Raw genomic sequence first — 54,800 nt, forward strand, 5'->3', positions numbered from 1 at the left:
AAGGGAACGGCGCGGACCCCGAGCCTGAGGCTGCCGCAGCCGATGTCGAGCAGGCGGTGGCGCGGTTCCAGCCCCTCGCGCCTCAGGATCGCCAGTTGCAGCCGCCCGGTTTCGTCCCACCTTCCGCCGACGATGTCGCGGTGACGGCCCCGCGCCAGCGCGTCGTCATAGAAGCCGGGGGCGTGGTAGGGCGAAATCGATTCGGGCAAGAGTGACCCCGGCGGGCTGGACGGCCGGTCTTAGGCTGACCGTGGCCGCTCACGCAAGGGTTGGCTCGGGCTCGGCGGCCCAATAGGCTTCGATCCCCTTCTCGCCGAAGCGGAAATGGGCACCGGCGTCGATATCGTCGGCGACCGCCTCGGACAGGAACCACAGGGCGACTGCCTCGCCTCCCTGCCAGTAGTCCGGCACGATCGCGTTCATGTGGTTGCGCATCAGGTCGCAGACAAGCATGTGCAGCGCCGCGCGCTTTTCCGGCGTGCCGAAGGAGGTGTTGGCGACCGGATAGATCTCTTGCACGAGCCAGGCGCTATAGGCGGGGCAGTTCTCGGCCCGCTCCACCAGCGCCATGACCCCACGGGCGAAGAGTGCTGTATCGATGTGGCCAAGCAGCAGCGGTTCGCAACGGAGGCTGCCAAGGTAGAACAGGGCGTAGGACGCGGGGCCATAGAGCGAGGCGGCCCGCTGCGCCTCGGCCTCGTGCGCCGCGTGGCTGCCGCACCAGCGCGGCATCAGGAAATTGGCGGCGGAAGAATAGGCAGCCTCATCCCCGGGATCGAGATCGACCCACTTGCGGAAGATCGGCACTACCGCTTGCGCAGCATTGTCCGCGCCGGCCAGCGCCCCGGCGGGAAGAGAGGCGAGCAGCGGGCTGTCGTATTCGGTCGGTTCATAGGCGCTGAGTATCTTCCGCGCGCGATTGAAGCTTTTGTGCATGCCTGCCCACTGCAAGGCGTCAACGTTCCTTGCCCAGTCGGTCCCGCGATAGGCCCAGCCCATTTGCATATGCAGGTGGGCCGCCATCGCCGCGAGCCCGTAGGCCTGCGGGGCGATATGGAGCGCGGCATCGATCTCCTTGATGACTTCCGGATCGTTCCCGGCGAGCTCGCCCAGGCCTTCGAGCGCGACATGGGCAAGTCGGTTGCCGTGTGGCGCATGAGCACGCGTCCGATCCCAGCCTTCGATCATGCGAGCGAGGCCGCGCCAGTCGCTTTGCTCGTAGGCCGTTGTTACCTGCCGCGCGACCTCGGCCATACACTCATCTTGCGCGACCCGATGAACGACCCGGGTGGTGATCCGATGGCTGTAGCGCGGGTCGCTGAGCTTGGGCCGCAGGATGCGTTGCTTGACCGCAGTCCGTGCCTTGACGGCCTTGTAGATTGCAATGGGCAGCATCGGAAGGCCGATGAAGATTATCGCGAAGAGGTAGATGAACGGCTTGAGGACCGCGATTTTCAAAGTCTCGACAAGATCGCGCAAATTGATGCCTCCAAAGATGCCTTTCTTCATTTGCGAACTCTCCATTTGATTGAATTACAGCCGAACTATGGCCGTAATGCGGAAGCAAGGAGAAGCGCGACTCCGGCTCCTCGCGCCTGAGGATCGCGAGTTGTAAGCGCCCGGTCTTGCCCCACCGACCGACGACGATGTCGCAGTCACGGCCCCGCGCCAGCGCTTCGTCGTAGAAACCGGGAGTGTGGTAGGGCGAAAGCGTGTGCGTCGTCGGGTTTTTCATGTCGCTCTCTTCTGCCGTACCGGTCGAGGCTTTGGTTCCGGAGCGGGAACCTCTTTGTCCCAACCCGAGGCTTGCCGCAAGGCAGGCTCGATGATTGCGTCGCAAGGATGTCGCGCGGGCGCGCCAGGGCCGGTTGAAACAACCGACGGCGCTGCTATAGGCTGAGATGTAAGCTGGTCGTCGCACAAGGTAAGCAGGGTAGGCTATGAGTAATGCAATTCTGGCGACCATGCGCGATGAAGGGCCATTCGTTCTGGAATGGCTTGCCTACCATCGAGCGATCGGTTTCGATAAGTTCCTGATCTTTTCCAATGACTGTACGGACGGAACCCGCGAGATTCTCGATGCGCTCGACGCGGCAGGGGTCGTCAAGCACGTCAGCCACGAGGCCGCCGCCGCCGTTCCAATCGCGGAGAAGGTCGCCGCCATGGCGCTGGACCTCGGTTTCTTTTCCGATGGCGATTGGGTCATCTGGCTGGACGCGGACGAATATCTCAACATCCATGCCGGTCAAGGTCGCGTGCAGGACCTGATCGAGCGATGCGCCCCGCATCAAGGTATATGTATCAGCTGGCGTCTTTTCGGCACGTCGGGGCAAGATCTCTTCCGTGGGCGCTGTGTCTCGCCTGACTTCACGCGCTGCAGCGGACCCGGTTCCAGCCAGCAGAACGTCAAGACGCTCTTTCGTTTCGAGCAGAGATATTTCCAAGAGTTCTTTCAGCACAAGCCGATCATGAAACCGGAATTCTGGGCGGACGGCGGCATGTTCCTGCGTCCGGACGGCGAGCCCTTTCATGCAAACGATCCGTCGCTCTCGCGTTGGCGTGCAGGCGTCAAGCGCGGCAAGATCGCTGCAGGGACTGGCAGCTGGAAGCTCGCGCAGATCAATCACTATGCTGTGCGCACCGAACCGCTCTTTGCGATGAAGGCCGCGCGCGGGAGGATTGGTTTGGCCAATACCGCCGCGGTGCGCTACGATGACCGCTACTTCAGAGCCATGAACACCAATGATGCCGAAGACCGTTCCATATTGCGATGGCAATCGGCGACGGGGGCAGAACTCGACCGGCTCCAGCAGATGATCGCGCCTGCCGTGGCCTACCCCGACATATTGTTTCGGCATTACTCGAGAGCGATGCTGTCGCTCGATGAACCCAAGGCACCGGACCCGCAAACATCGGCAGACAAGGCAGGCAAAGCAGTGGAAGACCCCCAATCCCAAGCCGTCTACGAACAGATGCACCGCTCGCACCATGAGGAAATGGAAGCGCGGGCCTATTCCAACGCAGCTCTCGCCAGCGAGGTGATGCGGATCGTCGCGCCGACCACGGTCGTCGATGTCGGCTGCGGCATCGGCCTGTTGCTCGCCGCGCTCAAGGAACAGGGCTGCGAGATTACCGGTGTCGAAGGGCTATGGCTTCAGGACGAAATGACCATTGCGCCGAGGGATTGCTACGTCCTGCATGACCTTGAGCAGGAACTGGCCCTGAACCGCCGGTTCGATCTGGCCATCAGCATCGAAGTTGCAGAGCATCTCGACCCGGCGCGGGCCGACAGTTTTGTGACGGATCTGTGCCGCCTGTCGGACGTTGTTCTGTTCTCGGCCGCGGTCAAGGGGCAGGGCGGCAAGGGGCATAAAAACGAACAATGGCAGTCCTACTGGGCCAAGAAGTTCGAGGATGCGGGCTATGGCACCTACGATCCCATCCGCGCGCGGTTCCGGCGGGATGAGCGCATTCTGCCGTGGTTCCAGCAGAATGTTCTGTTGTTCATCCGCGATGGGCACGCCTTGGCGCAGACATGCGCCGGTGACAGGATATCGCCGCAGACGGCGGATATGATCCTGCCGACCTACCACATGAAGGTTGTGAGACGGCTTCAAAGGTCAGTGCGCCAAAGGCTCGCGCGGGCCGGACAGTCTGCCTGACGGCTTTGTCCCGCAGCTGTCGGGTTGCCGGCTTGGCTGACCCGACAGCATTGGATGCACTCAGGCCAGCGTCGGGTCGATCGCCTTGCAGGCGGCCACGAGGCCTTTGACCGCGTCGACCGACTTGTCGAACATCGCCTGTTCGTCGGCGGTCATGGTGATGTTCACCACCCGCTCGACCCCGCCCGCGCCGAGCACGACCGGGACGCCGACGTAAAGCCCGTCAAGGCCGAAGGCGCCCTTCACATAGGCCGCGCAGGGCAGAAGGCGCTTTTGATCCTTCAGATAGGCTTCCGCCATCTCGATTGCCGAGGCGGCGGGCGCGTAGAAGGCAGAACCTGTCTTCAGAAGGCCCACGATCTCGGCCCCGCCGTCGCGGGTGCGCTGGACGATGGCGTCGAGCTTGTCCTGCGTGGTCCAGCCCATCTTCACGAGGTCCGGCAGCGGTATGCCCGCGACCGTCGAATAGCGGGTCAAGGGCACCATCGTGTCGCCATGGCCGCCGAGGACAAAGGCGGTGACATCGCGCATCGAGACGCCGAATTCTTCCGACAGGAAATGGCGGAAGCGGCCCGAATCAAGCACGCCCGCCATGCCGACGACCTTGTGATGCGGCAGACCGGAAAACTCGCGCAGTGCCCAGACCATCGCATCGAGCGGGTTGGTGATGCAGATGACGAAGGCATTCGGCGCATGGGCCTTGATGCCTTCACCCACTGCTTTCATCACTTTCAGGTTGATGCCGAGCAGGTCGTCGCGGCTCATGCCGGGCTTGCGCGGCACGCCGGCGGTCACGATGCAGACGTCGGCACCCGCGATCCCCGCATAATCATTGACACCCTTGAGGGTCGCGTCGAACTTCTCGACCGGGCCGGATTGCGCGATGTCGAGCGCCTTGCCCTGCGGCGTGCCTTCCGCGATGTCGAAGAGGACAATGTCCCCCAGCTCCTTGATCGCTGCGAGATGGGCGAGCGTGCCGCCGATCTGACCCGCGCCGATAAGCGCGATCTTCGCTCTGGCCATGATGTCCTCCGCCTGAGTGCCTATAGGGAAATGTCGCGGGCAGGACTAAAGCGTTCGCTTTCGTCACGCAAGCCCGCTGCAGTGCGGCGACGGCAGTTGAGGGCTCTTTCGCATAGGCAGGAGTTGCGATAGCGCTAGCGGCGGCAAGGGGGAGGGATCATGCCCGCCGATCCGCTGTTCTGGATGCTCGCGACACTTGCGGCGATTCTCGTCGGCATGGGCAAGGGCGGCCTGCCGATCGTCGGCATGCTTGCCGTGCCGGTCATGGCGCTGGCGATCCCGCCGGTGACGGCGACGGCGCTGCTGGCGCCGGTCTTCGTGGTCTCGGACATGTTCGGGCTTTATTCCTATCGCCACCAGTTCGACCGCCGGGTGGTCATGATCATGGCGGTGGGGGCGACGCTTGGCGTCGTGCTGGGCTGGCTGACGGCGGCGCGCGTGCCCGACTGGGCGGTGACCGGCGCGGTGGGGGTGATCGGGCTTTCCTTCGCGCTCAGGCTCATCCTTGCCCGCAGGGTGGCCGAGGCGCGGCGGGCGGATGCGCCGCGTGGTGTCTTCTGGGGCGCGGTGACGGGGTTCACCAGTTTCGTCGCCCATGCGGGCGCGCCGCCCTTTCAGGTCTATGTCCTGCCGCTTCGCCTGCCGAAAGCCTTGTTCGCGGGCACCAACACAGTCTTTTTCACCTATCTCAACCTGATCAAGCTCATCCCCTACTGGGCGCTCGGCCAGTTCAACCCCGGCAATCTGAAGGTGGCCGCTGTACTTGCGATCCCGGCCGCACTTGCGGTTTTCGCAGGCGTGCGGCTGGTCAGGATCGTGCCGGACGTGATCTTCTTCCGGCTGGTGACGGCGGCACTGGCGCTCATCTCGGTCAAGCTGATCTTCGACGGGCTTGGTGGCGCCTTTCGCTAGGCCGGGCTGCCCGCAGGGGTGGCGGGCGCGTCGATCCGCTCGAAGTTCTGACCCGAGGCCAGAAGGCAGGTGCGGCCATCGGCAAGCGTGACGAGGATCGTCCAGCTGCCGGTCTCGACCGAGGCGTAGGTCTCGATCACCGCGGAATTGGCGGCAAGCCCGAAGCTTTGCAGGCTTTCGCCGAAGCGGTCCGCCAACTGGGCGATAACCGTTTCGCGGGCGCCGCATTGCGGCGCCTGTTGGCCAAGGGCGCGGTCGGTGGCGAGGATGAGCCCGCCGAAGCCGAGGGAAAGGGCGAAAAGCTTGGCTTGCATGGCATCTGTCCGGGTCGGGGGAGCGGTCAGGCTCCGGTGATGGACAAAGCCTGCGCCCGAGGCAGGAAAAATCGGTTAACGCCCGGTGCGCATGGACTTTCCCCGGCGGATCGCTGCGCTGCGGCCGCCAAAAATTCTGCACTGCGGCAAATCCGGGCTTGCCAAATCGTCCAAGATTATGGTCCTTGGCGAAAGAATATTGCGAGGAGCCTTGATGATTCCGCCCCAGCCCGCCGCGAACCCCGCCGCAGCCGATGCGCCGCGCCCCTATCGTTCGGTCCTCTATATTCCGGGCGCCAACGAACGCGCGCTCGACAAGGCGGCGACACTGGCCTGCGACGCGATCATCTTCGATCTGGAAGATGCGGTGGCGCCCGAGGAAAAGCCTGCCGCCCGGGCGATGGTGGCCGAAAAACTGCGCACGGTGGATTACGGGCGGCGGGCGCGGATCGTCCGGGTCAATGCGCTCGACACGGCCTGGGGCCGCGACGACTGCCTTGCCATGGCAGAGGTGAACTGCGACGCGATCCTGATCCCCAAGGTCTCGCGCCCCGAACATGTCGAGGCGGTCGCGGTGCTGATGCCGGATGTGCCCTTGTGGGCGATGATGGAAACCGCGGTCGTCGCCTGGCATGCCGCCAATATCGCGGCGCACCCGCGCATTCAGGGCTTCGTCGTCGGCACGAACGACCTCGCCAAGGATATCGGCGCGCGCTACCGGCCGGATCGCGAGCCGCTTCTGACCGCGATTTCCATGTGTCTGCTCGCGGGCAAGGCCTATGGCCGCATCGTGATCGACGGGGTCTACAATGCCTTCAAGGATGACGAGGGGCTGAGGCGCGAATGCGATCAGGGCCGCGACATGGGGTTTGACGGCAAGACCCTGATCCATCCCGCCCAGATCGCCATTGCCAACGAGATTTTCGCACCATCCGAGGCCGAGATCGACCTCGCGCGCCGCCAGATTGCCGCCTATGCCGAAGCCGAGAAAGCACGGAAGGGCGTCGCGGTCGTCGACGGCAAGATCGTCGAGAAGCTTCATGTGGTGGCGGCAGGGCGGACACTCGCCAAGGCAGAGGCCCTTGCGGGGCTATGAGCGATGGATAGTGTGAAGGCGATTCACATTCGGAGGAACCCATGTCCCTGCTGATTCTCGGCCTCGCGCTCTGGTATGTCTCGCATCTGATGAAACGCGTGGCGCCCGGCGCCCGCGCGGCGATGGGCGAGATGCCCGGCAAGCTTGTCATCACGGTGCTGTCGATCCTTGCCATCGTCCTGATGGTGATGGGCTTTCGCGCGGCACCCGTCGTCGACCTCTGGTCGCCGCCCGCGTTCCTCCGCCATGTGAACAACCTGATGATGGTCTTTGCCGTGTTCCTTGTGGAGCTTGGCTATGTGCCCGGCAAGCTGCGCACGAAGATCCGCCACCCGATGCTGACGGCGGTGAAGATCTGGGCCATCGCCCACCTTCTGGTGAACGGCGACCTCGCCTCGGTCGTGCTCTTCGGCGGGCTCTTGGCCTGGGCGGTGATCGACCTCATCCTCATCAACCGGCAGGTGCCCGACTGGACGCCGCCTAAGGCCGGACCGATGCGCAACGACCTGATCTATGTCGCTGTCGCGGCGGTCCTGTTCGGCCTGATCGGCTATATCCACACCTGGCTCGGCTATCCGCCGTTCGGCTGACTTTCGGAGGAAACATGAAGACCAATCCGGGGCGTTTCTTCGAGGATTACCGTCTGGGCGAGGTGATCGCCCATGCGGTGCCCCGGACCCTGTCGGGCGGCGAAAGGGCGCTCTATCACGCGCTCTATCCCGCCCGTCACGCGCTTTATTCGTCGGACGAATTCGCGCGCGCCTGCGGCCTGCCCGCCGCGCCGATGGACGATCTGATCGCCTTCCATACCGTTTTCGGCAAGACGGTGCCCGACATTTCGCTCAACGCCATAGCCAACCTCGGTTATGCCGAGGGCCGCTGGCTCGCCCCGGTCTGGCCGGGCGATACGATCCGGTCGGAAAGCGAGGTCATCGGGCTGAAGGAAAATTCGAACGGCGCCTCGGGCGTCGTCTGGGTCAGGACACGCGGGCTGAACCAGTCGGGCGCCGTGGTTCTGGAATATGTCCGCTGGGTGATGGTCCGAAAGCGCGACCGCGCCGCGCCCGCGCCCTTCCCGCATGTGCCCGATCTGGCAAAGGTCGTGGACCCTGCGTCGCTGGTCGTGCCCGAGGGGCTCGATTTCCGCCGTTACGATTTCACGCTGGCGGGCGAGGCGCACCGTTTCGGCGACTATCAGATCGGCGAGAAGATCGACCATGTCGATGGCGTGACGGTCGAAGAGGCGGAACATATGCTCGCCACCCGCCTCTGGCAGAACACCGCGAAAGTCCATTTCGACCGGACCCAGCGCGAGGATGGCAAGCGGCTGATCTATGGCGGCCATGTGATCTCGCTTGCCCGCACGCTCAGCTTCAACGGGCTGGCGAATGCCCAGATGATCGTGGCGCTGAACGGCGGCAGCCACGCCAACCCCTGTTTCGCGGGCGACACGGTGCGCGCCTGGTCGGAGGTGCTGGACAAGGCCGAGACGGCAGCACCGGGGGTGGGGGCGCTGCGTCTGCGCCTGGTCGCCTTCAGGGACGGCGCGTCTCCATTCGCGCTGAAAGGCGAGGACGGGAAGTACGATCCGTCGGTTCTGCTTGACCTCGATTATTGGGCGCTGGCGTCTGTTTAGGAAGCCGATTTGTGATCACTTGAAAAAAGTGCGTGATCACAAGGGCGACATTTAGCCCTAACGGAAACCCTTCAATCCGCATTTGCTGCAATTGCAGCGTGACTTGCGCGTGAAATCGGGTAATCAGGGCCTAGTGATCTCCGGGCGGAAGGTCCGGTCCGAGCGGTGGAGGAGAGAATGGCGGAAACCAAGCGTGTGGTAAGGCCCCTGTCGCCGCATCTGCAGATCTACCGGCCGCAGATGACCGCGATCAGCTCGATCCTGACGCGGATCACCGGCAATGGCATGATCGTCGGCGCGATCCTCATGGTCTGGTGGCTGCTCGCCGCCGCGACGAGTCCCGCCTATTTCGCTTTCGTCGACGGGCTTCTGCACAGCTGGATCGGCAAGATCATCCTCACCGGCTCGCTCTGGGCGGTCTGGTACCATTACCTCGCCGGCCTCCGGCACCTGTGGTTCGACGCGGGCCGCGGGCTCGAGATTAAGACCGCCGAAAAGCTCGGCTGGGGCTGCGTCATCGGATCGGTCGTCCTGACGATCCTCACCTTCTTCTTCATCTGAAAGGGGCGGCCATGCGTTATCTGACCGACCGCAAGCGCGCCGAGGGCAAGGGCGCCTCCCACACCGGGACCGAGCATCACTGGTACATGCAGGCCTCGGGTGCCGCACTCGCCTTCCTCGTTCCCGTCTTCGTCATCGCCCTTGGCCGCGCCTTCGGCCGCGATCATGCGGGCGTGGTGGAGTTCTTCGCCCGGCCGCATGTGGCGATCCTGACCGGGCTCGTCCTCTTCGTCTCGATGCGGCATTTCGCCAAGGGCGCCACGATGATGATCGAGGATTACGCGCGCGGCTCGACCCGCAAGGCGCTGGTCATTGCCGCCATATCGCTTTCCTATCTGATCACCGCGACCGGGCTTTTCGCACTCGCCCGCATCGCGCTCTGAAAGGCTGACCATGACCGCTTATCCGTACGAGACGCATGAATATGACGTTGTGGTCGTGGGCGCGGGCGGCGCGGGGTTGCGCGCCACGCTGGGCATGGCCGAACAGGGCCTGCGCACCGCCTGCGTGACCAAGGTCTTTCCGACGCGGTCCCATACCGTGGCTGCGCAGGGCGGCATCGCCGCGTCGCTCGGCAACATGGGGCCGGACAGCTGGCAATGGCACATGTACGACACGGTGAAAGGGTCGGACTGGCTGGGCGACACGGATGCAATGGAATATCTGGCCCGCGAGGCGCCGAAGGCGGTCTACGAGCTGGAACATTACGGCGTGCCCTTCAGCCGAACCGAGGAGGGCAAGATCTACCAGCGCCCCTTCGGCGGCCATACGACCGAATTCGGCGAAGGCCCGCCGGTGCAACGCACCTGTGCCGCCGCCGACCGCACGGGCCATGCGATCCTGCATACGCTTTATGGGCAGTCGCTGAAGAACAACGCGGAATTCTTCATCGAATATTTCGCGCTGGACCTGATCATCACCGACGGCGCCTGCACCGGGGTCGTCTGCTGGAAGCTCGACGACGGCACGATCCATGTCTTCAATGCCAAGATGGTGGTGCTGGCAACGGGCGGTTACGGCCGGGCGTATTTCTCCGCGACCTCGGCCCATACCTGCACCGGCGACGGCGGCGGCATGGTGGCGCGGGCGGGGCTGCCGCTTCAGGACATGGAATTCGTGCAGTTCCACCCGACCGGCATCTATGGCTCGGGCTGCCTGATCACCGAGGGTGCGCGCGGCGAGGGCGGGTATCTGACCAACTCCGAGGGCGAGCGTTTCATGGAACGCTATGCGCCGACCTACAAGGACCTTGCCAGCCGTGACGTGGTCAGCCGCTGCATGACGATCGAGATCCGCGAGGGCCGCGGCGTGGGCGAGGGCAAGGACCATATCCACCTGCACCTCAACCACCTGCCGCCCGAGACCTTGCACGAACGCCTGCCGGGCATTTCGGAATCGGCGAAGATCTTCGCCGGGGTCGATGTGACGAAAGAGCCGATTCCGGTCCTGCCCACCGTCCATTACAACATGGGCGGCATTCCCACGAACTATTGGGGCGAGGTGCTGAACCCGCAGCCCGGCAATCCGGACAATGTCTTCCCCGGCCTGATGGCGGTGGGCGAGGCAGGCTGCGCCAGCGTTCACGGCGCGAACCGGTTGGGGTCGAACAGCCTCATTGACCTCGTGGTCTTTGGCCGCGCGGCGGCAATTCGCGCCGGTCAGATCGTCAAGCCGGGCGCGGCCAATGTGGCGTTGAACAAGGCCGAGGTCGACCGGGCGCTCGCGCGCTTCGACGGGCTGCGCCATGCCAAGGGCGCGGTGCCGACCGCCGACCTGCGGCTGGAGATGCAGAAAACCATGCAGGCCGATGCCGCCGTCTTCCGCACCGACAAGACGCTCGCCGAGGGCGTCGAGAAGATGACCAGGGTCGCCGCCAAGATGGATGACCTGAAGGTCACCGACAGGTCGATGGTGTGGAACAGCGACCTGATGGAGACGCTGGAACTCACGAACCTGATGCCCAACGCGCTGGCAACCATTGTCGCGGCGGAGGCCCGCAAGGAAAGCCGCGGCGCGCACGCGCACGAGGATTATCCCAACCGCGACGACAAGACATGGCGCGTCCATTCGCTGGCGATGGTCGAAGGTGCGAAGGTGACGCTGACCACCCGGCCCGTGCATCTCGATCCGCTCACGAGAGAATCCGAGGGCGGGATCGACCTGAAAAAGATTGCGCCGAAGGCGCGGGTCTATTGATGCGGATCGCGCCCCATATCGCGCTCGCGGCGGCCGCGCTGCTGGCCGCCTGCGGCCCCATGTCGGTCGAGCGGGCCGAGCGGGAATGTTTCCAGCGCGCCCGCCTGGCGGCCGCGCCGCGCGGGATGGTTGCTGTCGGCGCGGGCTCGGGCGGCAACGTTGGCGCGAAGCTCAGCCTGTCGGTTTCCTCCGACTTCATCCAGGGCCGCGACCCATCGGCGGTCTATGACGCTTGCGTCTTGCAGAAATCCGGCCAGCCGCCCCGGCAGCCGCTTTACACCCGATCCGATTGGCGGGGATAAGATGCTGCCGATCGCGCCATCACCATACTGTTCGACGCGCCGCAGCCGCAGATCGGTCAATGGCCAGGCGGGAAGGCGGCCGACCTTCCGCAACGTCTGGCGGGAACGAAAAGGACCGATTGATGAGCGATGAGCCCACAAGCGTTGCGGGCGTCGAAACCGGGCAGGATGACACCCGGCGCCCCGTTGACCAGACCGCCCAGTTCGCGGATGTCATCGCGGCGCGCGTGCGCAAGCTGCTCCGGTCCCTCAAGCGTGACGCCGCGGGCGTTCATCCTCGTTCCTGTCCGCTCTGCGATTACTATGGCGCCTTCACGCCCTACGGCTTTCCCCTGCGGTTTGACGCGCAATGCGCGAAGTGCGGCTCGCTGGAGCGGCATCGCCTCGTCAAGCTGCTGCTTGACCGGAAGAAGGTTATCGGCCCCGGGCACAGCGTCCTGCATTTTGCACCCGAGCCGCAGCTTGGCGCGACCATCCGCGCCCTCGCTGGGCATTATGTCACGGCCGATCTGATGCGCCCTCGCGTCGATCTGAAGCTGAACATCGAGGCGATGGACCTGGCCGATGACAGCTTTGACCGTATCGTCTGCTGCCAGATTCTCGAACATGTGGACGATCGCAAGGCGCTTGCGGAAATGTTCCGGGTACTGCGCCCAGGCGGGGTAGCCCTTCTGAATACGCCGGTGATCGAGGGCTGGGACGAAACATACGAGAATCCTGAAATCGACGGCGCTCGGATGCGCTTGCTGCATTTCGGCCAGGCCGATCACGTGCGCTATTACGGTCGAGACCTGCGTGACCGGATAACGGCGGCCGGCTTTGCGCTGGAGGAATTCAACTCGGTCGAACCCGACGTTTCGACCTATGGCCTTTGGCGGGGCGAGCGGATCTTTCTCGCCCGCAAGCCCGCCCTGGGCACCATGAATATCTGAGACGAGGCACCGATGGTCCAGTTCACCCTTCCCAAGAATTCCAAGGTCCGCGTCGGCAAGACCTGGCCGAAGCCCGAGGGTAAGAATGTGCGGAAGTTCCGCATCTATCGCTGGGACCCGGACACCGGCGAGAACCCGCGGGTCGATACCTATTTCCTCGACATGGACAAGTGCGGGCCGATGGTTCTGGACGCGCTGATCAAGATCAAGAACGAGGTCGATCCGACGCTGACCTTCCGCCGGTCGTGCCGGGAAGGCATCTGCGGCTCCTGCGCGATGAACATCGACGGGATCAACACGCTGGCCTGCATCTATGGCCTCGACGAGGTGAAGGGCGATGTGGCGATCTATCCCTTGCCGCACATGCCGGTGGTGAAGGACCTGATCCCCGACCTCACGCATTTTTATGCCCAGCATGCCTCGATCATGCCGTGGCTGGAGACCAAGACCAACCGCCCAGCGAAGGAATGGCGCCAGTCGATCGAGGACCGCAAGAAGCTCGACGGGCTTTATGAATGCGTGATGTGCGCCTCCTGCTCGACCTCCTGCCCCTCCTACTGGTGGAACTCCGACCGCTACCTCGGCCCGGCCGCGCTTTTGCATGCCTATCGCTGGATCATCGATTCACGCGACGAGGCGACGGGCGACCGGCTCGACGATCTTGAAGATCCGTTCAAGCTTTACCGCTGCCACACGATCATGAACTGCGCCAAGACCTGCCCCAAGGGGCTGAACCCGGCCAAGGCCATCGCCGAGATCAAGAAGATGATGGTCGAGCGGGTGGTCTGAGATGGAACCGCAGGCGCCCCGGCGAGAGATGTATCCGGGCGACGCGCTGCTTGACGAGGATTGCACTTTCGCCGGGGTGGTGGGCGGCGATCTGACCATCGCGCCGGGGCGCCGCGTCATTGTCGGCGGCATGGTTCAGGGCAACCTGATCGTCTCCGAAGGCGCCGAAGTGATCCTGCGCGGCATGATCGGCGGCGAGATCGTCACTCTCGGCGGCACGGTCTCGGGCCCCGGCATGGTGGCGCGGGGCTGACGGCCCGCCTCATGCTCCTGCAGGATGCCAATGATCTGCGTCCGTCGGTCGTGCCTTCTTCATCGTCCGTCCTCTCCAAGGGCCGGACTCTAATCGCAGATGGAGGAAAAATCCCGTGGCAGGACTAGGGGTCGAGGCTTTCGAGCAGGGCGTCGGTGCGTGCGACGCTGAGGTCGATGATGGATTGTGCGGCCATGATGCCTCCCGCCGCCAGACTAGCGGCGGTGCCGCAGGCTTCAAGCCGGATCGGGCAGGATGCGGGTGGCTCCCGTCAGGCGTACGCGGCCGCCGGGTTCGGTCGGGGCCTCCACCAGAATTTCACATGGCACGCCCATGTCCTCGCCCTGACGGATGGTGAAGCGACCGCCGGGCATTCCGGGCCAGCCGAGGTCGACCAGCGCGCCCGCAAGCGCCGCCGCCGCGGCCCCGGTCGCCGGGTCTTCGACCAGGCCGCCGATGGCGAAGGCATTGCGGACGTGAAAGAGCGTGGGGCCGTCCGCGACGGCAAGGCAGATCGTGGTCAGCCGTTCGGTCTGCATGAGGGTCTTCACTGCGTCGAACGGATAGTCCATGGCCGCAAGCCGGGCGCGGTCCTTCAGGAAGAAAATCGGATGGCGGTTTCCCGCGTCGCCGAGGCGCGGCGGCAGTCGTGGGTCGAGGTCGGCGTCCATCAGGCCGAAATGCCCCATGAGCGCCCCGCGCAATGCCGCATCAATCGGTTCCGACCGCGAGGGGGGCGAGGTCAGGGTCGCGTTGCCGCGTCCGTCGCTTTCAACGCTGATCTCGGCGCTGTTCAGCGTCAGGGCATAGCTGCCGGGGCCGTTCCGTTGCCCCAGCGCCGCCCCAAGCGCGATCGTGGCATGGCCGCAGAAGGCGACCTCGGCCTCTGGTGCGAAATAGCGCACGCGCCAGCCGCCACCGGGCAGGGGGGCGGCGAAGACGGTCTCCGCGTAACCCACATCGCGCGCGATCTGTTGCATGGCGGCAGGCGCGGGCATCTCTTCCGCGATCATCACACCTGCAGGGTTTCCGCCCCGGCCTTCGGCGGTGAAGGCGGCGATACGTTGGACGGGCATGTCGTTCTCCTTTGTCGGTCCGGGCAGGCTAGCCGAGCCGCGCGCCAAGGGGCCAATGCAATCTTGTGACGGGCACAATCACGAACTTTCCCGATGGTAAGCTTGCGTCTGCTGCATGTCGGCTGTGCCGGTTCTCGCGTGGCGGAGAACGGCATCGAGGCATATCTTGGCGCGAGGGGAGGGTGGACGCCTGATCCGGAGGTGCGAGATGCACAGAACCGACCGTCAAACCCAAATGCCGAAATGCCCGGCCGACGTGCCGCTGCCGTTCCGCTACTATACACCGCAGCCGGACCGCGTGCCCTTCCTGCCCGCCCAGACGGCGGTCGAGCAGATGTACGCCTACTACAGCCCTGAGACCGCCGCCCGCGCGGCCTGACCGCTAGGTGTGATGGCACCGGCGTGGTAGGCTCGCCCCTGATCATCCAGCCGGGGAGGGGCCGATGGACCGTGCCGTGACGCTTCTGGTCGGGACGACCAAGGGGTTGTTTCTGATCCGCAACCGTGGGCGGGGCGGCTGGTCGGTCTCCGGCCCGCATTGCGACGGCTGGCCGATCAATCACGCCGTGGGCGATCCCGCCACGGGCACGATCTGGGCGGGCGGCGGCGGCGACTGGCACGGCGCCGGTGTCTGGCGGTCGGAGGACGACGGGGAGAGCTGGCAGGTCAGCAAGCTGACAAGCGGACAGATGGACGACTGGGCCGCAAACGATCCCGATTTCGCCGCGATGATCGGCTGGAAGGATGAACCCGCGCCCTTCGGCAAAGAGTTCGCGCAGGTCTGGTCGCTCGGGCTGGCGCATGGTGCGCTTCGGGCCGGGACGAAGCCCGCGACCCTTCTGGAAAGCCGCGATGGCGGGCGGACCTGGGCGCGGGTCGAGGGGCTGACCGGCCATCCCTCGCGCGCGGACTGGAACGGCGGGGCGGCGGGGCTGGTGCTGCATACGATCCTTGCCCATCCCACCGATCCGAAAAAGCTCTGGGTCGGCATTTCGGCGGCCGGGGTCTTTGCCAGTGAGGATGGCGGCAAGACATGGGACCGCCGCAACCGCCTGTCGAACGCCGAGGCCTGTGGCCATCACCATCACCCCGCCGCGCCCCGCGACGGCGAGGTCGGCCATTGCGTCCACAACATGATGCGGGCGCCGGGCGGCGGCGACGTGATCTATCAGCAGAACCACCATGGCGTCTGGCGCAGCCCCGACGGCGGGCGCAGCTGGGAGGATGTGACCGAGGGCCTGCCCTCGACCTTCGGCTTCCCGATCCGCGTTCATCCCCGCGACCCTGATACGATCTGGACCCTGCCCCTGAACGGCGACAGCCAGGGCCGCTTCCCGCCCGGCGCCTCCGCCGCCGTCTGGCGGTCGCGCGATGCAGGCAGAAGCTGGCAGGCGATGCGCAAGGGGCTGCCGCAGGAAAATTGCTTCTTCACCGTCCTCAGGCAGGCGATGGCGGGCGACACCCACGATCCGGCGGGCATCTATTTCGGCACCAACTCCGGCTCGGTCTTCGCAAGCCTCGACGAAGGCGACAGCTGGCAGGAGGTGGCCCGCCATCTGCCGACGATCCTTGCGGTCGAGGTGCTGGAAGGCACCTAGGGGCTTGCGTCCGCGACAGAGCGAACACATGTCTCGGCGATCATGCCGATCCTCAGCCCCGAAACCCGTCTGGCAATCCGTGGCCGCGTCCGCCGCGCGCTGGTCAGGATCAACCGCCGCGTCCCGCCCGGTGCGCGGGCGATCCTCGGTCTTCTCCTCATCGTCGGCGGGACGTTCGGCTTCCTGCCGATCCTCGGCTTCTGGATGATCCCGCTCGGGATCGGCGTTGTCTGGCTGGACGTGAGAGCCTGGCGCCGCCGTAACGGCCGTCAGGACAGGCTCTAGGATCTCCGCGCCGCAGGTGGCTCATGCCGCTTCCAGTTGCGAATAGAGGTCGCGCAACTCCGACCGGCCCACGCCCGCGGCAGCGGCGAGTTGCTCGATAAAGGCGCGTGCCTCTGCCGTTGGCGCCCGCTCCGCCGCCGCTACAAGCAGCGCCATGCGCACAAGCCGCTGGGATTCACCCGCGCCAAGATCACGCACCTGCCGCAACAGGGCGGCGGGTGGCGGAAGGGAGGCGGCCATTTCGATGAGCCGGGAGGCGTAATCGACGTCAAGCGGCATGCCGAGCGTTACGCGAGCGACGTTCTGTATGGCATCGAGCCCTTCGGACATCGGGTCACGGCCGACAAGCGCGGTTCTGGCCATGACCTCGAAAGCCAGCCGCAGTCCGGGCGCGAAATTGCTGACCTGGACATGGAAACTCGACGGTGACGCGTCGGCGCGAGCGTTCGTACCACCATTGCCGGGGAACGCGCCGCCTTTGCGGCCCGCCAGAATCTCCCTGGCAGTAGGTTCCGGGCTGCGGTGGCCAACGGTTCGCCCGCTCATCTGCCCGGCACGGGCGATGGCGATGATCGCCAGAAAGCCAAGGCCGACCCCCACCGCGAGGACGTTCATGATCTTCGCTTCGAGATCGAGGACCGCTGGCGTCGGCAGATCGACGTCAATCAGGCCACTCGCGCGCATCGCCGCAAGATCCTCGGGCGTCACGGAGAGATATTTGTCGGTCCCGCAGCGGTGCGGGGCAAGCACATACTCCTTGGGAATCGTCCAGATCGGGATGACCCAAAGCACCATGATTCTGTCGTCGAGGCGGCAGACCGACAGCTGACCGACCGCCCCCATGGAGCGTTTGCTCGGCGCTATGAAAGAAAGCGTCTCCTTGCGCCCGTAGAAGAAAAGTCCCAAACCGCGCGGCCTGCCACTCGCGCCATCGTCGGACGACGCCCCCCGCGTGCCGAATCCGGCAGACGACCCCGGCATTCCGCTGTCAGCTTGGCTGGAGGAACCGCTGCCCGATCCGAAGCCGAAAAGCCTGAACCCACGAGAGCGGCCACGTGCCTCGGCGTCGAGAGCCGAGAAGAGGAGGAAGGCAAGGAAAAGAAGGAGGAAATTCAGTTTCATGGACACGGTCTCGAACTGGTTACCGGCAAGGCGCTAGCAGGCGTTTGCGGCGAAATCTTGGCAAGAAATTCTCGCTTTGGATGAGCGGGCTACTCCGTGCCATTCGTGCCCGATGACGATGGATTCTTGACCCGACCGGCCGACGCGATAGGGATCGTTCATGCCGCTTCTCCTGCTCATCCTTCTGCTTTCGGTCCTGCTCTATCTCTGGCTTGCGCGCCGGGGCACGACCTTGACGCGCGCCTGCCGCTGGCGGCGCGACTTGGGGGCGGGACCGGACAGCTATCGCTGCGCGGCTTGCGGCGCAACCTGCCAGGGCGAGCCGCGCGATTGCCTGGACCCGGCGCGATCCGGTTGACCGCATTGGCCCGCCCCGGCAAGGATGGCAAGGCAATCGGAGGGCGGACATGAAGCTTCAGACGCCGGAAACCTTAGCCCCGAGCGATAGCGCCGCCCGCAAGGCGGTGGCGCCGGTCATCTGCTATCCGGTCGGGGGCCTGCCGCCTGCGCCCATGCCCCTTTATCAGGCTGCGCGCCCGTCGCTGCAGCGGGTCGCAGAGGTTCTGGTGCCGCCGCGCGAGGCGCGGTGCTTCGGGGTGCCTCAGGGCCACTTCTTCCGCATCCGTTCAGTCGAGGGGCCGCAGGTGGGCGATCTGAACCTGTGGAATGCCGCCGATCTGGGTGAGCGGTTCTATTCCGGCAAGACGCGCGCCCTTCACGGCACGCATCTGTCGACTGGCGACCGCATGTGGTCATCCTTCCCGGCGCTCCGCCCGATGGCGACCATCACCCATGACACGCTCGACTGGTACGGGTTCGATCGGTTCGGCGGCTCGGTCCACGATGTGATCGGCACGCGCTGCGATCCTTACACGCACAATCTGCTCAGCCACGGCGGCCAGTACCATCATTGCTGCCATTCGAACCTGACGCGCGCGCTTGCCGCCGAAACCGGGCTTTGTCCGCACGAGGCGGAAAAGCATGTGCATGATGTGCTGAACGTCTTCATGTGCACCGGCTTCACCCGCGACACCGGGCAATATTTCATGAAAGCATCACCCGTCCGCCCCGGCGACTATCTGGAATTCTTTGCCGAGATCGACCTTCTGGGTGGGCTGTCGGCCTGTCCGGGGGGTGATTGTTCGGCCGAGCATTCCTCGGACACAGCCGCCTGCCACCCGCTTCTGGTCGAGATACTCCGGCCCGATCCTGCCGCGCTTGCGGGCTGGCAACCGCCGCCGCCGAACGGCTATGACCGCAGCCACGGGCTTTGAAGTTCAGCAGTAACGCTCGACCGCCAGAAGCTGGCCGTCGCCGTAGCGGTCGCCGGCCGCGAAGCCTGCGGGCAGGACGCGTTCGATTTCCGCCCGGTCGTCCGCGCTGAGGACCGGCAGCGACAACCATTCCCTCAGCCGCTCGGCCGCACGCGTGCCGGGGATCGGCACGACATGCGGACCCGCGCCCATCACCCATGACAGCGCGGTGGCGGGCACCGTCCAGCCGCGCGCCGCGCAGAAGGCGCGGAAAGGCTCGATCCGCGCCTGGTTCCGGTCGAAATAGGGCTGGGTGAAGCGCGGGTTCTGCGCGCGGAAACCGTCGGTGACGCTGTCGAAGGGCAGGGGGCGCTGCCCCAGCATCCCGCGCGCAAGCGGCGAGAAGGCGACGAACGTGACTCCCAGCCGCCCGCATTCCTGAATGAGCCCCAGTTCCGGCTGCCGCGACCAGAGCGAATATTCGTTCTGCACCGCAAGGCAGGGATGGATCGCATGTGCCTCGCGCAGGGTCTCCGGCGCCACCTCCGACAGGCCATAGCCGCCGATCTTTCCTTCGCGCTCCAGGTCCCGAAGCGTGCCGATCACCTCCTCCAGCGGCCGGGCATGTTCCCGCCGGTGGATGTAGAACAAATCCACCCGCTCCCGCCCCAGCCGCTTCAGCGATGCGTCCAGTTCGCTGCGCAGGTGGGCCGCCGAATTGTCGACGCGCCGGGGCGGACCGGCAACGAAGCTGGCCTTGGTGGCCAGGACGACCTCGGGCCTGCGAGAGGCGAGCCATGTGCCGATCACCGTCTCGCTGACGCCCATGCCATAGATGTTGGCCGTGTCGATGAAAGTGATCCCTGCCCCGTACATCGCGTCGAGGCAGGCGAGGCTCTCGGCCTCGGTCGTCGGCCCGAAGATCCCGCCAAAGGACATGGCGCCGAAACCGAGGGCAGAAATCGTCGGGCCGGTGTGGCCGAGGGAGAGCGTGCGCATGCAGGGTCCTTTCGCGGGGGGGAGGCCATCAGACACCGGCGAATCGGATCGTTCAAGCCCGAATGTAATGGAGGCCCGAGAAGGTCTGGCGCCACTCCGCGACCCGGGGCGCAAGCCCGCCAGGGTCATTGCCGCGCAGCGCTTCGGCGATCAGCGCGGCCATCCGCGGCGCATCGCCGACTTTCACACCCCGCCGCACCAGTTCCGGCGTGCCGATGCGAAGGCCATTCAGATCGCCCGGCACATCGGCGATGGGCAGGCCGATTCCGCAGGCCAGGAAGCCCGCCTTGCGGAGTGTTTTCGACGCCGTCTGCCCGCCGCCGAACGCCGCCGCTTCGATCGCGAACTGGTGCGAGGCCGTGTGGCCCTGCGCGCCTGCAAAGACTGGCAGGCCCTCGGCGGCAAGCGCATCGGCCAGCGCACGAGACAGTGCCACCATCTCCGCCCCGTAGGCCCGCCCATAGTCGCGCCAATCCAGCAGCGACATGGCCAGCGCCGCGACTCGCCCGGCATCGAAATTCGCCGTCATCCCGGGGAAGGCGATATGGTCGAGCTTCTCGGCAATCTCCGCCTCGTTCGTCACGATCAGCCCGCCCGCCGGTCCGCCGAGGCTCTTGTAGGTCGACATGGTCATCAGATGCGCGCCTTCCGCGAGCGGGTTCGCCCATTGGCCGCCCGCGATGATCCCGCATTGATGGGCGGCGTCGAAGAGAAGCTTCGCCTCCACCTCGTCGGCGATCGTGCGCACCTCTCGCACCGGATGGGGGAAGAGGTTCAGCGAGCCACCCAGCGTGATCAGCTTCGGCCGCACGCGAAGCGCCAGAGCGCGAAGTTGGTCCAGATCGACCGTGTAGCCGTCGTCGTTCACCGGCGCGGGATGGGTGACAAGGCCGTAAAGACCCGCGCAACCGGCGGCATGGTGCGTGACATGGCCTCCAATGGTCGCGGGCGGGGCGATGATCGCATCGCCCGGCTTGGTCAGCGCCATGAAGCCGTAAAGGTTCGCCATCGCCCCGGAAAACACCCGCACTTCGGCATAGGCGGCACCGAAAACCTCGGCAGCGAGTTCCGCGGCGATCACCTCGATCTCCTCGATCGCCTCCAGCCCCATCTCGTACTTTTCGCCGGGGTAACCCAGCGACGGCCGCGACCCCAGGCCCCGGGCAAGCAGCGCCTCGGCGCGCGGGTTCATCACATTGGTCGCGGGATTCAGGTTGAAACAGTCGCGGTCATGGATCTCGCCGTTCATCGCGGCCAGCTGTTCCAGACGGCCGGCGACCTCATCGCCCGTCGCGGCTGCGGCAGCGGCTGCCTGCAGGCCGATCAATGTTTCGCAGGCGTCAGGGACCCAGGCGCGCCGGGCAAGGTGGGGGCGGGTGGCAATAGCGGTCATGCGATCCTCCGTGGCTCGGGGGCAGATTGTGACAAAGAGCCTTGCACGATCAAATCAGTTTTCTAGAATTCTAGGCGTAGAAAAAATGAGCCTGACTTGCCCGTCGCCCCGCCACCCCTGAAAGGCCTTCCCCTGAATGCGCTCCGCGCGTTCGAGGCGGCGGCGCGGCTTGGCGGCTTTGCCGCGGCGGGGGTCGAGCTTGGTGTGACCCCGGGCGCCATCGCCGCCCATGTGAAACAGCTGGAAGAGGCGCTTGGGGCTGCGCTTTTCGAACGCCATGCGAAGGGCGTGCGCGTCACGCCGCTGGGTCAAAGTCTGCTGCCGGACTTCGTCGAGGCCTTTGACCGGCTCGGCCTGGCTGTCCAGCGGCTGAGGGCCGAGGCCGCGCCCCGGACGGTCCACATTGCAACGCTGCCCGCCATCGCCCAGCTCTGGCTGTCGCCGCGCCTGCCCGCGCTACGCGCCGCCCAGCCGGAGATCACCGTCTCGATCACCGCGCTCGAGACGCCGCCGGATCTGAAGCGCGCGCCGTTCGATCTGGCGCTGTTCTTCCGGCCGAGGGGCGAAGGGCAGGTGGTGGCCGAGGACGGGATCTTTCCGGTCTGCGCGCCCGCGCTCGCGGCGCGGCTGCAGGCACCGGCGAACCTCGCAGACCTGCCTTGCCTGACCGACAGCACCTGGGCGGGTGACTGGCCGCACTGGCTGGAGGCGGCGGGGCTACCCGGCCTGACCCCGCGCGGACCGGTCTTCTCGCTCTATGCGCTTGCGGTGGAAGAGGCGATGAACGGGGCGGGCGTGCTGATCGGCCACGGGCCTCTCGTCGCGCGCCATCTGGAAAGCGGTGCGCTGGTCGCACCCTTCGCCCCCTGCGTGGCGCTCGACCGGCCGCTGACACTCTGGTCGCTGCGCCGCCCGCTGCCGGGCAGCGCGGCCGCGCGTGTCGCGCGCTGGATCGTCGAAACCGGCGGGGCGGGGGAAAAATCTTCGCAAGATTTTTCCCCGCAGGCGCCGCGCCTCGGCTGAAGGATTTTCGCGAAAATCCTTCAGGCCCGGACGTCAGGCGAAGGCCGCGCCGAGCGCGATTTCCACCATGTCGCCGAACGACCGCTCGCGGTCCTCGGCAGGCAGGGCCTCGTGCGTCAGAAGGTGGTCCGAAATGGTCAGGATCGCCAGCGCCCGCGCGCCATGGCGGGCGGCGACGGTGTAAAGCTCCGCCGCCTCCATCTCGACACAGAGCGTGCCGTGACGGCCGAGCATCTCTGTCAGGTCGGGACGCTCGTCATAGAAGACGTCCGAGGAATAGATGCCACCGACATGGGTGGGCGTGCCCTTGGCCCGCGCCACCGCCACCGCCTGTTCCAGAAGGCCGTAATCGGCGCAGGGTGCGAACTGCATTTCCTTGAAGAACCCGCGCGAAGGGGTTGAAATCGCGGAACAAGTCATGGCGATAACCACGTCGCGGACCTTGACGTGATGCTGCATCGCCCCAGCCGATCCGATGCGGATCAGCGTCTTGGCGCCATAGTCGCGGATCAGCTCGTTGGCATAGATCGACAGCGACGGCATGCCCATGCCCGACCCCTGGATCGTCACCCGGTTGCCCTTCCATGTCCCGGTGAAACCCAGCATGCCGCGCACCTGATTGATGCAGACGGCGCCTTCAAGGAACTTCTCCGCTGCCCATTTCGCGCGGTAGGGGTCGCCCGGCATCAGGACGGTTTCGGCGATCTCGCCCTTCTTGGCACCGATATGGAACGTCATGTCTCACCTGTCTTAAAAGATCAGGCCAGACTGCCGAAAGGTGTGGTCCGATACAAGGGGCGGCGTGGGGCCTATTTCACCACTTGCCAGCTTTGGCTGACATTGTCGAAATAGAGGTCATAGGTCGCATCTTCGGGCTTGTTGAGCAGAAAGCCCGACTGTTTCGTGCGCAGGACCGCCCGCTCGCCCGCCCGGTCGCCCGCCCGTTCGACCGACCAGCCGAGGACGATGAAATTATGCTGTTCGGTGCCGACGATCACATTGAGATCGCAGCCGAGCTCTGAACAGGTGGGTTGGGGATCCTTGGTGCAGCTGACCTGCGCGCCGTCGAAGATCGTGTCGAGGGTGCCGTCGCCGTTCAGGTCCGCCTGCAGCACGGCATCCGGCCCGACCGAAAGCTGGCCGCCGTTCGCTTCGCATTGCGTCCGGTTGTGGTCGATCAAGGCGGCGGTCGCGGCGGGCATTTCCGCAGCCAGCGGTCCGGCGGCGAGCGTCATCGCGAGGGTGACGAGGAGGCGGGTCATCAGCATGTCCTTCGGCTCATTCCTCAGGAAGCAGTGTCCAGGCGCCTGCGGCGGCGTCCCAGCGGAAGCGCGCCTCACCGTTGTCGGACGGGGCGACGAGCAAGGTCTGGCCATCTTCGGCCACGACGCGCCAGGCGTGCAGCAGAAGCTCGCCCGTCACGCCGCCGATCATCGTGGTGATGCCGCAGCCCATGGTGCCGCAATAGAGCGTAAGGTCGCTGTCGCAGCGGATGGCGCCGCGGTCGTAAAGCCAGTCCTTGACGCCGTCGCCGTCGAGGTCGACCTCGGTCATCGTTCCGGGCGCTGCGCTGAACGCGCCGTCATCGCAAAGCGCACGGTCCTCTTCAAGCATGGAGGCGAGTGCTTCGGGCAAGACTGGGTCCTGTGCCGACGCGGGGATCGGCAGTGCTGTCGCGATTGCAAGGGCGATGGTCAGGGGAAAGCGCATTCTGGCCTCGTGAAACGTCCTGCCCGAGCTATAGCCGAAGTGAAGCTATGGAGAAGGTCAGGTATTCCGGACCGCGAGGTCCGTCATGCCAGCGCGGCGCGCGTGAGATAACGGTGAAGCGGGGCGAGGCAATCCGGATCGCCCGCCCGCCAGGCGCGGGCGAAGCCCACGATCGCCACCTCGTGATCGACGAGGAACTGAAGGCGCGCGCGGTCTTCGAGCGGGGCCTGTCCGAAAGCCCATTCGAATTCCTCGACATAGGCGCCGTAATCCTCGTCCATGGATCGCACGATCTCGGGCCAGCCCGCGGCAGCGCGCTCGAAGCCCTCGGCCCGGCCTTCTGCGCGCAGGACATTGCGGTCGGTCACGGCAATCCCGGCCCGGTCGACCACCGGCTCCAGCAGCCGGATGGTTTCCGCCTCCATCCGCGCCATCAGGGCCAGCGCCTCGGACGGCACACCGTCAAACGCGCCGGCGAATACCTCCGCCATCGCGGCAAAGAAGGTCTCGCCGCCGATCTCTTCCTCGAAGGCGACCTTCAGGCTGGCGGCATAATCGGGAAAGCTGCGGGGTTCGACCTGCATGGGGACCTCATTCGGCGGCCAGACCTTCTGGCACGGCGAGCGTCACGATGTCCATCATGATGCGGTTCAGTTCGAAATCCTTCGGCGTATAGACGCGGGCGACGCCCATGGCGCGCAGTTGCTCGGCGTCCTCGTCGGGGATGATGCCGCCGACGACGACCGGCACATGGGCAAGCCCTGCCGCGCGCATCCGCTCCATCACTTCCGCGATCAAGGGCAGGTGGCTGCCCGACAGGATCGAAAGGCCGACGACATGGGCCTTGTCATCCGCCGCGGCGCTGACGATTTCCGAGGGCGTCAGGCGGATGCCCTCATAGCGGATCGCCATGCCGCAATCGCGCGCCCGCGCCGCGATCTGTTCGGCGCCGTTCGAATGGCCGTCGAGGCCGGGTTTGCCGACCAGGAACGACAGCCGCCGCCCGAGGTGCCGCGACGCCCGGTCGACCGCCTCGCGCAGATCATCAAGCCCCTCGGTCCGGTTCGAGGGGCTTTGCGACACGCCGGTGGGCCCGCGATATTCGCCATGGACCTGGCGCATCACGCCCGCCCATTCGCCGGTGGTGACGCCTGCCCTGGCGGCCGCGACCGAGGCGGGCATGATGTTGGCGCCCGATTGCGCCGCCTGCCGCAGGGCGGCGAGGGCGGTGGCGACGGCCTTGGCGTCGCGCCCGGCGCGCCAGGCATTCAGGCGGTTGATCTGGTCTTCCTCGACCGCCGGATCGACGGTCAGGATCGACCCGTCGCCTGCTGTCAGCGGCGAGGCCTCTCCCTGTTGCCAGCGGTTGACGCCGACGACCGTGGTTTCGTTCGTCTCGATCCGGCCGATGCGGGCGGCGTTGCTTTCGACCAGGCGGCTCTTCATGTATTCGATGGCGGCAATGGCGCCGCCCATCGCGTCCAGCGTCTTCAACTCCTCGCGCGCGCCGTCCTTCAGCGCCTCGACCTTGGCCGCGATCACCGGGCTGCCGTCGAACAGATCGCCATATTCCAGAAGATCGGTCTCGTAGGCGAGGATCTGCTGCATCCTGAGCGACCATTGCTGATCCCAGGGGCGGGGCAGGCCCAGCGCCTCGTTCCAGGCGGGCAATTGCACCGCCCGGGCGCGGGCGTTCTTCGACAAGGTCACCGCCAGCATTTCCAGAAGGATTCGGTAGACGTTGTTTTCCGGCTGCTGTTCGGTCAGGCCGAGGCTGTTGACCTGCACGCCATAGCGGAAGCGGCGGAATTTTTCCTCGTCGATCCCGTAGCGGTCACGGCAGATCTCGTCCCAAAGCTCGGCGAAGGCGCGCATCTTGCACAGTTCGGTGACGAACCGGATGCCCGCATTCACGAAGAAGGAAATCCGCCCGACCATGGCAGGGAAAGCCTTTGCCGCGACCTTGCCCTTCAGGTCATCCAGAACCGCGATGCCGGTCGCCAGCGCGAAGGCCAGTTCCTGTTCCGGCGTCGCGCCCGCCTCCTGCAGATGATAGGAGCAGACGTTCATAGGGTTCCATTTCGGCAGGTTTTCCGCCGTATAGGCGGCCACGTCGGTGATCATCCTGAGGCTAGGCTTCGGCGGACAAATATAAGTTCCGCGACTTAGGTACTCCTTGATGATGTCATTCTGCACCGTTCCTTGCAGATTTCGAACATCTGCGCCCTGTTCCTCGGCCACGGCGACATACAGCGCCAGAAGCCAGGGCGCCGTCGCGTTGATGGTCATCGAAGTGTTCATCTCTTCCAGCGGAATATCGCGGAAGAGGGCGCGCATGTCGCCCAGATGGCAGACCGGCACGCCGACCTTGCCGACTTCGCCCCGCGCCAGTTCATGATCGCTGTCATAGCCGGTCTGGGTCGGCAGGTCGAAGGCGACCGACAGGCCAGTCTGCCCCTTGGCGAGGTTCGCCCGGTAGAGCGCGTTCGACTTTTCCGCCGTCGAATGGCCCGCATAGGTACGGAAGAGCCAGGGCTTGTCTTTGTGAATCGCGCTCATCGGGGTCGATCCTTCGGGCAAGATTATTTCGCAGGTGCAGAGATAGACGACAGATCGTGACCCTGTCAATTCGCTGCATTGCGGCATCGGGGGTGGCTTTTCAAGTGACGCGGAATCTGGAACTCTCGGCGCAGGGAAGGGCAGGCATATGGATCATCTCCTGACGATAGCGCTCTGGCTGCATTTGGCGGCGATCGGCCTTGGCGGCTCGGCGACCTTCGGCATTCCCATTGTCGGCGCGGTGGCCAGCCAGGCGCCGCCCGAGGCGCGGCCGCATCTCGCACTGGTTGGCATCAAGCTGTCGCTCTTGGGCCGCACCGCACTTGGCGTGCTGATCGTGACCGGGCTCATGCTGGTCTGGGGGCATTACGGGCTTGACGGTCTGAGGGGATGGTTCTGGGTCAAGATGGCGCTCGTCGCTCTCTTCACCGGCCTCGTCGTCTATTCCGTGAAGAACGGTGCGAAGGCCCGGGCGGGGGACACGGCGGCGGCGGCGCGCGCGCCGCTGCTCGGGCTCGTCGGGATCGGGTTTTTCCTGCTGATCGTGCTTTCCGCCGTCCTGACCTTCCTCTAGGCGCCGATGTTCCGCACCGTCGAACTGCCGCTGTGGCTTTTCCTCCTGATCATCGCCTTCGCGGCGGTGGCCTTTTCCTCGCATTTTCTCTTTCCGTCGGTCCGCTGGTTCTTCCGCCGCCGGATGGAGGGGCTGGTGGCGCGGCTGAACGCCCGCCTCGACCGGCCGATCCAGCCCTTCAAGCTGATGGAGAGGCAGGACATGATCCTCCGTCTCGCCCATGACCCCAAGGTCTATGAGGCGATCAGCGAAGAGGCGCGGGCGACCGGGGAGCCGGAAACGGTGGTCATGGAACGCGCCCGGAGATACGCGCGCGAGATCGTGCCCTCCTTCTCGGCGCGCTTCTATTTCACCTACGGCATCCGGCTGGCGCGCTGGTTCGCCCGGCTGATCTACAAGGTCCATCTCGACGACCGGAAGCTTGGCCGGATCGACCCGGGCGCGACGGTCGTCTTCGTGATGAACCACCGCTCGAACATGGATTACGTTCTGGTGACCTATCTCGCCGCCGAACGCTCGGCGCTCTCATACGCGGTGGGCGAATGGGCGCGGATCTGGCCGCTTTCCTGGCTGATCAAGACGATGGGCGCCTATTTCATCCGCCGCCGGTCCGACCGGCAGCTCTACCGCCGCGTCCTGTCGCGCTATGTGCAGATGGCGACGGCGGAAGGGGTGACGCAGGCGATCTTCCCTGAGGGTGGCCTGTCCTTGACCGGGCGGACCATGCCGCCGAAGCTGGGCATCCTGAGCTATATCACCAGCGCGCCGCGCACGCCGGGGCGCGACGTGGTGTTCGTGCCGGTCGCGCTCAATTACGACCGGATCGTCGAGGACCGCGTGCTGATCGCCGCCCATGCGGAAGGGACGCGCCGCTTCCGCGCAAGGGTTCCCGGCATCCTCGCCTTCATCGCCCGTCACCTCTGGCGCGCGCTTCTGGGGCGCTTCCGGGGCTTCGGCGACGCGGTGGTGCGCTATGGCACGCCGATTTCGCTTGCGGCCTTCGAGAAGGGCGCGCAGGGCGATCCGACCGAGGCGCTGGCGGTGGCGCTGATGGAGGAGATCACCCGCAATATCCCGGTGCTGGCGGTGCCGCTGGTGGCAGCGGCCTGGGGCGCGGCGGAGGAGACCGACCGCGCGGGCCTGATCACCCGATCCGCCGCACTGGCCGACCGGCTGGCGGCGGTGGGCGCCGAACTGGTGCTGCCCGAGGGTGACGTCACGGCAGCCGTCGACCGGACGATCAGCATCTTCCGCATGCGCCATATGATGGAACGGCAGGGCGACCGGCTGGTGCTGAAACCGGCGAGCCGACCGATTCTCGACTTCTACGCTGCCTCGATCCTGCAGCTTTTCGATGCAGCTGCAGAAACCGTAGGGGGAAATCCGGTAGAAAAGCCGGAAAGATCGAAACGGAAGAGACATAAAATTACAAACTAGGCTCTGCATCTATTGCAATGTTGCTTTGCCATTTGTATTTCCTGTCTGAAACCCGCATTGATTCTGCACTGCGGCATGGCAGGAGATGGACATGGCCCTCGATACCAAACCCGGGATCGCGCCCTACGAGGCCCCCGCGAAAGACCTATATGAGATCGGCGAGATGCCGCCCCTCGGCCATGTGCCCGCCAAGATGTACGCCTGGGCGATCCGGCAGGAGCGGCACGGCGAGCCGGAATCGGCGATGCAGGTCGAGGTGGTCGATACCTGGAAGCTCGATTCGAACGAGGTGCTCGTGCTCGTGATGGCGGCGGGGGTCAATTACAACGGCGTCTGGGCGGCGCTTGGCGTGCCGGTCAGCCCGTTCGACGGCCACAAGCAGCCCTATCATGTGGCGGGCTCAGACGCCTCGGGCATCGTCTGGGCCGTGGGCGACAAGGTCAAGCGCTGGAAAGTGGGCGACGAGGTCGTGATCCATTGCAATCAGGACGATGGCGATGACGAGGAATGCAACGGCGGCGACCCGATGTTCTCGCCCACCCAGCGCATCTGGGGCTACGAGACGCCCGACGGCTCCTTCAGCCAGTTCACCCGCGTGCAGTCGCAGCAGCTGATGCCGCGGCCGAAACACCTGACCTGGGAGGAAAGCGCCTGCTATACGCTGACGCTTGCAACCGCCTACCGGATGCTCTTCGGCCATCATCCGCATGATCTGAAGCCCGGCCAGAACGTGCTGGTCTGGGGCGCCTCGGGCGGCCTTGGCTCCTACGCGATCCAACTGATCAACACGGCGGGCGCCAACGCGATCGGCGTCATCTCGGACGAATCCAAGCGCGATTTCGTCATGGGCCTCGGCGCGAAGGGCGTGATCAACCGCAACGATTTCAAATGCTGGGGTCAGCTGCCGAAGGTCAATAGTGAGGAATATAACATCTGGCTGAAGGAAGCGCGCAAGTTCGGCAAGGCGATCTGGGACATCACCGGCAAGGGGGTGAATGTCGACATGGTCTTCGAGCACCCGGGCGAGGCGACCTTCCCGGTCTCGTCGCTCGTCTGCAAGAAGGGCGGCATGGTGGTGATCTGCGCGGGCACCTCCGGTTTCAACTGCACCTTCGACGTCCGTTACATGTGGATGCACCAAAAGCGCCTGCAGGGCAGCCATTTCGCCCATCTGAAACAGGCGGCGGCGGCGAACAAGCTGATGGTCGAACGCCGTCTCGACCCCTGCATGTCCGAGGTCTTCCCCTGGGCCGAGATCCCGCGCGCCCATACTTTGATGCGCAAGAACCAGCACAAGCCCGGCAATATGGCGGTGCTGGTGCAGGCGCCGCGCACCGGGCTTCGTACCTTCGAGGATGCGCTCGAAGCAGGCCGCAACGGCTGAGCAAAGGCCGGGCAGGCTCCGCCGGACCCGGCCGGTCAGGCCCGCGCCTCGGCGCGGGCCGCCTGCCGTTAACCGGTCCGCATCAGGCAACAGGCTTTTCGCAAATTTGCCATCGCGCAAGAGTTCTTCCCGTATAGGTTGAAAAGGGGGCTCAGTCGCGAGGCAGGCATGACCTATCAGTGGATTTTCGACGTACTAGGAGACCTGAAGACCTTTTCCACCCTGAACGGACTGCCGGAGCTGGCCGCTCAGGTGGACCGGACGATCGAGGTTGCCGCCGCTGAGGTGACGCGCGCGAAGGGCGGGGCATCGGTGGCCTTTCCCGCGTCGTCATGCGGCGCCCTGCCGGTGACGCGCCGGTCGGGGAACGGCGGCTGAGGTCTGGCATAAGCCGGGCGGGGCGGATAGGGTCCGCCCATGTCGTCCCCTGCCGTCGCCGCCCATCAGTTTTCCGAAGATCAGGCCGAGGCCTGGGACCGCGTGGCCGAGATGCTGCTGGGCGCCGGAATCGATATTGAAGAGGGCGGGCTGACGCCCGACGCGCCCGGCAAGGCATCGGTCCTGGCGCTGACCGGCAAGGCGGGGTCGGGCAAGACCATGCTGCTGGCGGGCCTCACGCGGGCGCTGACCGAGGCGGGCGTCGACATCGTGTCGGGCGATTACGAAGGCAAGCGCCGCAAGGATCGCCGCACGCTCGCGGTACTGGCGCCGACCAACAAGGCGGCCTCGGTTCTCAGGTCGCGCGGGGTGCCCGCGACCACGATCCACCGCATCCTCTATACGCCGGTCTATGACCCCGAATATGAAAAGATCGCCGAATGGCTGGCCGGATCGGGCGACCGGCCATCGGTCGAGGGGCTGACAGATCAGGCGCTCGACCGGGCCAAGGCCTTCTACGAACAGGTGAAATCCATCCCCGGTGCCCTGGCGGCGGCGGGCTTGCGCGGCTCGGACTTCATTCTCGGCTGGAAACGGCGCGAGGATCCGCTGGATGTGGGGTTCGTCGACGAAGCCTCGATGCTTGACGAACGCCAGTTCGAGGACCTGCGCGAAATCTTTCCGACGCTCGTGCTGTTCGGCGATCCCGCGCAGCTTGCCCCGGTCGGCCAGTCGGGCGAGATGGTGTTCGACAAGCTGCCTTCCGGCCGACGACTGCACCTGCACCGGGTCCACCGGCAGGCGGAGGACAATCCGATCCTCGATCTGGCCCATGCGCTTGGCGACGAGGCGCTGCAGTTCGAAACCTTCGAACAGATGGTGGCCGACGCCGCCCGACGCGACGACCGGGTGGTGTGGTCGGAACGGGTGGATGCGGGGCTGATGGCGCGCTCCCCCGCGCTCGTCTGGCGCAACCAGACCCGGGTGCGGCTGATCCAGGCCTTCCGCGCCGCCTATGGGGCGCCGGCGGACGCGCTTCTGCCGGGTGAGCCGCTCATTTGCGACGGGATCGAACTGCCCTTGAAGCACCGCAAGAAGCGGATCGACCTTGAGGCGCGCGGCCTGATCAAGGGGGCGCAGGTCATCTATCTCGGCCCCGGCAACAAGCCTGGCTTTTCGCGGCTGCATGTGATGGGGGCGGAAGACCCGCGCGTCTCGGCCGCCTCGATCATCAAGATCGAACTGCCGGACGAGGAGGAACCGTTCATCCCCTATGCCGCCCGTATGGGTGCTGCCTTCCTGCACGGCGCGGCGGTGACGATCCACAAGGCGCAAGGCAGCCAGTGGGAGGAGGTGCAGGTCTTCGCGCCCGACCTCTTCGTCGCGGCCCGCACCGGACGGAGCGAGGCGGGCATTCCGCTGTGGAAGCGCCTCGCCTATGTGGCGATCACGAGGGCCGAGAAGCGGCTGCACTGGGTGGTGCGGAACCGTCTGGCCCGTCCGGCCCTGCCGCTGACGACCGACGATCTGCCGCGCAGCGCAGCCCCCCTCAGCCTTGATGCGACGGATGCCGAGGTCTGAGCGGCCCCTCAGGCCCGGGCTTCCGGTCGGCAGCCAAACCTTCTAGTCTCGCCTGAAACGAGGGAGTTCGCCCATGCGCTGCGTTTTCGTCCAGTTCCGCTGCCATCCCGGCAAGACCTACGAGGTTGCCGATGCGATCTATGACCGCGAGGTCGTGTCGGAGCTTTATTCGACCTCCGGTGAATATGACCTGATCGCCAAGGTCTATATCCCCGAAGAGGCCGATGTCGGCCATTGGCTGAACGAAAGGCTCTTCGGGATCGACGGCATCAGCCGGACGCTGACCACCATGACCTTCAAGGCCTTCTGAATGGCCGCGCCCGGCACGCTTGTCGTCACCGGCGCCTCTGCCGGGATCGGCCGGGCAGTCGCCGAACGCTTTCTCGATGCGGGTTGGAACGTGGCGCTTCTCGCGCGCCGCCGCGCTGTGCTGGGCGAAGTGGCGGGCGGTCGGGCGAACGCGCTCGCCCTTGCCTGCGACGTCGCCGACGTGTCGGCGGTCGATGCGGCCTTTACCGCGACGGCCCGGCAGTTCGGGCGGATCGACGTCCTGTTCAACAATGCAGGCATCTTCCCGAAGACCGGTCTGATCGACGAGATGGACCTGGCCGACTGGCACAGGGTCGTCGATGTGAACCTGAGCGGCATGGTCCATGCCGCCCGCGCCGCCTTCCGCCAGATGCGGGCGCAGGTGCCTCACGGCGGACGGATCATCAACAATGGCTCGATCTCGGCCCATGCCCCGCGGCCCGGCTCGCTCGGCTATACGGTGACGAAACATGCGGTCACCGGCCTGACCAGGGTGCTGGCGCTCGACGGGCGGCCCTTCGACATTGCCTGCGGCCAGATCGATATCGGCAATGCCGAAACTGAACTGGCAAGCGCGCTGGGGCAGGGGGCGAAGCAGGCCGACGGGTCCGTCCGGCCCGAACCCCTGATGGATGTCGCCCATGTCGCTGATGCCGTCCATGGCATGGCCACGCTGCCGCTCACGGCCAATGTCCTGAACCTGACGATCATGGCGACGAAGATGCCCTTCGTCGGCAGGGGCTGACCTTACCTGCGCAAGAGACGGAAGCCCGCCGAGGCGCCCCAGCCTGCAAGCGCCGCGATGACCAGCGCGAGCAATCCGTAGGCGGCGGGTTGCTGGCGCGACAGGTTGAAAAGCCAGCGTTCCAGCCCGACCTTGCGGACGAAGATCGTCTTTTCGTAAAGGTTCACGACCCGCTTGTCCCGCAGAAGGAAGATTCGGGTCTTGTAATTGCCCTCGACAAGGTTCGCGGGCAGGTCGAAATCGGCGCGGAAGAGCGTCTGCTCGGTCAGGCGCACCGCATATTGTTCCAGCGAATAGAGATGGCGCGCCTCGCGGATGCGGATCAGCGCTTCGGTGAAGGCGGGCGCATCCTGGATGGTGTGCGGGGCGCCGACCGAGCGGATGGCGCGCGGGATCGAAATCGCGTGGCGCAGGTCCTCGGTGTCCGAGATGATGTCGGAAAAGGCACCGGTCGTCGCCACCGCGTAAAAGCTCGGCGCCCGGTCGATCACCACCTTGTCGGTGTTGATCCACAGGCCGAAGACGCGGGCCTTGCGCCGCACCACCTCGGCCTCGCCCGGCCCTTCGAGGGTGATGATCACATCCATCGTGCCCCCGGGCACCGGCGCATCGCGCTTGACCGCGCCATAGATCAATATGTCGGACCCGTCGAAATTCGCGGTGATGTCGATCCGGTCCTGGCTGAGGCCCGCGACCACATCCTCCTCGGCGAGAAGGGGCCCCGCGAGCGCCAGGAAAAAGATGAGGACCAGGCGCTTCATGCCCTGCCACCGACGGCGATCGAATAGAGATCGTCGGGCTGAACCAGAAGGTCATAGGCCAGCTTTCCCGCCACCGACAGGACGAGAAGGGCGAGGAGCACGCGCAGATGTTCGGCCCGGAGCCGCAGGGCCAGCTGCGCGCCGATCTGGGCGCCGATGACCCCGCCGAGGATCAGCATCAGCGCCAGCATCAGGTCCACCGACTGGTTGGTCCAGGCATGCATGAAGGTGGTGAAGGCGGCGACGAAGATGATCTGGAAAAGCGATGTGCCGACGACGACCTTGGTCGGCATGCCAAGGATGTAGATCATCGCGGGCACCATCAGGAACCCGCCGCCCACGCCCATCACCGCCGCCAGAACGCCCACGAAGAAGCCGACCAGCAGCGGCGGGATCACGCTGATGTAAAGGCCAGAGGTGCGGAATTTCATCTTGAAGGGCAGCTTGTGCACCCACATGTGCTGATGCCGCTTGATCGGCGCGGCATTCTTCGAGCGCCTGAGCGCGCGCAGGCTTTCCTGCAGCATCATCGCGCCGACCGTTCCGAGGAACAGCACATAGGCCAGCTGTACCGTCAGGTCGATCTGGCCCATGCGCGAGAGATAGTTGAAAAGCCAGATGCCCGAGGCCGATCCGGCCATGCCGCCTGCGAGGAGAACCGTGCCCATGCGGATATCGACCGTCTTGCGCTTGAGATGCGCGAGCACGCCCGAGACCGAGGAGGCCACCACCTGATTGGCGCCGGTCGCGACCGCGACCGTCGGCGGAATTCCGATGAAGAAGAGAAGCGGCGTGATGATGAAGCCGCCGCCGACCCCGAAGAGGCCCGACAGGATACCCACGATGCCGCCGAGCCCGAAGAGCACGAAGGCATTCACGGAAACCTCGGCAATCGGCAGATAAAACTGCATCGCGGCCTGTCATGGCAGGGGTGAAGACTTATCCCCCGTGATGCGGCGAGTTTTCCGGACTGTCAAAGGCAGAAGGGAAAAAATCCCCGTGATCCGGTCACGTTTTCGGTCAGGATTGCAACAGGGACTCACAAAGCGCGTCAATTGGCCGGTTCAGCCCCGCCGCGCGGCCTCCTCGAAGCACTTCGTGCACTCGTCGGTCGCGCGGGCCCCGAGAAGTGCGCGCAGCGCTCGACGAGGCCCGCGCTTGGCTCAGCGCTCCTTCACATAGGGCTCGCCGCCCGCGCGGGGCGGGATGGCGCGGCCGACGAAGCCCGCGAGCGCGAGGACGGTCAGCACATAGGGCAGCGCGTCAAGCGCCGGACCGGGAATGTCGATCCCGATCGTATTGCTGATCACGTCGGGGCGCAGCGACAGCGCGCTCAGGAAGCCGAAAAGCATCGTTGCCCAGAGGGCCGCCCAAGGCCGCCATTTCGCGAAGATGAGCGCGGCAAGCGCGATATAGCCGCGCCCTGCCGTCATCTCGCGCCCGAAGCCCGCCTGCAGGCCCGCCGACATATAGGCGCCCGCAAGGCCGCAGAGCACCCCGGTGATGATCACCGCCGAGAACCTGAGGCGCACGACCGAGACACCGGCCGTATCGACCGAGGCCGGGTTTTCGCCAACAGCCCGGAGGCGTAGGCCGAAGCGCGTGCGGTAGAGGACCCACCAGGTCAAGGGCACCAGAAGGAAGGCGACATAGACCAGGATCACATGGCCTGACAGGACCTTCGCATAGAAGGGGCCGAACAGCGGCACCGACGAGAGCGCCTCGGCGAAAGGCAGCGTGATCGGATTGAAGCGGCCCTCGCCGCTCAGGGGCGGCGTGCGGCCGCCCTGGCGGAAGAGCGCCTGCGCGATCAGCACGGTGATGCCCGAGGCGACGAAATTCAGCGCCACGCCAGAGATCAGCTGATTGCCCCGGAAGGTGATCGAGGCCATGCCATGCACGAGCGCGAAGGCCAGCGATCCGGCGATCCCCGCCAGAAGCCCGATCCAGACCGACCCGGTGATCGCGGCGACCGCGCCCGTGCTCATCGCGGCCATCAGCATCTTGCCCTCGAGCCCGATATCGAAAATCCCCGCGCGTTCGGAATAAAGCCCGGCAAGACAGGCCAGCAGCAAGGGCGTGCCGAAGCGGATCGAGGCGCCGAGGATCTGCAGGAGTGTATCGTAATCCATCACGCCGCCCCTTTCGCGAGGCTCGGGCGGAAGACGAGGCCCAGCATCATCCGCACCATCTGGTCAAGCGCCCCGGTGAAGAGGATCACCAGGCCCTGCACGACCGTCCTCAGTTCGATCGGGATCGAGGTCCAGAGGCCCAGCTCCGCGCCGCCCTGAAAGAGGAAGCCGAAAAGGATCGCGGCAAGGATCACGCCCACCGGATGGTTGCGCCCCATCAGCGCGACCGCGATGCCGATGAAGCCCGCGCCTTCCGACGCGTTCTGCAAGAGCCGCCCGCTTTCCCCCATCACATTGTTGATTGCCATCAGCCCCGACAGCCCGCCCGAGATCAGCATGGCGACCATGATGATCCTGAAGGGCGAGATCCCCGCATAGGCCGCTGCTTTCTCGGACTTGCCGAAGGCGCGGATTTCATAGCCAAGCCGCGTGCGCCACAAGAGGACCCAGACCAGATAGGCGCAGATCAGCGCGATGAAGAAGGTCACGTTCGCGGGCACCTGTTTGGTGAAGATCAGGCTCAGGCCCGGTATCTCATGCAGGGTCGGCAGCGCCGTTCCTTCGGGGAAGTTGGCCGAGGCCGGGTCCATCTGCCCGGCCGGGCGCAGCACATTGACCAGAAGATAGATCATCAGCGCCGAGGCGATATAGTTGAACATGATCGTGGTGATCACGATATGGCTGCCGCGCTTGGCCTGCAGATAGGCCGGTATCGCCGCCCAGGCCGCGCCGAACAAGGCCGCGCCGATCATCGCCGCCGGCAGCGCCAGCGCCCAGTGCGGCCAGTTGATCGACAGGCAGACAAGCGCCACGCCAAGCCCGCCCAGCTGCGCCTGACCTTCACCGCCGATGTTGAACAGGCTGCCATGGAAGGCGACCGTCACCGCAAGGCCGGTGAAGATGAAGCTTGTGGCATAGTAAAGCGTATAGCCCCAGGCATAGGGCGAGCCCACGGCGCCCTCGACCATCACCTTCATCGCCTCCATCGGGCTTTGCCCGATAGCCAGCAGCACGATGGCCGAAAAGATCGCTGCCAGCAGAAGGCTGATGAGCGGGACAAGGACCAGGTCTGCCCAGCGCGGTAATCTGGTCATGCCGCTTCCTCCGGTGCGGTGGCGTCCGAAATCGTCCAACCTGCCATCGCACGTGTATCCTTGCCGCCTAGGCCCGCCATAAGACAGCCTATCCCGGTCTGGCTTGCGGTCGCGGTGGGGCCGGAGCCCATCAGGTGGCCATCGAACATGACGGCGATACGGTCCGACAGGCTCATGATCTCATCGAGTTCGACCGAGACCAGAAGGATCGCCTTGCCCGCGTCCCTCAATTCGATGATGCGCTTGTGAATGAACTCGATGGCGCCGATATCGACCCCGCGCGTCGGCTGGCCGACCAGAAGCACATCCGGGTCGCTTTCGATCTCGCGGGCCACGACGATCTTCTGCTGGTTGCCGCCCGAGAAGCTCTTGGCAGGCAGGCTGGCGATCGGCGGGCGCACGTCGAAGGTCTGCATCTTCTTCTCGGTATCGGCGCGGATCGCCTCGTTGTCCATCAGAAGCGCGTTCTTCTGATAGCGCGGATCGTTGTGATAGCCGAAGGCCACATTCTCCCAGGCAGAGAAATCCATGATCAGGCCAAGGACCTGGCGGTCTTCGGGAATATGGCCAAGCCCCGCCTCGCGGCGCGACCGCCCGTCGGCGCCGGGGCCGGAGAGGGGCAGGTCGGCGCCTTTCAGCGTGACCTTGCCGGTCGCCTTCTGGATACCGCCAAGGGCGGCCAGAAGTTCCGATTGGCCGTTGCCCGCGACACCCGCGATGCCGAGGATCTCGCCCTTGCGGATCTCGAACGACACGCCCTTCAACCGCTCGACCTTTGCGTCATCCACAACGCGCAGGTTCTCGACCTTCAGGACCACGTCGCCGGGCGTGGCCGGGGCCTTCTCGACTTCCAGCAGCACCTTGCGGCCGACCATCAGCTCGGCCAGTTCCTCGGGGCTCGTCTCGGCGGTCCTGACATGCCCGACCATCGTGCCGCGCCGCATGACGCTGACATTGTCGGTATTCTCGATGATCTCGCGCAGCTTGTGGGTGATGACGATGATGGTTTTCCCCTGTTCCTTCAAACCCTTGAGGATACGGAACAGGTGATCGGCCTCCGACGGGGTCAGAACGCCCGTGGGCTCGTCCAGGATCAGGATATCGGCCTGCCGGTAAAGCGCCTTGAGGATTTCCACGCGCTGCTGGTGGCCGACCGAGAGGTCCTCGATCAGCGCGTCGGGATCGACGTCCAGCTCATATTCCTGCGACAGGTCGGTCAGGACCTTGCGCGCCTTGGCAAGCGACGAGTTGAGAAGCGGCCCGTCCTCGACGCCGAGGACCACGTTTTCAAGAACGGTGAAATTCTGCACCAGCTTGAAATGCTGGAAAACCATGCCGATACCCGCGCGGATCGCGGCCTGGCTGTCGGGGATGGCGGTCGGGCGGCCGTCGATCAGGATCTGGCCCGCGTCGGCCTTGTAGAAACCGTACAGGATCGACATCAGCGTGGATTTGCCCGCGCCGTTCTCGCCGATGATGCCGTGGATCGTGCCCTTGGGCACGGCGATCGAAATGTCCTTGTTGGCCTGCACCGGGCCGAAGGCTTTCGAGATGCCGCGCAATTCGATCGCGGGAGCGGCAGTTGCCTGCCGCCCCTCCGGTGCTCCCCCCGTCATCGGTCAGCTCACTGGACCGGGCAGGCGCTGTCGGTCGTGAAGTCATGCACCTGGATTTCGCCCGACTTGATCTTCTCGGCGGCGGCATCCACGGCGGCCTTCATCTCCGGCGTCACCAGCGCGGCGTTATTGTCATCCAGCGCATAGCCCACGCCTTCGGACGCGAGGTTCATGACGCGGACAGTGCCGGTTTCCAGATCGGCGCCCGCCTTGAACGCGTCATAAACGGCATTGTCCACACGCTTCAGCATCGAGGTCAGAACCTGGCCCGGATGCAGGTGGTTCTGGTTCGAATCGACGCCGATCGACAGGATGCCTTCGTCGGCGGCGGCCTGCAGAACGCCGATGCCCGTGCCGCCCGCAGCGGCATAGATCACGTCGGCACCTTGCGACTTCTGCGCCTTGGCCAGTTCCGCACCCTTGACCGGGTCGTTCCAGGCCGCCGGGGTGGTGCCGGTCATGTTCTGGATCACGGTTGCATCCGGATTAGCCGCCTTCACACCCTGGACATAGCCGCAGGCGAACTTGCTGATCAGCGGCACGTCCATGCCGCCGATGAAGCCGACGGTGCCGGACTTCGACGCCATCGCGGCCATCATGCCCACCAGGTAGCTGCCTTCATGTTCCGCGAACGAAACCTGCTGAACGTTGGGCAGGTCCAGCCAATCGACGTCGACGATTGCGAACTTGGTGTCGGGGAAATCCGGCGCGACCTTCGACAGGACGTCGGCAAAGGCAAAGCCGGTCATCACGACCGGGTTGGCGCCTGCTTCCGCAAGGCGGCGCAGCGCCTGTTCGCGCTGGGCTTCCGACTGCATTTCCAGTTGCTTGAACGTGCCGCCGGTCTCGGCTTCCCAGCGCTGCGCGCCGTTGAAGGCGGCTTCGTTGAACGACTTGTCGAACTTGCCGCCAAGATCGAAGATGATCGCCGGATCGGCAGAGGCGAGGCCGGCAGTCAGTGCAAGCGTGGCGGCAGCGCCGAGGAATTTGTGCATGAGGCTCATGTCTGGCTCCCTGAATGAACATCGGTCCAATTGCGGACGGCCCCGCCGGGGCGGGGCGATCTCTGTCGGATCGGTCTGATTAGCGCCGAAGGGCGTGGAGCGGTCAACAGGATTCTCGGGGCTTGACAGGCAAATTTGACCGGAAGGTCAAATTTGTTAGCGCCATCAAGGCTCTATGATGCGGGTGCCGCAAGGTCACAAGACAGTACCAGCGCGTCTGTCCGGGCCGCTCCGTCGGCGAAATAGCCCCGGCGAAGCCCGATCCGGGTGAAACCTGCCGCCTGGTAAAGCCGGATGGCCGACTCATTGCTCGCCGCGACCTCGAGGAACATGCGCTCGGCCGCCCGGTCGCGGGCGAGGCCGAGCAGTTCGGCAAGCAGCGCCGTGCCGACGCCCCGACCCCGCGCGTCCGGATGAACGGCGATGGTCAGAAGCTCCGCCTCACCCGCGACGGCACGGGCGAGCGCGAAGCCCTCGGGGCGATGGGCCAGAAGACAGAGCGGATCGGCAAGAAGCGCCGCGATTTCCTCGGCCGACCAGGGGCGCGGGACGGTGAAGGCCGCCGCATGAAGCGCGGCAAGCGCCTCTGGCGCGGGGATCACGGCAGGATCACCGGTGGCGCCTGACGCGGCGGGGCGGCATCGGCGGGGCGCAGGTAGAGAGGGGCAGGCGGGTCGGCCGGAACGGCATGGCGGGCATGAGCAATCTGCGCGATGGCGACGGGCAGGCTCTGCCTTTGCGCCTGCGCCCGGCCACCGATACGCGCCGCGATCTCCCCGGCCTGATGACCGATGCAGACCGGCCGGGTAGTGGCCGGGATATCCGGCAAGGTATCCAGGTCACACAGCACCGGGATGGTGACATGCGCCGGGTGGAAAAGCTGGACATAAAGCCTGTCTTGCCGCGCATCGAGGCTGGTGATGCAGGGCCTTTCGACCCCATGTGCCAGCGCTTCGAGGCTCGACACGCCCAGCGCCGGAACCCCAAGCGACAGCGACAGCCCGCGCGCCGCCGACACCGACAGCCGCACCCCGGTGAAATTGCCCGGGCCAGTGCCCACTCCGATCGCGATCAGGTCGGCCCAGCCGTGGCCCGCCTCGGCAAGCATCGCCTCCAGCATCGGGAAAAGCCGTTCCGCCTGCCCCGTTGCCATCTCTTCGGTCCGCTCGGACAGAACCCTGTCGCCCAAGACGAGCGCGGCCGCGCAATGCGCGGCCGACGTGTCGAAGGCAAGGATCAGCGCCTCAGGCGGCAACGGGCCGCACCTCGGTCACTTCGGGGATGTAATGGCGCAGAAGATTCTCGATCCCCATCTTCAGCGTCAGCGTCGAGGAGGGGCAGCCGGCGCAGGAGCCCTGCATATGCAGATAGACCACGCCGCGATCGAAGCCGTGGAAGGTGATGTCGCCGCCGTCCTGCGCCACCGCCGGGCGCACGCGCGTATCCAGGAGTTCCTTGATCTGGTTGACGATTTCCTCGTCCGGCCCGTCATGGCGCGCATGGCCGTCGCCGGGCGCCGCCTCGCCCTCCATCACCGGGGCGCCGGACTGGAAATGTTCCATGATCGCGCCGAGGATCGCGGGCTTGATATGGGTCCAGTCCACCGCATCGGCCTTGGTCACCGTCACGAAATCAGAGCCAAGGAATACGCCACCCACGCCCTCGACCGCGAAGATGCGGCGGGCGAGCGGGGATTTTCCGGCCGCGTCGGCGGACGGGAAGTCGGCGGTGCCCACCTCCAGCACCGTCTGGCCGGGCAGGAATTTCAGCGTCGCGGGGTTCGGGGTGGATTCGGTCTGGATGAACATGGCGGAGCTTTCCTACTATTCCAGTCGGATATGCGCCCCGACCGGGGCGAAGTCAAGGATTGGAACGGTTCTAAAAGCGGCGCCGGCAGCCTCAGGTGATGCTTTCCAGCCGTTCCTTCGACATGTCGCCGGGGACAATGGTGATCGGGATCGGCAGGTTGCCCGAGGACCGCGAGAGTTGCGTGACAAGCGGGCCGGGCCCGTTCTTGTCGGTGCCCGCGCCAAGGACCAGAACGCCGATCTCGCCATCCTCGCGGATCAGCCCGAGGATCTCGGCCACCGGCTCGCCCTCGCGGATCACCAGTTCCGGGTCGATCCCCTGCCGGTCGCGCATCCATTTGGCGAAGACCTCGAAATGCGCCTCGATCCGTTCGCGGGCTTCCTGGCGCATCAGATCGGCAACGCCCATGAAATGAGGAACATCGTCGGGCTGGACGATCGAGAGGATCGTCACCCCCCCGCCGGTATGGGCGGCGCGCAGCGCGGCAAAGCGCATCGCGTTCAGACATTCGCGTGTATCGTCCAGGACGACAAGAAACTTGCGCATTCGGATCCCCTCAAGGCCCGGCCATCATGTCGTGGCGGCGGCCCGAAGGCAATCGCGGGATCGCGGTTCAGGCGAGGATGAAGTCACCCGCCGAGAGCCACGAGACGCCGGTCAGGCGCAGCGAGAGGTCGGCGGTGCCGTCGCCGTTGACGTCGAGCCACACCGTCGCGCTGCCACCCGAGACCGTGTAGATCAACTGGTTCGCAGCGCCGGTGAAGGATGTGCCCGCGAAATGCAGGCCAAGACCGGAAAAATCCAGAAGGTCGAGCCCTCTGGTGAAATCCGCGATCGTGTCGGAGCCGCTGCCGAACCCCATCTCGGTCGGGGCGAGGAAACGGAAAATATCGGCCCCTTCGCCCCCGACCAGCCAGTCGCGGCCCTCGCCCCCTGTCAGGAGGTCGCTTCCTGCGCCTCCATAGAGCCAGTCGTTGTCGGCTCCGCCGTCAAGCAGGTCGTCGCCCTGTTCGCCATGGAGCGTATCTCTGCCGACATCACCGAGGATACTGTCATTCCCATTATTGCCGTTTGCAAGATCATCGTTCCCGCCGCAGTCGATCACGTCGCTACCGGCGCGGCCATACAGCGTGTCGTCGCCCCAGCCGCCGTTGATGCTGTCCGCCGCACCCGAGCCGCTGACGAAATCATTTCCCCGGCCGCCGTGGATCAGGGCGGATCCGTTCACCGCGAAAATCCGGTCTTCCCCGTCGCCGCCGTAGGCGATGTCACTGCTCCCAACCAAGAATATCGTGTCGCGCCCGTCGCCGCCGTACAGGGCATTGACGCCGGCACCGCCATTGAGCGTGTCATTGCCGGCGCCGCCATCGAGCGTATCATTGCCCTGGCCAGCCACGATAAAATCGTCGCCGCCATCACCGCCGAGCAAATTGTGGCCGGACGTATCGACAAGCCTGTCGTTGTCGTCGCCACCCATGAGCTGATCGTTTCCGAGGCCGCCGATGATGGAATCTGCCCCCGTTCCGCCGACCAACAGATCGTCGCCACCCTCGCCGAACAGGCTGTCGGCATCCTCGTCCCCGTTTATCGTGTCGGACCCATCTGATCCGAAGACGCGATCGGCGCCGCTGCCGCCATAGATCAGGTCGTCGCCGTCGAAGCCGGCGATCAGGTCGCCATCGGCGCCGCCGAAAGCCGTGTCGTTTCCGGGCCCAAGGTCGAGCGTATCATTGCCTGCGCCACCGTCGAGCCGGTCATCGCCCAGCATTCCTGCGACCAGATCGTCACCATCGTTGCCGTAGATCGCGTCATCGTCGGATCCGGCCAGGAGCCTGTCATTTCCGGGACCGCCGACAAGCGTATCCCTGCCAAGCTCGCCCCAGAGGATATCATTTCCCTGTCCGCCAGACAGGATGTCATCGCCGTTACCACCACGCAGGTCATCATTGCCGTCATCGCCGGAAAGGAAATCGTCGCCATCTTCGCCGAAAAGCAGGTCGTTGCCGCCTCCCGCCCACACAGTGTCAGCGCCGATACCGCCCCAAAGGCTGTCCGCCTCGCTGCCGCCGAAACCCACGTCGTCGCCGTCGCCGAGGAACAGCTTGTCGCAGCCGGCATCGCCATAGGCAGTGTCATTTCCTACGCCGCCATAAAGCGAATCGTTGCCGCCGCCGCCAATCATGGAATCGTCGCCTGTTTCGCCGTGGAGCTGGTCACTGCCGCCCCGCCCGAGCAGCCGATCGGCATTTCCTCCACCGGTAAGCCGGTCTGCGCCGTTGCCGCCGTCCAGAACGTCTGTGCCGGGCCCGCCCGCGAGCGTATCGTCGCCATCCAGGCCGAAAACGCTCGTTGGTTCGGCGGCTGCACGCATACTGTCGGCGCCAGCGGTGCCCACCATGAGTTCGGTTGAACTGGTGGGGCTGAAATGCGTGAGTTTCAGCATCTGGACCTGGCCGAAGGCCGACAGAGGGATCGGATTTCCATCAAAGCTGGCCAGGCGGATGGTGGTGGCGCCAAAGGTGATCATGGCGCCCGTCGCGGTCTGCACTATCGTCAGCTGGTCGGTCGAGCGCAGTCTGGGAAAGCTTGTCAGGTCGAGCTTGTCGATTCCTGCCTGAAAATCGCCGATGAAGATCTCGGACGCGCTGGGCGACAGAAGGAACGTATCGCTGCCCGCCCCGCCATACAGCGCCGCCGCGCCACCCGGGCCGCCCGCGACGATCAGGTCCTCGCCCCCGCCGCCATAGATCGCGGTGGTGGCGGCGCCTGCGAACAAAAGGTCGTTCGCGCCCGTGCCGGTCTGCACGCCCGCATCCTTGTAGAGGGATATGCCAAACGGTCCGAGCGAAAGGTCGATCTGGCTGATGCCGCCCTCGGTCGCGCTGGCTGCGAAAAGCTTGACCTGCCCGCCGATCACCGCGGCGCTCAGCGCCGTCACGTCGGCAAGCGACATGGCGGCATTGTCGGTGATCGTCATCAGCGAGACGAGCCGCCCGTCGGGCAGCATGGTCATCACCTCGATCCCGTCATCCGATCCTCCGGCAAAGACAAAGGCGCGCCCGGCAATCTCCAGCTTCGCGAGCGCCGTCGCGCCCGCGAAGCGGGTGTAGAGATTGTCGACCACATGGTCGGCCTCATAGAGAAGCCCGCCCGGCAAGAGATGGAACGTGGAGAGCGACGAGCTTTCGGAGGCGGCGGCGACCACATAGGTCATGCCGTGCAGCGTGACGCTCGCCACCTCTGTGGGCTTGGAAAAGCCGATGCCGAAGTCGACCGAAATCTGGCTTGTCTGGGTGATCGCGCCGCCTGCGCCGATCGCATAGGCGGTCAGCACGTTCCCGGCGGCCGAGGCCGCGAGCAGATAGTCGCCGTGGCCTGTAACCGCCACGGAAAGGCTGTCGACATTGGCGCCGGGCGGCAGGCTCGCGGGCGGCGCGACGGGCGTCATCGCGCCGCTGTCGGACAGGTCGTAGACGAGCGGCCGGCCCGATCCTTCCGGGGTCAGATAGACGTAATTGTGCCCGCCCGCCGCATAGCCGGCCACTGCCGTCGGATCGAAGCTGAACGGATGGTTCAGGCTTGCCCCGAATCCGCCCGCCGTCAGGTCATAACTCGCCCAGCCCGAGGGCGTCAGGCCTGCCGCGATCAGCTGCGCGCCCGTCCCGGCTACATCCGGCAGGATCAGGACCTCGGGCCGCGTGCCCTGATGGATCGGCGCCGCATAGCCCTGCAGCGCGACCAGAGACCCGGGGCCCGCGCCCGCGACGTCATAAAGCGCATAGCCCGCGCCGGGGCCGGGCAGGGCGGTCGTCACCAGACGCGGCTGGCCATTGATCCAGACGATGTCCAGATCGACGACATTGGTGGAAAACGTCGGACTTCCGGTGCCAAGAAGGCCTGCGAAGCTGTAGCCAGCCATATGCTCTCCGCGCCTCTCCCACCGACGGGCAGGCTAGGGTGCAGAGATTAATCTTTGCTGACCGGCAGCCGGCTCAGGCCGCTTCCGCCAGAAGCGCGCGCAGATCGAGCCGCTCGGTCACCATCTTCAGATTGCCGTCCGCGTCGCGCGGCCACTCGCCCTCGGGCCGGTCGCGGTATATTTCCACGCCGTTGCCATCGGGATCGCGCAGATAGATCGCCTCGCTGACCCCGTGGTCAGAGGCGCCATCGAGCGGCCAACCTGCCTCCACCACCGATTTCAGCGCCTGCGCCAAGGCCTGACGCGACGGATAAAGGATCGCCGTATGGTAAAGGCCCGTGGTGCCCGGGGCAGGGGGCTCGCCGCCCTTCGAGTCCCAGGTGTTGAGGCCGATATGGTGATGATAGCCGCCAGCCGAGAGGAAAGCGGCCTGCGTGCCGTAGCGCTGCATGACCTGAAGCCCGAGCACATCGCGGTAAAAACCGATGGCGCGGTCGAGGTCGGCGACTTTCAGATGGACATGGCCGATCATCGTCCCGGCCGGAGCTTCGAAGGGCATGGCTGTCTCCCTGGAGTGATGCGCCAGAGATAGACCTGTGCATGATTTGAGGGAAGTGGCAAATGGCGCACCAGATCGGTGCGCCATCGCACAATCAACTCCGGCGCGACCGGATCATCCCGACAATCTCCTGCGTCCGGTCGAGGATCGGACGGGCGATCGCATCGGCCCGCTCCGCCCCGTCGCCGAGAATCCGGTCGATCTCGGCCGGGTCGGCCATCAGCCGTTTCATCTCGGTGGCAATCGGCGCCAGCCGCGCCACCGCCAGATCGGCGAGCGCGGGCTTGAAGGCGCCGAAACCCTTGCCCGCGAATTCGCCCACCACAGCATCGGGCGTCTTGTCGGCAAGAGCTGCATAGATGTTCACAAGATTGCGCGCCTCGGGCCGGTCCTTCAGCCCCTCCAGCGTCTCGGGCAGGGGCGCGGGGTCGGTCTTGGCCTTCTTCAGCTTCTGCGCGATCATGTCGGCATCGTCGGTCAGGTTGATGCGGCTTGCGTCCGAAGGATCGGATTTCGACATTTTCTTCGTGCCGTCGCGCAGGCTCATCACGCGCGTCGCCGCGCCTTCGATCACCGGCTCGGTGATGGGGAAGAAATCGACGCCATAATCGTGATTGAACTTCGCCGCGATGTCGCGGGTCAGTTCCAGATGCTGCTTCTGATCCTCGCCCACGGGCACATGGGTGGCATGATACAGCAGGATGTCGGCCGCCATTAGCGAGGGATAGGCGAAAAGGCCAAGGCTTTCGGCCTCGGCATTCTTGCCCGCGGTCTTGTCCTTCCACTGGGTCATGCGGCCCATCCAGCCCATGCGCGCGACGCAGTTGAAGATCCACGCGAGCTGCGCGTGACCGGCCACCTGGGACTGGTTGAAGAGGATCGAGCGTTTGGGGTCGATGCCCGCCGCGATGAACCCGGCGGCCGCCTCGCGTGTCTGGTCGCGCAGTTTCACCGGGTCCTGCCAGACGGTGATCGCATGCAGATCGACGAGGCAATAGATCGTCTCGATCCCCTCGTCCTGCTTCTCGACGAAGCGCTTCAGCGCACCCAGATAATTGCCGAGCGTCAGCCCGCCCGAGGGCTGGATCCCCGAAAAGATGCGGGGTTTGAACTTGGGCGCGGCATTCATCGGGCAGGCTCCGGCTGGATTTCGGGTCGCCGCTGGCGTATCGCATGGGCGAGGGGGCCGTCAACAAGGCGCCGGGAAGGGGAGAGGCATGCAGGATTATCAGGAACCGCCGTTCAATCCGGTGCCGCCCGTGGTCTGGGCGGTGCTCTTGCCGATCATCGCGGTCGAGGTGGTCCTCAGCCTTGGTGCTTCGGGGCTTGCGGGTGGGCCGCAGGCGATCGGCTGGCGGCAATGGGCGTTGCAGACCTTTGCGCTGTCGCCGCAGATGCTGGACGAGATGATCGCGCGGGGCAGCTGGACCAGCGATTACGTCAAGCGCCTCGTGACCTATCTCTTCTTCCACGCGAGCTTCGTGCACGCCCTGTTCGTCGCAATCTTCACCCTGGCACTCGGCAAGATGGTGGCGGAGGTGTTCCGGCCATGGGCCTTCCTCGCGATCTTCTTCGGCGCGGGGATCGCGGGCGCGCTGGTCTATTCGGTGGTGCCGGGGCTCGAGGTCTGGCTGATCGGCGGCTATCCGGCCGCCTACGGGCTGATCGGCGCCTTCACCTTCCTGATCTGGGCGCGGCTCCGCTCGACCGGCGACAATTCGGCGCGCGCCTTCATGCTGATTGGAACGCTTCTGGGGTTGCAGCTTCTCTTCGGCATGCTCTTCGGCGGCGCGCCCGACTGGATCGCCGATCTCGCCGGCTTCGCGGCGGGCTTCGGCCTGTCGTTCCTGCTGGTGCCGGGCGGGCCGCAACAGGTCCTCGCCCGCCTTCGCCGCCGGTAGCCGCTCATCGCGCCCTCGCGTGCGCTCTTCGCGGATGCCGACGAGCCCCGAAGGGGCACGAGGAGGCCCGCTGTCGCAATCCGGCCCTGCCCTGTCTCAGCGCCCCGGCCGGGCGAGGCCCGCGCGCAGGTCCGACGGGCGGAAGGCGCCGGTCAGCAAGGCGGCAATCCCATAGACCGCAAATCCAGCGAGACAGAGCAGCGCCAGCGCCCAATAGCGGTGGCCCGCCTGGCCAAGCTCGCCCTCAAGCCAGGCGGCGGCAAACCACAGGAAGAGGCCCATCAGGGCCGATGACAGGGCGATCCGCCAGGCGCGCGAGCACATGCGCCGATCCCCCTGCGCCGCCTCGCCCATAGCCCGTGTCCCCCACCAAAGCTGCGCGACCATCACCCAGCCCGAAAGCGTTGTGCCGATCGCAGCGGCGATGAACCCGAAGACGGGTGCCAGCCCGATTGCAAGGCCCGCATTCACCACCATCGACAGAAGCGCGAAGCGGAACGGCGTCCGCGTGTCTTCCCGGGCAAAGTAAAGCGGCTGCAGCACTTTCTGCAGCACGAAGGCCGGCAGGCCCGCGCCATAGACCGCAAGCGCCAGCGCCGTCGCGGCCGTATCGTCTGCCCCGAAGGCGCCGCGTTCGTAGAGGACCGAGATCAGCGGCAGCGGGATCACCACCAGCGCAACGGCGGCTGGCAACGTGAGGAACAGGCCGAATTCAACCGCCCGGGACAAGGCGTGACGGCTGCCGCCCACGTCGCCCGCCTTCAGGCGGCGCGAGATATCGGGCAGAAGCACGATGCCGATGGCTATGCCGACGACGCCAAGCGGCAGTTGATACAGCCGGTCGGCGTAAGAGAGCCAGGCGATGGCGCCGTCGAAGAAAGAACCGACCTGGCGGCCGACCAAGAGGTTGATCTGCACGACCCCCCCCGCCAACACCGCCGGAAAGGCGATCGACAAGAGCCTGCGGATGTCTGGCGAGAGCGTTGGGCGGCGGAAGCGCAGCGGATAGCCCATCCGCGCCGCCGCGACCCAGACGAGTGCCAGCTGCGCAAATCCGGTGATGGGTGTCGCCCAGGCCATGGTCAGCCCCATGTCCCTACCCGCCCGGTCCGCCCAGACCATCGCGGCGATGAAGATCAGGTTCAACAGGACCGGCGCGCCCGCCGCCGCGATGAAGCGCCCGCCCGCGTTCAGAAGGCCCGAGAGGAGCGCCGTCAGCGAGATCAGCAGGATATAGGGAAAACAGATGCGGCCGTACTCGGTGGCGATCGCCAGCCTTTCATCCCCGGCAAAGCCGCTCGCCATGGCAAGCACTAGCCAGGGCATTGCCACCATCGCGACGATGGAAAAGAGCGTGACGACCAGCGCCAGCCCCGTCATCGCATCCTCGGCGAAGCGCTTCGCATCCTCGCCGCCTTCCAGCTTTTTCGAGAAGATCGGCACGAAAGCGGTGTTGAACGCCCCTTCGGCAAAGAACCGCCGGAACATGTTGGGCAGAGAGAAGGCCACAAGGAAGGCCTCTGCCACCGGGCCGGTGCCCAGATAGTTCGCCGTCAGAACATCGCGGACAAACCCCGCGATGCGGGAAAGGAGCGTCCAGGCCCCCACCGTCAGAAAGCCCCTGACCAGACGGATCGGTTTCATCAGCTCAGCCAGCCTCGGCTCGTTCCGCACCGGCGGAGATCGCGGCACGCAGTTTCTTTTCCAGGCTTTCCTGCTTCGGCTTGCTGTGCAGTTTCAAGCCGAACATGTCCTTGACGTAGAAACTGTCCACCACCTGCGCCCCGTAAGTCGCAATCACCGCGCTGGCGATATAGATGTTGTTGGATGCGAGCGTGCGCGTCAGATCATAAAGCAGCGCCGGGCGGTCGCGGGTATCGACCTCGATGATCGTATAGATGTCGGACCCTTCATTGTCGAAGGTCACATGGGTCGGGAAGCGGAACTGCCGTTCGCTTTTCTTGATCTTGTCGCGGTCCTTCAGCGCTTCGCGCGCCACGACCTCGCCCTTGAGGATCTTCTCGATCGTCTGTTTCAGGCGTGGAATGCGGGCCGGGTCGTAGGGATGGCCATCGCCGTCCTGCACCCAGAAGATCGCCGTCGCATAGCCGTCCTTCGACGTGTAGGTCCGCGCATCGACCACGTTCGCGCCAGAGAGCGCCAGCGCGCCCGCGAGCCGCGAAAAGATGCCGGGATGGTCGGCCAGCGCGAAACAGGCGCGCGTGGCGTCATGGTCGTGGTCGGGCTCTATGTCCACGCGGATCTCGTCGTCGGGAATGTCCCGCAGGAGCCGCGCGAAAATGCTGTGCGCCTGCGTCGACAGACCCTGCCAGTAGGGGTCGTAGTGCCGCGCGGTCTCGGCCCGCAGCTCTTTCGCGTCCCACTCGGGCAGCGCCTCGCGCAAGCTCCGCTTGGCCTCATCGGTGCGCTTTTCGCGGTTCACGCTTTCAAGGCCGGATTCCAGCGCGACCGTCGTGTCGGCATGAAGGCGACGCAGAAGCATGGCCTTCCAGTTGTTCCAGGTGTTTGGTCCGACCCCCCGGATATCGCAGACCGTCAGCACCGTCAGAAGATCGAGCCGTTTCTTGGTCTTCACCACCTTGGCGAAGTCCCTGACCGTGCGTGGATCGCCGATATCGCGCTTCTGGGCCATGTCGGACATGAAGAGGTGATAGCGCACCAGCCATTCGACGGTCTCGCTTTCCTCCGCCGTCAGGCCAAGGCGCGGGCAGACCCGCCGGGCGATCTGGGCGCCGAGAATGGCGTGATCCTCCGGCCGCCCCTTGCCGATGTCATGCAGCAGAAGCGCGACATACAGCACCTTGCGGTTCACACCCTCCTCGAGGATCGAGGAGGAAAGCGGCAGTTCCTCGATCAGCTCGCCGCGTTCGATCTGGGCAAGGATCGAGATCGTCTGGATCGTGTGCTCGTCGACCGTGTAATGATGATAGACGTTGAACTGCATCATCGCCACGATCGGTTCGAACTCCGGCAGGAAGGCCGCGAGCACCCCCAGTTCGTTCATCCGCCTCAGCGCGCGCTCGGGGTTGCCGTGCTTCAGCATCAGGTCGAGGAAGATGCGGACCGCTTCCCGGTCCTCGCGCATCTCGTCGTCGATCAGATCGAGGTGCGCGGCAATGACCCGCATCGCTTCGGGATGGATCAGCACGCCCGAACGCAGCGCCTCCTCGAAGATGCGCAGAAGGTTCAGCTTGTCGGCGACGAAGCTTTTCGGATCGGCGATGTTCAGCCGGCCCCGGTCGATGACATAGCCCGCAGGCAGTTTCCTGCGCCGCCTCAGAAGCCCCGCAAGCGAGGCCTCGCGCTTGAGATGCCGCGCCTCCATCGCCGTCAGGAAGACCCGCGTCAGCTCGCCCACCCGGGTGGCATGGCGGAAATAGTCCTGCATGAAATGCTCGACGCCGCGCCTGCCGCCCGTGTCCTGATAGTTCATGCGCGCCGCCACCTCGACCTGCATGTCGAACGACAGCTTGTCGGCGGCGCGCCCGGCGATCCGGTGCAGGTGCGAGCGGACGGCCCAGAGGAAATCCTCGGCCGCGGCGAAATTCACATATTCCTCGCGCCGGAACACGCCCTCGGTCACAAGTTCCGCCGCCTTGCCGACGCCGTGGATATATTTGCCGATCCAGTAGAGCGTCTGCAGGTCGCGCAGGCCGCCTTTTCCTTCCTTCACGTTCGGTTCCAGCACATAGCGCTGGCCGCCCTGCCGCTTGTGGCGCTCGGCGCGTTCCTCGAGCTTCGCCTCGATGAATTCGCGCCCCGTCGTGCGGAAGAGATCCTGTCGCAGCCGGTGACGAAGCTCCACCGCCAGCCGCTCCTCGCCCGCCAGGAACCGGTGCTCCAGAAGCGCGGTACGGATCGTGTAATCTTCCTTCCCTAGCCGCAGGCAATCCTTCACCGTGCGGCTGGCATGGCCGACCTTCAGCTTCAGGTCCCACAGGATATAGAGCATCGTCTCGATGACGCTCTCGGCCCATCCGGTCATCTTGTAGGGGGTCAGGAACAGAAGGTCGATGTCGGAGAAGGGCGCAAGCTCCATCCGGCCATAGCCGCCGACGGCAATCGCCGTCAGCTTTTCCGCCTGGGTCGGGTTCGGTGCCGGGTGCAGGACCTCGGTCGCCAGAAGGAAAGTCGCGCGGATCGTGGCATCCGCCAGCATGGCGCGGGCGCGCACCGCTTCGCGCGCGCGACGTGGTGCAGCGTCGAAGGCTGCCTCGATATCGGCGCCTGCCTCCTTCCGCGCCGCCGCCAGCGCCTGCACGATCAGCTGGCGCTGCTCGCGCGGGTCGGAAACCTGCCTCAGCGCGTCCCGCAAGGGCGCCGTGAAGGCCAAAGTGTCATAGACCGGATGCGCCAGCACCCGGCCATTCACGCTTGGCGCGTCGTGGGTTCTGAGGTCAGAATCCGGCGCCACCGAAGCTTCTCGGGGCGGGATCGACGATGGTGTAGCTGCCGTTCTGGATCTGGGCGATGGCAAGGCCGCGCTGGTTGGTGCCGTCGCCCATCAGCCGGAAGATGCCGTTGACGCCCACATAGCCCGCACCTTGCGTCAGCGCCGCACCCGAGAACGGGTTGGGCTGGCCTGATTTCACCAGCGCACCGATGGCGGCCACGCCATCATAGGCAAGGCCCGCGATCGGATGCGGCAGGTTGCCATATTTCGCGGTGAAACGGCTCTGGAAGGCGGTGTTGAGGCCGGGATCGGGCAGCGCGAACCAGCCGCCCTGCAGGCCGGGCAGGCTCAATGTCGCGGGCGGGATATCCCAGCGCGTCAGGCCCGCATACTGGATCGAGGTCGGGCCAAGGCCCGCCTGCGGCAGCGTCTCGGCCAGAAGCGGCAGGGCGCCCGCGCTGTCTGCGGTGAAGAACAGGCTCTGCGCGCCGCTCGACCGCGCCGTCGCCACGATGGTGGGGATCGCCGCCGTGACGCCGGGACCGGAGAATTCGTACGGCACCGTGCCCACGATCTTCGCGCCCGATGCCGCCGCCGCGCGGCTGATCGCGCGGCCGCCGAGATCGCCCTGAGGGGTCTTGTCCTGCGCGATCAGGATATTGCCCTTGCCCTGACGGGCCGCATAGCCGGTCAGCCGCTGGGCAGCGTTCTGGAAGGTCGGCCCAAGCACGAACACATTGCCGCCCGCAATATCGGTGTTGTTCGAGAAGGACAGGACATTCACCCCCTGACCCTTCACCGCGGCCCCCGCCGCATTGGCGCTGTCGCCGAAGACCGGGCCGAGGATGATCACCGCACCGTCTGCGACCGCCTGGCTCGCCATCTGCGCCGCGAGAGAGGGATCGGCGCCGGCATCGTAGACGCGCAGGTCGATATCGACCGTTCCCGACAGATCGGCAATCGCCATGTCCGCCGCCTGCTTCAGGTCCCGCGCGAGAATGTCGTCGCCCGCATTGCCGCTGCCCGCGGGCAACAGCAGCGCGACAGGCACCGGCTTCGTCGGATCCCAGCCCGGGCCGCGGCTTGTCGTCGGCAAGGGCTCGCAGGCCGCAAGCGCCAGCGCAACCGCCGAGGCGGCGAGCGGCTTCAGGAACTTGCGGCGGCTGAGCGAAACAGACAACATGAAGGAAACCTCTTCTGGTCCTGGTGCAGGAAGGCTGGATCGAACCTACGGCTTTCGCCGCGTGAAGTAAACGCGCGAGCCGAAACACTGTTCCGGAGAAACCCCATGAGCGGCCCCCCGCCGAAAAGCCCAGCAAAAGTGCCGCCCGGCCTGCATTTCATCGCCACCCCCATCGGGGCCGCGCGCGATATCACCCTGCGCGCGCTCGATATTCTGGCGGGCGCCGACGTTCTGGCGGCCGAGGATACCCGCACGCTGCGCCATCTGATGGATATCCACGGCGTGGCTCTCGGTTCCCGCCCGCTCGTCGCCTATCACGACCATAATGGCGAGGCGGCGCGGCCGAGGCTTCTGGCCTATCTGGCCGAGGGAAAGTCGGTCGCCTACGCGTCCGAGGCAGGCACGCCGCTGGTCGCCGATCCGGGCTTTCAGCTTGGCCGCGCCGCCATTGCTGCCGGTCACCCGGTGCTTGCCGCGCCGGGGCCTTCGGCGGTGCTTGCGGCCCTCACCGTATCCGGCCTTCCCTCGGACCGCTTCCTCTTCGCAGGCTTCGCGCCGCCCGCCGCCAAGGCGCGCCGCGACTGGCTGGCCGACCTGTCGCCCGTGCAGGCGACGCTGATCTGCTACGAATCGCCCAACCGCCTTGCCGACTTCCTCGCCACGGCGACCGAGGTCATGGGCGGTGACCGGCGCGCCGTGGTCTGCCGCGAGCTGACCAAGAAGTTCGAAGAGGTGATCCGCGGCCCCCTGACCGACCTTGCCGACCGGTTCCGCGACCGCCCGGTGAAGGGCGAGATCGTCGTGCTGATCGACCGCCCGGGCGAGCGGCGCTCGGATGACGATACGATCCGTGCGGCACTCGCCGACGCTCTCGGGCGGATGAAGGTGAAGGAGGCGGCATCGCTGATCGCCGAACTGCACGGCCTGCCCCGGCGCGAGGTCTACCAGATGGCGCTCGACCTGGGCGGGGCGCAGGACCAGTGACCGGCGCCATGTCGCATCACGGCGGCCATGCCGCCGAGGAACAGGTCGAGCGCCACTATGCCGCGCGCGGCGCCGTCCCCGCCGCCCGCAACTGGCGCGGCAGCCGCGGCGAGATCGACCTCGTGCTGCGCGAAGGCGCACGGGTCGTGTTCGTCGAGGTGAAGCAGGCCGAAACCATCGCCTATGCCGCCGAACGGCTCGGCGCCGCCCAGATCGGCCGCATCCTCGGCGCGGCCAGCGAATTTCTCGCGGGCGAACCGGCCGGTCAGGACACCGAGGTCCGCTTCGACCTCGCCCTCGTGGATGGTCAGGGCCGGATCGA

57 protein-coding genes (2 of these 57 running past the window's edge) are annotated in these 54,800 nt (G+C 65.7%); 28 read left to right on the forward strand and 29 right to left on the reverse strand.

Annotated features, from left to right (window positions below; translation table 11 throughout):
* Both P0645_RS00550 and P0645_RS00555 read right to left on the reverse strand, forming a co-directional pair.
* A protein-coding gene (locus P0645_RS00550) for a class I SAM-dependent methyltransferase (protein ID WP_284162593.1) crosses the window boundary here: on the reverse strand, positions 1-209 show its 5' portion. The gene continues 460 nt to the left of window position 1, outside the view; 209 of the gene's 669 nt are visible here — the first part of the coding sequence; the start codon lies at positions 207-209; the stop codon falls past the left edge of the window.
* Between the two features lie 49 nt (positions 210-258).
* Positions 259-1,509 (reverse strand): hypothetical protein, encoded by a 1,251-nt coding sequence (locus P0645_RS00555; protein ID WP_284162594.1) that lies wholly within the window; start codon positions 1,507-1,509, stop codon positions 259-261.
* A 431-nt stretch (positions 1,510-1,940) separates the two neighbouring features.
* On the opposite strand from P0645_RS00555, the gene P0645_RS00560 reads away from it, so the two are divergent.
* Positions 1,941-3,662 (forward strand): methyltransferase domain-containing protein, encoded by a 1,722-nt coding sequence (locus P0645_RS00560; protein WP_284162595.1) that lies wholly within the window; start codon positions 1,941-1,943, stop codon positions 3,660-3,662.
* 60 nt (positions 3,663-3,722) lie between these two features.
* Here P0645_RS00560 and mdh read toward each other — a convergent pair whose 3' ends face one another.
* Positions 3,723-4,685 (reverse strand): malate dehydrogenase, encoded by a 963-nt coding sequence (gene mdh, locus P0645_RS00565; protein WP_284162596.1) that lies wholly within the window; start codon positions 4,683-4,685, stop codon positions 3,723-3,725.
* 159 nt (positions 4,686-4,844) lie between these two features.
* Between mdh and P0645_RS00570 the strand changes: the two genes are divergently transcribed.
* A complete protein-coding gene (locus tag P0645_RS00570) occupies positions 4,845-5,597 on the forward strand; it encodes a sulfite exporter TauE/SafE family protein (protein WP_284162599.1) in 753 nt (250 codons plus the stop codon).
* On the opposite strand, the gene P0645_RS00575 is transcribed toward P0645_RS00570, so the two are convergent.
* Positions 5,594-5,911: a hypothetical protein gene (locus tag P0645_RS00575; RefSeq protein ID WP_284162600.1), complete on the reverse strand. Its 318-nt coding sequence runs from the start codon at positions 5,909-5,911 to the stop codon at positions 5,594-5,596. The genes P0645_RS00570 and P0645_RS00575 overlap by 4 nt on opposite strands.
* Before the next feature lie 214 nt (positions 5,912-6,125).
* Here P0645_RS00575 and P0645_RS00580 point away from each other — a divergent pair, with 214 nt between their 5' ends.
* From P0645_RS00580 to P0645_RS00625, 10 genes are all read left to right on the forward strand, one after another.
* The gene (locus P0645_RS00580) at positions 6,126-7,007 is read left to right on the forward strand and encodes an HpcH/HpaI aldolase/citrate lyase family protein (RefSeq protein ID WP_284162601.1); all 882 of its coding nucleotides are present in this window, start codon (positions 6,126-6,128) and stop codon (positions 7,005-7,007) included.
* A gap of 41 nt (positions 7,008-7,048) precedes the next feature.
* Entirely contained in the window at positions 7,049-7,597 is a 549-nt protein-coding gene (locus P0645_RS00585; protein WP_284162602.1) for an NnrU family protein, read from the forward strand.
* 14 nt (positions 7,598-7,611) lie between these two features.
* The gene (locus tag P0645_RS00590; protein ID WP_284162603.1) at positions 7,612-8,643 is read left to right on the forward strand and encodes a MaoC family dehydratase; all 1,032 of its coding nucleotides are present in this window, start codon (positions 7,612-7,614) and stop codon (positions 8,641-8,643) included.
* 177 nt (positions 8,644-8,820) lie between these two features.
* On the forward strand, positions 8,821-9,204 hold the full coding sequence (gene sdhC / locus P0645_RS00595) for a succinate dehydrogenase, cytochrome b556 subunit (RefSeq protein WP_284162604.1): 384 nt from the start codon (positions 8,821-8,823) through the stop codon (positions 9,202-9,204).
* An 11-nt stretch (positions 9,205-9,215) separates the two neighbouring features.
* Positions 9,216-9,587, forward strand: a complete 372-nt coding sequence (gene sdhD / locus P0645_RS00600; protein ID WP_284162605.1) for a succinate dehydrogenase, hydrophobic membrane anchor protein — start codon at positions 9,216-9,218, stop codon at positions 9,585-9,587.
* A 10-nt stretch (positions 9,588-9,597) separates the two neighbouring features.
* The gene (sdhA, locus tag P0645_RS00605) at positions 9,598-11,400 is read left to right on the forward strand and encodes a succinate dehydrogenase flavoprotein subunit (protein ID WP_284162606.1); all 1,803 of its coding nucleotides are present in this window, start codon (positions 9,598-9,600) and stop codon (positions 11,398-11,400) included.
* Complete coding sequence (locus tag P0645_RS00610) at positions 11,400-11,702, forward strand: hypothetical protein (RefSeq protein WP_284162607.1); 303 nt, start codon at positions 11,400-11,402, stop codon at positions 11,700-11,702. Before sdhA ends, P0645_RS00610 begins: the two co-directional genes overlap by 1 nt.
* A 122-nt stretch (positions 11,703-11,824) precedes the next feature.
* Positions 11,825-12,634, forward strand: a complete 810-nt coding sequence (locus P0645_RS00615) for a methyltransferase domain-containing protein (protein ID WP_284162608.1) — start codon at positions 11,825-11,827, stop codon at positions 12,632-12,634.
* Between the two features lie 12 nt (positions 12,635-12,646).
* Positions 12,647-13,423 carry a succinate dehydrogenase iron-sulfur subunit gene (locus P0645_RS00620; protein ID WP_284162609.1) on the forward strand — a complete coding sequence of 259 codons (777 nt, stop codon included), beginning with the start codon at positions 12,647-12,649 and terminating at the stop codon, positions 13,421-13,423.
* A 1-nt stretch (position 13,424) separates the two neighbouring features.
* A complete protein-coding gene (locus P0645_RS00625) occupies positions 13,425-13,676 on the forward strand; it encodes a hypothetical protein (protein ID WP_284162610.1) in 252 nt (83 codons plus the stop codon).
* 236 nt (positions 13,677-13,912) lie between these two features.
* Here P0645_RS00625 and P0645_RS00630 read toward each other — a convergent pair whose 3' ends face one another.
* Positions 13,913-14,752, reverse strand: coding sequence for a PhzF family phenazine biosynthesis protein (locus tag P0645_RS00630; RefSeq protein ID WP_284162611.1), 840 nt, complete (start codon positions 14,750-14,752; stop codon positions 13,913-13,915).
* 208 nt (positions 14,753-14,960) lie between these two features.
* On the opposite strand from P0645_RS00630, the gene P0645_RS00635 reads away from it, so the two are divergent.
* The 3 genes from P0645_RS00635 (at position 14,961) to P0645_RS00645 (ending at position 16,635) form a co-directional block, all read left to right on the forward strand.
* Complete coding sequence (locus P0645_RS00635) at positions 14,961-15,131, forward strand: hypothetical protein (RefSeq protein WP_284162612.1); 171 nt, start codon at positions 14,961-14,963, stop codon at positions 15,129-15,131.
* Between the two features lie 64 nt (positions 15,132-15,195).
* Positions 15,196-16,350: a WD40/YVTN/BNR-like repeat-containing protein gene (locus tag P0645_RS00640; protein WP_284162613.1), complete on the forward strand. Its 1,155-nt coding sequence runs from the start codon at positions 15,196-15,198 to the stop codon at positions 16,348-16,350.
* Between the two features lie 42 nt (positions 16,351-16,392).
* Complete coding sequence (locus P0645_RS00645; RefSeq protein WP_284162614.1) at positions 16,393-16,635, forward strand: hypothetical protein; 243 nt, start codon at positions 16,393-16,395, stop codon at positions 16,633-16,635.
* 21 nt (positions 16,636-16,656) lie between these two features.
* Here P0645_RS00645 and P0645_RS00650 read toward each other — a convergent pair whose 3' ends face one another.
* Entirely contained in the window at positions 16,657-17,757 is a 1,101-nt protein-coding gene (locus P0645_RS00650) for a hypothetical protein (protein ID WP_284162615.1), read from the reverse strand.
* Between the two features lie 160 nt (positions 17,758-17,917).
* On the opposite strand from P0645_RS00650, the gene P0645_RS00655 reads away from it, so the two are divergent.
* Positions 17,918-18,115, forward strand: a complete 198-nt coding sequence (locus P0645_RS00655; RefSeq protein ID WP_284162616.1) for a hypothetical protein — start codon at positions 17,918-17,920, stop codon at positions 18,113-18,115.
* Between the two features lie 49 nt (positions 18,116-18,164).
* On the forward strand, positions 18,165-19,031 hold the full coding sequence (locus tag P0645_RS00660; RefSeq protein WP_284162617.1) for an urea carboxylase-associated family protein: 867 nt from the start codon (positions 18,165-18,167) through the stop codon (positions 19,029-19,031).
* A gap of 3 nt (positions 19,032-19,034) precedes the next feature.
* Here P0645_RS00660 and P0645_RS00665 read toward each other — a convergent pair whose 3' ends face one another.
* Entirely contained in the window at positions 19,035-20,009 is a 975-nt protein-coding gene (locus tag P0645_RS00665) for an aldo/keto reductase (protein WP_284162618.1), read from the reverse strand.
* A 52-nt stretch (positions 20,010-20,061) separates the two neighbouring features.
* The gene (gene glyA / locus P0645_RS00670) at positions 20,062-21,402 is read right to left on the reverse strand and encodes a serine hydroxymethyltransferase (RefSeq protein ID WP_284162619.1); all 1,341 of its coding nucleotides are present in this window, start codon (positions 21,400-21,402) and stop codon (positions 20,062-20,064) included.
* 96 nt (positions 21,403-21,498) lie between these two features.
* Between glyA and P0645_RS00675 the strand changes: the two genes are divergently transcribed.
* Positions 21,499-22,425, forward strand: coding sequence for a LysR substrate-binding domain-containing protein (locus P0645_RS00675; protein WP_284162620.1), 927 nt, complete (start codon positions 21,499-21,501; stop codon positions 22,423-22,425).
* A gap of 33 nt (positions 22,426-22,458) precedes the next feature.
* On the opposite strand, the gene deoD is transcribed toward P0645_RS00675, so the two are convergent.
* The 5 genes from deoD to P0645_RS00700 all read right to left on the reverse strand — a co-directional run bounded on the left by deoD (position 22,459) and on the right by P0645_RS00700 (position 26,694).
* The gene (gene deoD / locus P0645_RS00680) at positions 22,459-23,163 is read right to left on the reverse strand and encodes a purine-nucleoside phosphorylase (RefSeq protein ID WP_284162621.1); all 705 of its coding nucleotides are present in this window, start codon (positions 23,161-23,163) and stop codon (positions 22,459-22,461) included.
* A 71-nt stretch (positions 23,164-23,234) separates the two neighbouring features.
* Entirely contained in the window at positions 23,235-23,687 is a 453-nt protein-coding gene (locus tag P0645_RS00685; RefSeq protein ID WP_284162622.1) for a hypothetical protein, read from the reverse strand.
* Between the two features lie 16 nt (positions 23,688-23,703).
* A complete protein-coding gene (locus tag P0645_RS00690) occupies positions 23,704-24,135 on the reverse strand; it encodes a hypothetical protein (protein ID WP_284162623.1) in 432 nt (143 codons plus the stop codon).
* 83 nt (positions 24,136-24,218) lie between these two features.
* On the reverse strand, positions 24,219-24,719 hold the full coding sequence (locus P0645_RS00695) for a hypothetical protein (protein ID WP_284162625.1): 501 nt from the start codon (positions 24,717-24,719) through the stop codon (positions 24,219-24,221).
* 7 nt (positions 24,720-24,726) lie between these two features.
* A complete protein-coding gene (locus P0645_RS00700; protein WP_284162626.1) occupies positions 24,727-26,694 on the reverse strand; it encodes an ethylmalonyl-CoA mutase in 1,968 nt (655 codons plus the stop codon).
* 148 nt (positions 26,695-26,842) lie between these two features.
* Between P0645_RS00700 and P0645_RS00705 the strand changes: the two genes are divergently transcribed.
* The 7 genes from P0645_RS00705 (at position 26,843) to P0645_RS00735 (ending at position 33,102) form a co-directional block, all read left to right on the forward strand.
* A complete protein-coding gene (locus P0645_RS00705) occupies positions 26,843-27,268 on the forward strand; it encodes a hypothetical protein (protein WP_284162627.1) in 426 nt (141 codons plus the stop codon).
* A gap of 6 nt (positions 27,269-27,274) precedes the next feature.
* Entirely contained in the window at positions 27,275-28,705 is a 1,431-nt protein-coding gene (locus P0645_RS00710) for a 1-acyl-sn-glycerol-3-phosphate acyltransferase (protein WP_284162628.1), read from the forward strand.
* Between the two features lie 91 nt (positions 28,706-28,796).
* Positions 28,797-30,089, forward strand: a complete 1,293-nt coding sequence (gene ccrA / locus P0645_RS00715) for a crotonyl-CoA carboxylase/reductase (RefSeq protein ID WP_284162629.1) — start codon at positions 28,797-28,799, stop codon at positions 30,087-30,089.
* A 168-nt stretch (positions 30,090-30,257) separates the two neighbouring features.
* Positions 30,258-30,467: a hypothetical protein gene (locus P0645_RS00720; RefSeq protein ID WP_284162630.1), complete on the forward strand. Its 210-nt coding sequence runs from the start codon at positions 30,258-30,260 to the stop codon at positions 30,465-30,467.
* 39 nt (positions 30,468-30,506) lie between these two features.
* Complete coding sequence (locus P0645_RS00725) at positions 30,507-32,048, forward strand: ATP-dependent DNA helicase (RefSeq protein ID WP_284162631.1); 1,542 nt, start codon at positions 30,507-30,509, stop codon at positions 32,046-32,048.
* A gap of 73 nt (positions 32,049-32,121) precedes the next feature.
* Positions 32,122-32,358, forward strand: coding sequence for an Lrp/AsnC family transcriptional regulator (locus P0645_RS00730; RefSeq protein WP_284162632.1), 237 nt, complete (start codon positions 32,122-32,124; stop codon positions 32,356-32,358).
* A complete protein-coding gene (locus tag P0645_RS00735; RefSeq protein WP_284162633.1) occupies positions 32,359-33,102 on the forward strand; it encodes an SDR family oxidoreductase in 744 nt (247 codons plus the stop codon).
* Between the two features lie 2 nt (positions 33,103-33,104).
* On the opposite strand, the gene P0645_RS00740 is transcribed toward P0645_RS00735, so the two are convergent.
* The 13 genes from P0645_RS00740 to trpS form a co-directional block, all read right to left on the reverse strand.
* A complete protein-coding gene (locus P0645_RS00740; protein WP_284162634.1) occupies positions 33,105-33,863 on the reverse strand; it encodes a TIGR02186 family protein in 759 nt (252 codons plus the stop codon).
* Positions 33,860-34,774, reverse strand: a complete 915-nt coding sequence (locus P0645_RS00745; protein ID WP_284162635.1) for a sulfite exporter TauE/SafE family protein — start codon at positions 34,772-34,774, stop codon at positions 33,860-33,862. Before P0645_RS00745 ends, P0645_RS00740 begins: the two co-directional genes overlap by 4 nt.
* A gap of 252 nt (positions 34,775-35,026) precedes the next feature.
* A complete protein-coding gene (locus P0645_RS00750; protein ID WP_284162636.1) occupies positions 35,027-35,995 on the reverse strand; it encodes an ABC transporter permease in 969 nt (322 codons plus the stop codon).
* Entirely contained in the window at positions 35,995-37,089 is a 1,095-nt protein-coding gene (locus tag P0645_RS00755; RefSeq protein ID WP_284162637.1) for an ABC transporter permease, read from the reverse strand. The genes P0645_RS00750 and P0645_RS00755 overlap by 1 nt, the downstream gene beginning before the upstream one ends.
* Positions 37,086-38,705: an ABC transporter ATP-binding protein gene (locus tag P0645_RS00760; RefSeq protein WP_284162638.1), complete on the reverse strand. Its 1,620-nt coding sequence runs from the start codon at positions 38,703-38,705 to the stop codon at positions 37,086-37,088. Before P0645_RS00760 ends, P0645_RS00755 begins: the two co-directional genes overlap by 4 nt.
* Positions 38,706-38,713: 8 nt before the next feature.
* Positions 38,714-39,709: a BMP family lipoprotein gene (locus P0645_RS00765; protein WP_284162639.1), complete on the reverse strand. Its 996-nt coding sequence runs from the start codon at positions 39,707-39,709 to the stop codon at positions 38,714-38,716.
* 173 nt (positions 39,710-39,882) lie between these two features.
* The gene (gene rimI, locus P0645_RS00770) at positions 39,883-40,311 is read right to left on the reverse strand and encodes a ribosomal protein S18-alanine N-acetyltransferase (protein WP_284162640.1); all 429 of its coding nucleotides are present in this window, start codon (positions 40,309-40,311) and stop codon (positions 39,883-39,885) included.
* Positions 40,308-40,964 carry a tRNA (adenosine(37)-N6)-threonylcarbamoyltransferase complex dimerization subunit type 1 TsaB gene (gene tsaB / locus P0645_RS00775; RefSeq protein ID WP_284162641.1) on the reverse strand — a complete coding sequence of 219 codons (657 nt, stop codon included), beginning with the start codon at positions 40,962-40,964 and terminating at the stop codon, positions 40,308-40,310. The genes rimI and tsaB overlap by 4 nt, the downstream gene beginning before the upstream one ends.
* A complete protein-coding gene (locus tag P0645_RS00780; protein WP_284162642.1) occupies positions 40,954-41,517 on the reverse strand; it encodes a NifU family protein in 564 nt (187 codons plus the stop codon). The genes tsaB and P0645_RS00780 overlap by 11 nt, the downstream gene beginning before the upstream one ends.
* A 91-nt stretch (positions 41,518-41,608) precedes the next feature.
* The gene (locus tag P0645_RS00785; protein WP_284162643.1) at positions 41,609-42,064 is read right to left on the reverse strand and encodes a universal stress protein; all 456 of its coding nucleotides are present in this window, start codon (positions 42,062-42,064) and stop codon (positions 41,609-41,611) included.
* A 67-nt stretch (positions 42,065-42,131) separates the two neighbouring features.
* Complete coding sequence (locus P0645_RS00790) at positions 42,132-45,437, reverse strand: calcium-binding protein (protein ID WP_284162644.1); 3,306 nt, start codon at positions 45,435-45,437, stop codon at positions 42,132-42,134.
* Positions 45,438-45,510: 73 nt separating this feature from the next.
* The gene (locus tag P0645_RS00795) at positions 45,511-45,996 is read right to left on the reverse strand and encodes a VOC family protein (RefSeq protein WP_284162645.1); all 486 of its coding nucleotides are present in this window, start codon (positions 45,994-45,996) and stop codon (positions 45,511-45,513) included.
* Between the two features lie 94 nt (positions 45,997-46,090).
* Complete coding sequence (trpS, locus tag P0645_RS00800; RefSeq protein WP_284162646.1) at positions 46,091-47,125, reverse strand: tryptophan--tRNA ligase; 1,035 nt, start codon at positions 47,123-47,125, stop codon at positions 46,091-46,093.
* An 88-nt stretch (positions 47,126-47,213) separates the two neighbouring features.
* On the opposite strand from trpS, the gene P0645_RS00805 reads away from it, so the two are divergent.
* A complete protein-coding gene (locus tag P0645_RS00805) occupies positions 47,214-47,897 on the forward strand; it encodes a rhomboid family intramembrane serine protease (protein WP_284162647.1) in 684 nt (227 codons plus the stop codon).
* Positions 47,898-47,993: 96 nt separating this feature from the next.
* Here P0645_RS00805 and murJ read toward each other — a convergent pair whose 3' ends face one another.
* The 3 genes from murJ to P0645_RS00820 are packed head-to-tail and all read right to left on the reverse strand — an operon-like array spanning position 47,994 to position 53,494.
* The gene (murJ, locus tag P0645_RS00810) at positions 47,994-49,541 is read right to left on the reverse strand and encodes a murein biosynthesis integral membrane protein MurJ (protein ID WP_284162648.1); all 1,548 of its coding nucleotides are present in this window, start codon (positions 49,539-49,541) and stop codon (positions 47,994-47,996) included.
* 4 nt (positions 49,542-49,545) lie between these two features.
* Positions 49,546-52,332 carry a [protein-PII] uridylyltransferase gene (locus P0645_RS00815; protein ID WP_284162649.1) on the reverse strand — a complete coding sequence of 929 codons (2,787 nt, stop codon included), beginning with the start codon at positions 52,330-52,332 and terminating at the stop codon, positions 49,546-49,548.
* Positions 52,316-53,494 carry a penicillin-binding protein activator gene (locus P0645_RS00820; RefSeq protein ID WP_284162650.1) on the reverse strand — a complete coding sequence of 393 codons (1,179 nt, stop codon included), beginning with the start codon at positions 53,492-53,494 and terminating at the stop codon, positions 52,316-52,318. The genes P0645_RS00815 and P0645_RS00820 overlap by 17 nt, the downstream gene beginning before the upstream one ends.
* Positions 53,495-53,599: 105 nt before the next feature.
* On the opposite strand from P0645_RS00820, the gene rsmI reads away from it, so the two are divergent.
* Positions 53,600-54,478 carry a 16S rRNA (cytidine(1402)-2'-O)-methyltransferase gene (gene rsmI / locus P0645_RS00825; RefSeq protein ID WP_284162651.1) on the forward strand — a complete coding sequence of 293 codons (879 nt, stop codon included), beginning with the start codon at positions 53,600-53,602 and terminating at the stop codon, positions 54,476-54,478.
* Positions 54,475-54,800, forward strand: partial view of a YraN family protein gene (locus P0645_RS00830; RefSeq protein WP_284162652.1) — the 5' portion only. The gene runs 28 nt beyond the window's last position; the window shows 326 of its 354 coding nt (coding positions 1-326); its start codon is at positions 54,475-54,477; its stop codon lies off the right edge, out of view. Before rsmI ends, P0645_RS00830 begins: the two co-directional genes overlap by 4 nt.

Source organism: Frigidibacter sp. SD6-1 (genome assembly GCF_030143255.1).
GTDB lineage: Bacteria > Pseudomonadota > Alphaproteobacteria > Rhodobacterales > Rhodobacteraceae > TMP-24.

Coding starts and splice junctions, on each gene's coding strand:
- mdh (WP_284162596.1), bottom strand. CDS start 4,685: ATGGCCAGAGCGAAGATCGCGCTTATCGGCGCGGGTCAGATCGGCGGC.
- deoD (WP_284162621.1), bottom strand. CDS start 23,163: ATGACGTTCCATATCGGTGCCAAGAAGGGCGAGATCGCCGAAACCGTC.
- P0645_RS00755 (WP_284162637.1), bottom strand. CDS start 37,089: ATGACCAGATTACCGCGCTGGGCAGACCTGGTCCTTGTCCCGCTCATC.
- P0645_RS00690 (WP_284162623.1), bottom strand. CDS start 24,135: ATGCGCTTTCCCCTGACCATCGCCCTTGCAATCGCGACAGCACTGCCG.
- P0645_RS00820 (WP_284162650.1), bottom strand. CDS start 53,494: ATGTTGTCTGTTTCGCTCAGCCGCCGCAAGTTCCTGAAGCCGCTCGCC.
- P0645_RS00725 (WP_284162631.1), top strand. CDS start 30,507: ATGTCGTCCCCTGCCGTCGCCGCCCATCAGTTTTCCGAAGATCAGGCC.
- P0645_RS00805 (WP_284162647.1), top strand. CDS start 47,214: ATGCAGGATTATCAGGAACCGCCGTTCAATCCGGTGCCGCCCGTGGTC.
- P0645_RS00650 (WP_284162615.1), bottom strand. CDS start 17,757: ATGAAACTGAATTTCCTCCTTCTTTTCCTTGCCTTCCTCCTCTTCTCG.
- ccrA (WP_284162629.1), top strand. CDS start 28,797: ATGGCCCTCGATACCAAACCCGGGATCGCGCCCTACGAGGCCCCCGCG.
- P0645_RS00635 (WP_284162612.1), top strand. CDS start 14,961: ATGCACAGAACCGACCGTCAAACCCAAATGCCGAAATGCCCGGCCGAC.
- P0645_RS00790 (WP_284162644.1), bottom strand. CDS start 45,437: ATGGCTGGCTACAGCTTCGCAGGCCTTCTTGGCACCGGAAGTCCGACG.
- trpS (WP_284162646.1), bottom strand. CDS start 47,125: ATGAATGCCGCGCCCAAGTTCAAACCCCGCATCTTTTCGGGGATCCAG.
- P0645_RS00720 (WP_284162630.1), top strand. CDS start 30,258: ATGACCTATCAGTGGATTTTCGACGTACTAGGAGACCTGAAGACCTTT.
- P0645_RS00700 (WP_284162626.1), bottom strand. CDS start 26,694: ATGAGCGCGATTCACAAAGACAAGCCCTGGCTCTTCCGTACCTATGCG.
- sdhD (WP_284162605.1), top strand. CDS start 9,216: ATGCGTTATCTGACCGACCGCAAGCGCGCCGAGGGCAAGGGCGCCTCC.
- P0645_RS00660 (WP_284162617.1), top strand. CDS start 18,165: ATGAAGCTTCAGACGCCGGAAACCTTAGCCCCGAGCGATAGCGCCGCC.
- P0645_RS00740 (WP_284162634.1), bottom strand. CDS start 33,863: ATGAAGCGCCTGGTCCTCATCTTTTTCCTGGCGCTCGCGGGGCCCCTT.
- P0645_RS00570 (WP_284162599.1), top strand. CDS start 4,845: ATGCCCGCCGATCCGCTGTTCTGGATGCTCGCGACACTTGCGGCGATT.
- sdhC (WP_284162604.1), top strand. CDS start 8,821: ATGGCGGAAACCAAGCGTGTGGTAAGGCCCCTGTCGCCGCATCTGCAG.
- P0645_RS00655 (WP_284162616.1), top strand. CDS start 17,918: ATGCCGCTTCTCCTGCTCATCCTTCTGCTTTCGGTCCTGCTCTATCTC.
- P0645_RS00580 (WP_284162601.1), top strand. CDS start 6,126: ATGATTCCGCCCCAGCCCGCCGCGAACCCCGCCGCAGCCGATGCGCCG.
- P0645_RS00575 (WP_284162600.1), bottom strand. CDS start 5,911: ATGCAAGCCAAGCTTTTCGCCCTTTCCCTCGGCTTCGGCGGGCTCATC.
- P0645_RS00630 (WP_284162611.1), bottom strand. CDS start 14,752: ATGCCCGTCCAACGTATCGCCGCCTTCACCGCCGAAGGCCGGGGCGGA.
- P0645_RS00695 (WP_284162625.1), bottom strand. CDS start 24,719: ATGCAGGTCGAACCCCGCAGCTTTCCCGATTATGCCGCCAGCCTGAAG.
- P0645_RS00745 (WP_284162635.1), bottom strand. CDS start 34,774: ATGCAGTTTTATCTGCCGATTGCCGAGGTTTCCGTGAATGCCTTCGTG.
- murJ (WP_284162648.1), bottom strand. CDS start 49,541: ATGAAACCGATCCGTCTGGTCAGGGGCTTTCTGACGGTGGGGGCCTGG.
- rsmI (WP_284162651.1), top strand. CDS start 53,600: ATGAGCGGCCCCCCGCCGAAAAGCCCAGCAAAAGTGCCGCCCGGCCTG.
- P0645_RS00785 (WP_284162643.1), bottom strand. CDS start 42,064: ATGCGCAAGTTTCTTGTCGTCCTGGACGATACACGCGAATGTCTGAAC.
- P0645_RS00640 (WP_284162613.1), top strand. CDS start 15,196: ATGGACCGTGCCGTGACGCTTCTGGTCGGGACGACCAAGGGGTTGTTT.
- sdhA (WP_284162606.1), top strand. CDS start 9,598: ATGACCGCTTATCCGTACGAGACGCATGAATATGACGTTGTGGTCGTG.
- P0645_RS00735 (WP_284162633.1), top strand. CDS start 32,359: ATGGCCGCGCCCGGCACGCTTGTCGTCACCGGCGCCTCTGCCGGGATC.
- P0645_RS00730 (WP_284162632.1), top strand. CDS start 32,122: ATGCGCTGCGTTTTCGTCCAGTTCCGCTGCCATCCCGGCAAGACCTAC.
- P0645_RS00705 (WP_284162627.1), top strand. CDS start 26,843: ATGGATCATCTCCTGACGATAGCGCTCTGGCTGCATTTGGCGGCGATC.
- P0645_RS00685 (WP_284162622.1), bottom strand. CDS start 23,687: ATGACCCGCCTCCTCGTCACCCTCGCGATGACGCTCGCCGCCGGACCG.
- P0645_RS00750 (WP_284162636.1), bottom strand. CDS start 35,995: ATGGATTACGATACACTCCTGCAGATCCTCGGCGCCTCGATCCGCTTC.
- P0645_RS00555 (WP_284162594.1), bottom strand. CDS start 1,509: ATGAAGAAAGGCATCTTTGGAGGCATCAATTTGCGCGATCTTGTCGAG.
- P0645_RS00615 (WP_284162608.1), top strand. CDS start 11,825: ATGAGCGATGAGCCCACAAGCGTTGCGGGCGTCGAAACCGGGCAGGAT.
- P0645_RS00625 (WP_284162610.1), top strand. CDS start 13,425: ATGGAACCGCAGGCGCCCCGGCGAGAGATGTATCCGGGCGACGCGCTG.
- P0645_RS00665 (WP_284162618.1), bottom strand. CDS start 20,009: ATGCGCACGCTCTCCCTCGGCCACACCGGCCCGACGATTTCTGCCCTC.
- P0645_RS00560 (WP_284162595.1), top strand. CDS start 1,941: ATGAGTAATGCAATTCTGGCGACCATGCGCGATGAAGGGCCATTCGTT.
- P0645_RS00795 (WP_284162645.1), bottom strand. CDS start 45,996: ATGCCCTTCGAAGCTCCGGCCGGGACGATGATCGGCCATGTCCATCTG.
- P0645_RS00620 (WP_284162609.1), top strand. CDS start 12,647: ATGGTCCAGTTCACCCTTCCCAAGAATTCCAAGGTCCGCGTCGGCAAG.
- P0645_RS00590 (WP_284162603.1), top strand. CDS start 7,612: ATGAAGACCAATCCGGGGCGTTTCTTCGAGGATTACCGTCTGGGCGAG.
- P0645_RS00760 (WP_284162638.1), bottom strand. CDS start 38,705: ATGACGGGGGGAGCACCGGAGGGGCGGCAGGCAACTGCCGCTCCCGCG.
- P0645_RS00780 (WP_284162642.1), bottom strand. CDS start 41,517: ATGTTCATCCAGACCGAATCCACCCCGAACCCCGCGACGCTGAAATTC.
- P0645_RS00610 (WP_284162607.1), top strand. CDS start 11,400: ATGCGGATCGCGCCCCATATCGCGCTCGCGGCGGCCGCGCTGCTGGCC.
- P0645_RS00585 (WP_284162602.1), top strand. CDS start 7,049: ATGTCCCTGCTGATTCTCGGCCTCGCGCTCTGGTATGTCTCGCATCTG.
- P0645_RS00645 (WP_284162614.1), top strand. CDS start 16,393: ATGCCGATCCTCAGCCCCGAAACCCGTCTGGCAATCCGTGGCCGCGTC.
- P0645_RS00710 (WP_284162628.1), top strand. CDS start 27,275: ATGTTCCGCACCGTCGAACTGCCGCTGTGGCTTTTCCTCCTGATCATC.
- P0645_RS00765 (WP_284162639.1), bottom strand. CDS start 39,709: ATGAGCCTCATGCACAAATTCCTCGGCGCTGCCGCCACGCTTGCACTG.
- glyA (WP_284162619.1), bottom strand. CDS start 21,402: ATGACCGCTATTGCCACCCGCCCCCACCTTGCCCGGCGCGCCTGGGTC.